Raw genomic sequence first — 47116 nt, forward strand, 5'->3', positions numbered from 1 at the left:
GGATCGTGCCCTCACCGGTCCACCGCCGGGACCGCAACTCGGCGGACTGTCCCTGCCTACGGCGGGCCTCGACAGCCTTCCCCGTGGCTCGATGATGGTCGACGACACCGTTGTAGGTGGCCCAGTAGAGGCCACGCTGCTGGACAAAGTCCGCATAGGTCGCCTTGACCGCGGCGTTGTGGTCCGCTCGTAGTCGTTCGACGTCCGCCTTCAGCAGTGGGTACGCATGGTGGATCGCATCCCGACGGGCGACCCGCGCCGCTCTCGCCTGAACGCGGGCAGCCGCCAAGGCGGCTGCGGTGTCGGGGCGAGTGGCGGCCGAACGGTCCGCTACGTGCTCCTCGGCCACCTGTCGCAGGAGCTGCTTGACGCATGCGGTCGTCTCGTCGATACGGCCCTCCAATGCGGCGACGGTGAGGTTCTCCGACCACAGTGTCCGCATGGCCTGCTCGTGCTGGCGGCTGAGTTCCACGAGCGTGTGGCGCAGTTGGTAGGCGAGGTGGAGCTGTTCGACCGCCTCCCCGGGCAGCTCGAACCGCGCGGGTGTCCCGTATCGGTAGACGGTGGCGATGATCGTGGCCACTCCTTCCCGATCTCGAAACGTGCGGTTGTTCCCGGCCGTAGGGCCCATGCCTGGCATCGACGTGGGAGGTCTCACGCCGATGCCACCCGCTCACCCGGAAGGGTCGCCCGGCCCCGATCGGCGAGCTTCTGGAACCGGTGAGCGATCGAAGCACCAGGCTAGGGGACCCGTGACTCCGAAGCAAGATAGGAGATAGCTCCCTCGGATGGATCTCGCCCTGCCTCTTGTGGGCCTCGGGGGGCGTCGCGGACCGAGACTGGGCGTACTGCCCCACGCGGAGGTCGTGGGTGAGCCCGCGCTCGGTGCCGAGACGACGCGGGAGCGGGTACGGCGCTCATTGGTTCTGGGTCAGCCCGAGCACGTTGCCCTCGGCATCATCGCCTCGACCCTGCCACTACTGAAGCGAATCACCGGCCCTGGAACCGCCCGTAACGAGTAGGGGAGGGAGAGGTCCCTCGCGACCACCGATCCCGGCCACGTTTTCCCGCGGCTGGGACCATCTCACCCCCGGCCGTACGGCCGTTCCGGTCCGCTGCCGCGGCGCGGCGTCGACGATCACCTCGACCGCCTGCCGTGCCTGCCCGGCGGTGTCATTCGTGCCGGCGATGGCGGCTGTCGTCTGGGCAACCTCGGTCAGGATCGCCAACCGCGCTGCCAGCGATGCGGGACCACCAGCCTCGTGCGAGAAGTCAGCTGGCCGCGTCCGGATGTCCCGGCATGCTGGAACCGCCACTGCTGCTGCCGGAGGAGCCGCCGGCCACGCCCGCGCCGTCGTCCTCGGTGACGATGTCCGGCTGCTCGTCGGTGTCGTCCGGCGCCGGCACGTCGGTGTCCGCCATCACCTGGGGCAGGGCGACCTGGTCGGCATCGCTCTCGGCGGGTGCGGGCTGCTCACCGTTGCGTGCCTGGTATGCCACGATCGCCTCCCGCGTTCACCGATGTCCGTCCGGGCCGCCTACCCCGGACCGCAAGGGCGAAACATCCGGGCGTACGGGGATGGCTTGCGGCTCGCGCACCTGACCTCGGGACGGACCTCGGAGCCATTTCTGCCCTGTCCTTTGCCCGGGTGCGTCGGTGAGGGCGTCTTCGCGGAGGTAGACGTTGCGGGGTGCTGCATCTGGTAGGCGAGCGCGTACTCCTGGGCGAAACAGCAGCGGTAGTAGGCGGCGCCGTGGTCGTACTGACCTCGCATCCGTCGGTCGTACGCGGCGCAGTAGATCTTGCCGCGCCGGGTCAGCGCCGGACCACTCCCACGGGCGCGGGGAGCACCGCCGGCCACCGGCGCCCGTCCGTGACCATGCGGACAGCCGGAAATGCGTTTCTCCGATTGCGGGCGCTTCGTAGGATCTCCGGTGATCAAGGAGGATGACGCAGTGGGCGATTTCCAGCAGTTCGTGACAGATGTGACCACACGTCTGTCCGCGATGTCCAAGGGCGAGTTGTACGTCGTCGGCGACGGTCTCGACCGGGACTCACTCTGGCTCACCTTCCTCGATTCCTTCCCCGCCGGCACCAATCTCCGGTTCCGCGAGCGGTCCGAGTACGACTGCTCGACCTGTCGTGGGTTCATCAAGAACTTCGGTAACGTCGTCGAGATCCACGACGGACAGGTTCGCTCCGTCTGGTCCGGGGTGTCTGCATCCGACCCGGTCTTCTCCGTCGTCGCCGCCGCAATGGACGAATTCGTCGGCACGCTGCCGTTGTCCACCATCTTCCGGTCCACCGAGGAGCAGTACGGGACAAGGACGACTCGGACGCTTCGCGACGGCCAGGTCGAGGTGTGGCACCACCTGCACGGCCGGGTGGAGAAGCGGCATCGCATCAAGGACGTCGGCGCGGCACGGGGCGCCTTCGGCGCCGCGGTGCAGGTGTTCCAGCGTGGCCTGGCCGAACTGACCCAGCACGCCCTGGACACCGTCGTCGACCTCATCGACGACAACGCCCTCTACCGCGGCACGGAGCATCGTCGGGCGGTGACCGAGTTCCGGTCACTGCAGAACCGGTGGACAAAGGCGACCGACGGACAGGCCTTCATTTTCGCCCACGCCATGAACCCGGCGGCCCGCTTCCGCAACACGGTGATCGGCACCCTCGTCCAGGATCTCTCCGCGGGCGTCGACCTGGAGCAGGCGGTCCGGTCGTTCGAAATGAAGGTGGCACCGCAGAATTACCAGCGTCCCACGGCGTTGATCACCCCGGCCATGGTCAAGGCGGCCATGAAGACCATCGACGAGTTGGGCATCGAGGAGTCGTTGCAGCGACGGTTCGCCCGGCTGTCCGATGTGTCGGTCACCAACGTGCTGTGGGTCGACAACGACACACAGTCGCGGATGAAGGACGGCATCGAAGGGCTGCTCATGCAGGCGGCCACCATAAGGCCGGGAGGTGCGCGCCTTCGTGACGCGAAGCCGGAGGAGATTCCCGTGGTCACCTTCATGAAAGACATCCTGCCCGGCGCCGCGACCATCGACCTGTGGGTGGCCAACGGCCACGAACCGCACTTCGTCAGTCTCACCGCCGGCCGGCACCCGGCCGCCCCGCGGCTGTTCACCTGGGACAACGATTTCGGCTGGTCCTACAACGGCAACGTCACCGACTCGATCAAGGAAAAGGTCAAGCGGGCCGGCGGCAACGTCAACGGCAAGCTGCGGGTGAGCCTGTCCTGGTTCAACCACGACGACCTCGACCTGCACGTGTTCGAACCCAACGGCGACCACATCTGGTACAAGGACAAGCGCAACAAACTGGACGTCGACATGAACGCGGGCGGGACGTTCTCGCGCGAGCCGGTGGAGAACGTCACCTGGACCGACAACGTCCCCGACGGCGAGTACCGGATCGAGGTGAACCAGTTCCACAAGCGGGAAAGCGCCGAGGTCGGCTTCGTGATCGAGACCGAGAGCAACGGGAAAATCGAGCATTACAGCCACGAGCGGGCGGTCGGCCACAAGGAGACCGTCGACGTGGGCCGGATGACGGTCGCCGACGAGGTGATCACCGCTTTCCGGCCGGGTAAGGACATGCAGCCGGGCAGCGCAGGCAAGGACCTCTGGGGAATCACCACCGAAGCGTTCGTGCCGGTGTCCACCATCATGTACTCGCCGAACTACTTCGACGACAGCGAGGTCGGCAACCGCCACTACTTCTTCATCCTGAAAGGGTGCGTGAACGACCAGCCGACCCGGGGGATCTACAACGAGTTCCTCCGCGGCGACCTGCAACCGCACCGCAAGGTGTTCGAGGTTCTCGGCGATCGCACCAAGTGCGAGCCGTCCCCGGATCAGCTGTCTGGCCTCGGCTTCAGCTCCACGGTTCGCAGCTCTGTGGTCGCCAAGGTGACCATGACCGGCGGCCGGCGCCACCTCATCAGTATCCAGTTTTGATTTCCTACCCAGAAATCGGAGAGAGGCCATCGTGACCATTTTTGAAAAGGCCACGCGGGAGAAATACCGCTACCCGTCGGCCAAGGGACTGCTGACCACGGAACAGCTGTGGGAGCTTCCGCTGACCGCCAAGTCCGGCTTCAGCCTCGATGACGTGGCCAAGGCGGTCAACGCCGAACTCAAGGCCATCGACACCGAGTCGTTCGTGGCCACCGAAACCAATCCGGCCAAGGCGACCTTGGAGACCAAGTTGGAGGTCGTCAAGCACGTCATTGCCATCCGCCTCTCGGAGGACCAGGCGGCGAAGGCAGCGGCTGCCAAGAAACTGGAGAAGGAAAAGCTGCTGGCAGTCCTGGGCCGCAAACAGGACGCGGTCCTGGAAAACCTGACCGAGGCGGAGCTGCTGGCCCGAATCAACAACCTGTAGCCCGCCTACGATCAGCGTCTGCGGGCAGGCCGCACATCGCCGCGGCTGACGACGGCGGCGGCGTTGCTACTTCACGTCGTGTCGCGGCGGGGTAGGCGGTACATCCGGGGGTTCATTTCGGCGCGGCCGCGGAGGGGCAGGAGGCGGGTCACGAACCCGTCGATGGGCTTGGCATCGGGGGTGAGGTCGTAGCGCAGTCCCGGCCGTCGTGTCTCGACGAGGCGCAGCAGCTTCGCGGCGACCTGTTCGGGCGTACCGAGCAGCGGCATCGAGGCTGACCGTTCGCCGAGGGTGGCGAGACGTTCGAAGTAGGGCCGGTAGCGGTCCTGGCCTTCGGGCGGCATGGTGGTCAGGCTGGCGGTGCCGTCGTCGGTGGTCTTGGCCAGCAGTGGCGTCTTCGTGGTACCGGGCACGGCAAGCACGGCGTGGATGTCGAGCAGCGCGAGGTCGTAGTACATCGACTCGGTCAGGCCGATGAGCGCGTACTTGGAGGCGTTGTAGAAGGAGATGAACGATGCGCCCATCATCTCGGCCCAGGAGGCGACGTTACTACCGTGAAAGGCCGGGATGCCGCGGTGGCAACCCGATCTGCGGCAGCGTGCGCGCAAGTGACATGGCCAGCGCGCACGGGCCCGGCACGGTGTCCCGGGCTTCCCGTCTGGCGGGTCACAGATGCTTGTCGAGGAATGACCGGATGAGCGGCACGACGTCGTCCAGCGCGCTCTCGAAGAGGAAGTGGCCGCCGTCGAGGATGTGGACCTCAGCGTCGGGCAGGTCGGTGGCGAAGGCGAGTGCGCCGGCCGGTCCGAAGATCGGATCGCCCCTTCCCCAGACCGCGAGCAGTGGCACCTGCTGCTGGCGGAAGTACGCGTGCACATGGGGGTGCAACGGCGGGTTGGTGGCGTAGTCCAGCAACAGCGCGAGCTGTACCAGGTCGTTGCCGGACCGCGACAGCAGGTCGTGGTCATGCATCCACGTGTTGGGGTCTACCAGGGTTTCGTCGCCCACGCCCGTGAGGTACTGCCAGCGGGTCAGTTCCAGTGTGAGCGTCTCCCGTACGCCGGCCTCGGTCTGGGGGTTCTGTTCTAGCCAGTAGTCGCGCAGGATTGTGAAGAACTCCGGCTGAAGGCCATCGTCGTACGCGTTGCCGTTCTGGCTGATGATCGCACTCACCGCGCCCGGGGTCCGCAGGGCGAGCCGCCACCCCACCGGCGCGCCGTGTCCCTGGACGAGCAGCCCGTACCGCTCGATTCGGAGCTGCGCGAGCAGGTTTTCCGTCAGGTCGGTGAGTGCGTCGAAGGTGTACCTGAACTGGGCGGCTGGCGGCGCGTCGGAGAGTCCGAATCCGAGGTGATCGGGCGCGACGAGGTGCCAGCGGTCCGCCAACCGCGGAATGAGGTGGCGAAACATCAGGGAACTGGTCGGGAACCCATGCAGCAGCACCAGCGTTGGCCGGCCTTTCGGACCGGCTTCGCGGTAGAAGATCCGTTGGCCGTTGACGACGGCGTACCGGTGGTGGATCGTGAGGATGGTCTGCGCCGCCTTCGCTCGGAGTGTCGGAGGGTCCCGTGTGCTCTCCGAGCGTATTCAGCCACAGTTGAAGAATTGTGGAATGGCGCCGGGCTGATGCGTGCGTCCCGTCAGCTCTTGAGGATGGCGGCCTCGACCTGTGCGAGCAGCCATTGCGTCGCGCGGTCGACGCCCCATCCGAACGTCTCGACGGCGAGGACGAACTGCGGGTTGCGGAAGTAGAAGTAGATGATCTTTGCCGCATCGGCCGTCGAGAGTCCGTCGGCCAGCTCGCCGATGCTGTCGATACCCTCGACGATCATCTCAAGCGCCTCCACGTGGCGTTGATCGGCGATGGCCAGGAACTCCTGGGCGACCGGCGAACTGGCCGCCGCGCGTTCGACGATGCGCATGATGTCGCCGGCCTCCGCGGCATGCTCGGCGTAGCCGTCGGCGAGGACCTTGAGCTTGGTCGGACCGGTGGGAGCGGCCGCCGAGTCGGTGATGATCCGTCCTACCGTCGGGCTCGTGGTCCAAATGTCCATCAAAGTCCGGAGAAGACCCTCTTTGCCACCGCACTGGGCGTAGACGGTGGCCGGCGAGACCCGCGCCTCGCGCGCGATGCTCTCGACCTTGGTCTGCTCGTACCCGTGCGCGGCGAACAGCCTTCGCGCCGCCCCGACGACCTCCTGCCGGGTCATCTCGACGTACTGGTCGCGACGGCTCGGTGGTGGCGCTTGCTCGGACAACGTCCTACTTCCAATCCGTTTCGACCTGACGTCATGGTCCCGACAGCGACGGTACGCGTGGCTGTCCAGTTCAAATCGCGTGTGGCTAGAGTTGCACTCCATCGGCTAGAGTCCAACTTTGTCACATGCTAGCGCGCCGACCCCGGCGCACATGGCGTGACACGACCTGGGCCGGCGACTCGAGAGGTGGGACATGACAGCGGTGCTCGTCCCAGACAGCGTCGGGCTCGCGCCATCGACCATCGACGAAGCGTTGCGGCTGCAGGTCCTCGGCCCGTTGCGGGTGTGGCGCGGCGAGACCGAGCTCAACGTCCGGCCGCGCCAGCAGGCGTACCTGCTCGCGCTACTGCTTGCTCGCGAGGGCCGGCCGACCAGCGCCGGTGAGCTGATCGACTTGATGTGGGGTGAGGAGGCCCCCGCGAGCGCACTGAACGTGATCCACAAATACCTCGGCTCGCTGCGACGCCTGCTGGAACCTGCCCTACCGCTGCGGGGAACTGGCGCCTACCTGCTGAAGCGGAGCAGCGGTTACGTGTGCGCGGCCGGATCGGACGTCCTCGACCTGGCGAGGTTCCGGCAGGTCTCCAGCACCGCTCGAGCAGCGCTCGCGGCGGGACACGATGGCGCGGCGCTCGATTACTACGTCGATGCGCTCGATCTCTGGAGCGGTCCCGCTGGCGACGGGTGGACCCACAGCTCCGCCGCCGCACCAATCTTCGCCGGGCTCAACGACGAGTACTTCCGGGCCTGTGTCGAGGCAACCGGAGCCGCACTGTCGCTGGGCCAGTCCTACCGGGTGCTGCCCGCCCTGCGTCTCGCGGCCGCGATGGCCCCCCTGCACGAACCGGTACAGGCTAGCTTCGTGGCCTCGCTCGGCGACGCGGGTGAGCAGGCGGCGGCCCTGACGGTGTTCGACGCGGTGCGGCGACGGCTCGCCGAGGATCTCGGAATCGACCCAGGGGCAGCCCTGAAGGAGGCCCACCAGCGGGTCCTCACCCAGACCCGGGTGACCCGGGTGCCCGTTGCCACGTCGCCCATCCCCGCGTCGCCCATCCCCGCGTCGCCCGTTTCCGCGTCGCCCGTCCCCGTGCCCCTCCCCGTTCCGACACCGTCAGGTACGCCGACCTCGACGACGCCCCCGTCCGACGTGGTGAACCGACTGGTCGGCCGGTCGGACGAGCTCGCCATGCTGCGCCGCGCTGTCGAGCCCGCGTTCCTGAACGGAACCGCGGTCGTCCTGCTCGAAGGCGAACCGGGAGTTGGGAAAAGCCGGCTCATGGAGGAGATCGCCGGCCATGCTGAGGGCCGAGGCGCTCTCGTGGTGTGGGGTCACTGCCTCGAGGGCGAGGGAACACCGACGATGTGGCCGTGGGTGGAGACCGTCACGAGCCTGCTCCACAACATGCCGCCGGTCCGCCGCGAGGCGTGGCTCGCCCGCGACCTAGGCCACCTTGTCGGCTCGCATGGGGACCTCGGAGCGGCGCCCCCGATCCCTGACGGCAACGCCCGGTTCCGGCTGCTCGAGCAGCTGCTTGACGTGATTGCCGAGTCGGTGAGCCAGCGGCCGGTGGTCATGATGCTCGACGATCTCCACTGGGCCGACACGAGTTCGCTGCAACTGCTGGACCATGTCGTCGCCCGGCTTCCCACCGGTAGCGCCGTCGTCGGTGCGCTGCGCAACCGCGGCCCTTCGCCCAACTTGGAACTGGTCCGGACGCTCGCGGCGGCCAGCCGTGTCGCGGGTCACCGACGGATCCTCGTCGGTCCCCTCAGCCCAGATGAGGTAGCCGAACTCGTGCACCTCGAGACGGGCGTCCTCCCCGCGGCCGAGGTGGCCAGGCTGGTGCACACCCGCACGGCGGGCAACCCGTTCTTCGTCCGCGAATTGGGGCGGTTGCTGGCCTCGGACGGCGACGGGACGAGGGAGACGGTGCTGGGCAACGGTGTCCCACTGACCGTCCGCGACGTCGTCCGCGACCGTCTGGCCGTGCTCGACCGCGACGCACAGGAACTGCTGGAGGTCGCGGCGCTGATCGGCCGGAGTGTCGAACTCGCCCTGCTGGCTCGGACGATGTCCATGGACGTGACCGCCTGTCTCGAACGCCTCGAGCCTTTCAACGGCCTCGGTCTGGTCAGCCCGACGCCTGGAGACCCCTTCGCATACCGCTTCACCCACGACCTGGTGCGCCAAGCTGTGTCGGAGGCGATCCCGCCCAGCCGCGCTGCGGCCCTGCACGGGCGCATAGCCGACGCCATTGAAGCGGTGGGCGTGAGCGATGAGTCCGGCGCCGAGAGGGTCGCTCACCATCTTTGGGCCGCGGGCCCAGTGGCCGACCCGGCCCGGACGGTCGCCGCACTCGTGCGCGCCGGCGCCCGGGCGAAGTCGAAAACGGCGTTGGCTGCGGCCGAGCGCCAGCTCGGGTCGGCGGTCCAACTGGCGCGCCGGTCGCGTCTGCTGGATATGGAACTCGCGGCCCTCTCTCAACTGATCGCCGTCGTCGGCATGCGCTCGATGTACGGCACGGCGTCGGTTAGCCTGCTGGAGCGGGCCGAGCGGGTCGCGCTGAGCCTCGGTCGCGAGCGCGAAGCGGCCGGGTTCCTCTTCTCTCGCTGGACCGCGCACGGTCAAGCCCTCGAACTGGACCGCAGCACTCCACTCGCGCGTCGCCTCCAGGAACTGGGTAAGACCTCCGAGGACCCGGTCGTCCGCTCGTACGGCAAGGCCGCGGCAGGCATCCACGCGTGGTGCCTCGGGAACATCGGTGAGTCGGTCCAGCGGCTGAACGCGATGACCTCGGACGTCCCCCTTGACCACGGCGATCAGGAGCACGATCCCGTGCGTGATGGCGTGCAGCTCATGGCCGCTGGGATGTTCGCCGAGATCACGGGCTACCACGGAGACACGGCCAAGGCCCGAGCGCTGCTCGGCACCCTTACGATGTCGGCCGGCGAGGATCCCTACGCGGTCACCGTCGCGACCTCCTTCGAGGCCCGGACCGCCTCGGTCATCGGCGACGCGGACTGGGCGATGCGGGCGGCGGAACGGGGGATCGCCGTCGACCCGCACTTCTCGTTCGTCTCCCTCGGCACCTACCTTCGCCTTGCCCGGTGCTGGGCACTGGCGATGACCGGCCACGATCCCACGGCCGCCGCGGACGAGGCCGAGCAGCTCATTCGTGCCAATCTCTCGACCCCGGCCCGCACGTGCGTCTCGACCTGGTACGCGCTGTTGGGCGAAATGCGTATCGCCGCGGGGTCGCTGGACTTGGCCGAGGCGGCGCTCGCTCGCGCGGAGGACAGCCTGGTGCGCTACGGCCAACGTTCCTCGGAGGCGCTGCTCATACTGCTCCGCGGGCACCTGGCGCATGCCGCCGGTGACGACCGGGCCGCCGTACGCCAGGCCGAGCGGGCGCGCACCGTAGCGCTCGGACAGGAGGCACATCTGTTCGTGCAACGTGCCGACCGGTTCCTCGCCGAACTGGGATAGCGACATCCCGGTGACCTCGGCGCCGGCCCAGCGTCATCAGCAGCGCGAACTCAGCCGTGCGCTCCTGCACCGTGTCGTTGACACGGTGCAGGAGTTCGTCCCGGTCGCGGGGCGCGCTAACCTCGATGTTCGTTTGCTCCGACAGGTACGGGCGCGTTCACGGCATGCGCCTGCGCCCAGTTCAAGGCGTAGTCGGCGATCTCCTCCCAGCCGGTCTGGCTCACGAGTCGGTGTGTGCGGCGGGGATACTCCTTGTACTCGACGATCGTGGGGCTGTTCGTGGAGTGGTACTTGGCCACGACCGCGCGACCGATCGCAGGGGGTGTGACGTTGTCCTTCTCCCCGGTGATGACAAGAAGCGGGGCGCGATCGACTCGCGCGTAGTCGACGCGGGTGACGCCGTGCTTCTCGTCGCGGGCTGAAGACACTCCCTCGAACATCACGCGGTTGTACGAGTTCACGGCGTACTGGTCCCAGAGTCGGTCGGACTCGGCACGGGGGAGATCGTTGCCGAAGGTGAAGTGGAAGTGGCGTTTCGACAACGACGTCGCGCCATTCTTGCGGAACGGGTTGGCGAGGATCGGCAGGGCGGTCCTGAGGGTGCTCAACGGCGTCTTCGTGATGCCCGCGGTGGCGGCCGGACCGACTGCGACGTAGGCAACGCCAAGACCCCGGTCCGCGAGCAGTTCCGCGATCAGGCCACCGAAGGAATGGCCCATGATGATGGGCCTGCGGGGCAAGGCCTGGATGATCCGCTGGTAGTTGTCGGTGATCTGTTTGATGCCGATTCCTTTGATCGGCCCGGGGTTGCTACGAACGTCCTCGACCGTACGGTTGTCGATGCCTGGCCAGCCGGGGACGATGACGTCGTGGCCGGAGGATCTGAAGCGCTCCGCCCATGTGTCCCAGCTCCTGGGGGTCATCCAGAGACCGTGGATGAGGACGATCGGTGCCTTCTCGTCGTGCTGCATGATTCCTTCTCCTTCATGAAATGGCTGGTGTATTTGTTCGGTCCGCCGAGGCGAAGCGTGGATCTCCCGAAGGAGGTCGACGACATAGGCGTCTGGACGCCGGCATTCCGCGACCCTCGGTGCTCAGCCGGATACGGCGGCGAGGGCCTCGCGGATCACATCGACAACCTCCTCCGGACGGGAGTGCATCACGAGGTGGGAGGAGTCGAGTTCGGTGACCTTCATCTGGGCGCGGTCGTAGCCGAACCGCTCGACGTCGGGGTTGATGGCCCGGTCGGCGGCGGCGACGATTCCCCATGCGGGCTTGGTCTTCCAGGCGGCGACAGTGGCCGGCTCGGCGAAGGCGGCTCCGGCGAGCGGTCGCTGGGAGACGGCGAGGACGCGGGTAAGGGCGGGTTCCACGTCGGCGGCGAAGATCTCCGGGAACTGGGCGATGTCCACCGAGACGTCGGTGCCGGGCTCGGTGGATCCGCTGACCGGGAACTGCGTGTAGACAAGCGCCCCAGCGAGTGGTGGGGCAGCGAAGCGTCCCTGGAGCTCGCCGAGGCTTTCACCCTCGTCCAGGGCGTAGCCGGCGAGGTAGACCAGGCCGACGACGTTCTCCTCGGCGCCGGCGACGGTGATCACCGCGCCTCCGTAGGAGTGCCCGACGAGGAGGACGGGGCCGTCGATCTGGCGCACGACGGAGGCGACATAGGCCGCATCCCCGGCCAGGCTGCGATTGGGTACGGCCGGGGCCACCACCCTGGTGTCGTCGGCGAGCAGCGCGGGGATGACCCGGGCGTAGCTGGAAGCGTCGGCGAAAGCTCCGTGGACCAGGACCACGGTCGGCTTCTCTGACATGGTTTCTCCTTCGATACGGCCCCAAGGTCGCGGCGACCCCGGGGACGGGCATTCAGTCCGCTGGGTGAGCAGTTGACCTCAACGTAGGCAGACGCAGTGAAAACCTTGTTGAGGAATGGTTGAACGCGGCGGCGTCGCGACGCAGACTTCGCCGACGCCCCATCCACAAGCACGTCACTGTTCCTCACCTGCCCCCGGATAACTTCGCCCAGAAGCATTCGCGGAGCGTGAGGAGCTCGAGATGACAACCATGAAGACCGCGGTGATCGGACAGTTGCGGTTCGAGGCTGTCGTGACCTACCGAATGTCCGGGCTGACGCCATGAGCCGCAGCTACGCTCCGATCGCATTCACGGGGCCTGTGCTGGACGCCCAGGTCCAGTACGGGAGCCGTGCCGCCATCGACCGCATAGACGCCGGAGGGTTCTACTCGGTCCCGGATCCGCTGGGCATCGTCGAACGCGAATTCGTTGCCCAGCAAGACGGTTTCTACCTGGCCACCGTCTCTGAGAGCGGTTGGCCCTACGTCCAGTTTCGTGGCGGCCCACCCGGTTTCGTGACCTGCCCCGACGAGCACACCCTGGCTTGGGCCGACTTTCGAGGCAACCGTCAATACATCAGCACCGGCAACCTAGCCCACGATTCGCGCGTGGCGATGATCTTCATGGACTACGCCCACCAACGCCGCCTGAAGGTCTTCGGAGTCGCGAGAATCAGCGACGTCCATGACCAAGGACCGTACTCGAGTCCGCTGGCGCCGCCCGGGTACCGGGCGATCGTCGAACGCGAGGTCCGCGTCCAGGTGAGGGCCTTCGACTGGAACTGCCCTCAGCACATCACCCCCCGATATACGGCTGACGAAATAGCGTCCACATTAGAACCCCTGGAACGCCGGGTACGCGAACTCGAAACCGAGAACCATCTACTTCGAGCGCAGGTCGCACCGAGTCCCTAGACACGTTCATCCCATCGACTCCCCGTAGAGGACGCAACATGAGCGACGAAACCATCCTGGACAGAATTACCGCACTGGTCGAACGTGAGCGGCAGCTGCGTGGTCACCGAGCACACCGGTCCGTGGACGATCAGACCGACCCCGACGACGTACACGCTGTCGAAGTCGAACTCGACCAGTGCTGGGACCTTCTCCGACAGCGGCGCGCCAAGCGGGAGTACGGAGCAAACCCCGAGGACGCCACTTCACGGTCCGCGTCAGTCGTCGAAAGCTACTGGCAGTAAGCCATCCGCCTGGTGGTTGGCAGCGACCGCTGCTGGTTTTCCGGAGACCGTGCGAGAGCCCGAGGAGGTGGCACCCGTGAACGTCTCGACATGGGTGCTCCCTCTGGGTCATGGTCGGGCGATAGTCGTCCGGGAGCGCCGTTCGCACGCACTCCCGAAGGCACGGCCATGCGATTCACCTCTGAACAGTGCGCCGGACCAGTGCGGTGTGCAGCAGCGGGCCGATCATCCGGGCGACGTGGAGTGCGCCGAGGAGCTAGGCCTTCCCGGCGAGGAACGCACCGATGTCGGCGGTGATCCGGTCCGGGTACTCGCCGTTGATCGCGTGCGACGCGTCCGGATAGACGATCACCGCAGCGCCAATGGGAGCGCGCCTGGCCACCTCGGCTGCTTTGTCGGTGTCGTGCATTCGCGACTCACCGGCCAAGATCGCTAGCGTGGGGATCCGCACACCGGCGAGTTGCTTCTCGGTCAGGCGCGTCGGCCCGCTCTTCTTGTTGACGTAGGTCTGCATGCCAGCCTCGATCATCGCGGCGACCGGAACCTCCTCAACTGGCGCGTCGTTGGCCGTCCAGCTCGCAAAGTCGTCGCGGAACGACTTCGGTAACAACCGCACGCTCGCCGGAATCGACCGGACGATCGCGCCGAGCGACAGGTTGGCGTACACGAGAACCGGTTCGATGAGGACCACGCTGGCCAGCTTGTCGGGACGGTGGACGACCAGGTTCATCGCGGTCCACCCGCCGATCGACAGCCCGACCAGGTGCACCTGCGGTTCCGGTAGTGCGAGCAGCATGTCGTGCAGCCACTGTGCGTGGTCGCGTGGGGTGCTGATCGGGCGCTGTTGCACACTCATGCCCGGCTCGCCGAGCAGGTCGACGGCGTACACGCTGCGTAAGCGCAGCAGTGACGGCAGGTTGTCGGCCCACACCGGCGACGCTGACATGGCACCGGGGAGCAGTAGCAGCGGTGCGGCGTCGGGGTTCGCGCCCGCGAAGTGGTACAGCCGTACCACGCCGTACCCGGTGCGGACGTCCAGCGTCCGGTCGGGCACCGGCAGGTCGTCCACCGCGCGCTCGTAGGCGCGGAGAAACCGGTCCTGCGCGTCGGCCGAGGTGAAGTAGCCGACCGGTGCCGGCGTGCGTACCGCCCACCATCCCGCAAGCACGGCCACGAGGATCACCACAGTCCCGGCTCGGAGCAGGTGCCGGCGACGGATCCGGCCCAGGAACTGACGCATTGTCATCGCCCCCATCGATTTTCAACCGATCGGTCAGTTTACTGACCGATCGGTTTGAAATCCAGTCGAACGGTCGGCGGGCAGGCTGGACCAGCCAAGTGGCCCGGTAAGGTGGGTGCGTCATGCCGTCACGACCCACATCGGGCCAGCGCCCGCCCACGTTCATCGAGCAGGCGCGCCGGACGCAGCTCATCGACGCGACCATCGGCCTGGTGGCGCGGCACGGCTACGCGGGAACCTCCCTCGCCCGCATCGCCGAGGCGGCCCAGATCTCGAAGGCCACCGTGCTCTACCACTTCCCGTCCAAGGACGCGGTGGTACGGGCCGCCTACGAATCGGTGATCGAGGGCCTCACCGCGCAGGTTGGCACAGCGGTCGGGACACATACGGGTGCCGCCGCTCTCTATGCGTACATCCGCTCCCTCGTGGGCCACCTGCACGAGCGGCCGGAACGGGCCCGCGTGATCGCCGAGGCGATCCTGGGCGACGACGAGGTCACCGACCGGCCGGGCTCAGCAGCCCGGTGGCGAGCCGTCGCCGACCTCGTCGAGGCAGCCCGGATCGTCGGTGACTACCGGGCCGACGTCGACCCGCGCATTACCGCCATCATGATCAATGGCGCGATCGACGCGATCGTCGCCGAACGAATGGCCGATCCCGCCTTCGACACACCGGGCGCGGCGGAGCAGTTGGTGACGATGCTGAGCCGGTCGCTGGGAACCACCTAACAGCACACTTGGGCATACGGCCGCGACTGACGCTGGTCAGGGAGGCGCCACACTGCCGGCGCCTGCGCCGGACGCTCCGGTCCGGGTCATGCCGATGGGTCCGCCCCGGCGCTCGGCGGTCCTCGCCGGGCGGACTTGCGGCGGATCGCGGCGAGCAGTGGCGGGGAGTCCCACGCTGGTTCGCCGGTGAACCAGCGTTGCACAGCCGGCGACGGTGGACGACGTACGCCGCCCAGCGTGTAGACCGCGAGCGCGAGCAGCGTTCCGCCGACGGCCAGTCCGAGGCATACCCAGAGGGCGGTTTGGGCGCCGTCCGCGGGGCTGTCCCCGACGGTCATGGCGATGTACAGCAGGATGGGCGTGATCATGAAGGCGGCCACCGCCCGCAGTAGCTCGATGATCGCGAACACCCGCTGGAGAGCGGCGTTGCGCAGTGAGAAGCCGGCGATGAACAGTGCCGGGGTGACCGTGGCGCCGACGCCGATCCCGATCAGTCCCGTTCCGATCAGCGTGGCGATGGTGCCGGGTGGGATGCTGACGGCGATGAGCGCGATGCCCGCGATGAGCGAGAGCATCCCGGCCAGCGCGAAATAGTGCAGTGCTCGGGTCGTGAACAGGTTCGCGAACACGATCGCGGCGAGCACCGCGCCGCCGAACTCGGGCAGGAAGAGGAGTCCCAGGTCCAGGGGCGAGTGTCGGTCCCGGAGCACGACGCTGGTCAACGCGATCGCGGGCAGGGAGGACGCCGCCGCGGTCATGGCTACCGCTATCCCGGCCACCGGTAGCGTGCTCGTGAGCGGGCGCACGATCAGCAGCGGGCGCCTGGCGCGGTACTGCTGGACCAGGAGGACGAGGATCAGCGCCACGCCCACGATCAGTGGCGCCAGCGCGGTGGCGTCGAGGGATTGGTGGGGGAGGAACTGGGAGGCGCCGTAGAACGCGGCCACACAGCCTGCGGTGGCCAGCACGACGGCGATCGGGGAACGCGTGGCGGTGGGGTCGGCCGGTGGCACATCCTGGAAGGTGAGCAGCGACAGCAGCAGCGCCACGACGGCGATCCCCGTGACCACCCAGAACAGGGGCCGCCAGCCGTGGTAGTCGGCTTGGATGCCGGCTATCAGCGGGCCCAGCGCGACCGCCCCGAAGATCGACAGGTTGAGGATCGCGGCCGTCGGGAGGAGCTTCGTCGGCGGGAATCCGGTGACCAGCGGCGGTACGGCCGCGATCAACAAGAGACCGGTGCACAGTCCCTGGAGTATGTGCCCGACGATGAACTGCACCGGCTCGGTCGCCGACGCGGCCAGCACCGAGCCGATCACCAGGATCGAGGCGTAGATGATCAGCATCCGGCGCTGGGGCAGATGCTGGGCGAGCTGGACCGACAGTACGGTGCCCAGCGCGTACCCGGCGTTGGCAAGGCCCTCCGCCAGACCCGCCTCCCCGGGGCTCATGCCGAGCTCCTTGCTGATGATCGGCAAGAGTGGATCCAGGGTCGCCGAGAGCACCAGGTACGGGGCGAGCGCGGCGACGACCATCGCCGCCACCGCAGGGTAATGGCCGGCCAGTGGACCTTTTCTCATCATCTCGGCAGCCTCACCATTTTGCCAGTAGACCCGGAGCCCATTGGTTCGGCCGTAGGTCGTGGGCGCCGAACATGGTGGCTCACCGCCGGTCCACCGGGCAGGGCGCAGGATCACCCGGCATGGGGGAGGATGGCGGGCGCTGAACGGTCATTGATCCGTGCCGGCGGCGCCGGGCGCATTTCCACCCAAGCTACTTGGTCAAAGGGCCGTACGGGCCGGATTGCGACGGCACGAGCACGACCAGCGACATCCCGCCTTCATCGATTCCGACTTGTCGGTGCACCTCCCGGCCGAACAGATGGTTCCGGACCGCGGTCGTAGCCCGGACGCTCCGGAGGCCTTGCCGCCGGGCATAGTGAGATTCTCGCTGACGAGGCGGTGCGCCAGATCAAAACCCCGTTTTCGGCTGTGTTCCAGCCAAGGAATCATTTGATCGGTGGGAGAGATCGCCGCCGGGCTCGGCCCGGTGCAGACCGGAGGACTCGTCGACGAGTTCGGGGGCCCGCCGGCAGGGCACTGCCGCACGCACGTTCGATTAGCTTCAGCCACCTACTCGCCGCTGGACGGATGGTGTCGGCCGGTGCGGGTGTCGATGGCGATGGTGCGGTGCCTCGCGAGGCTGACGCCCCCATCGACCAGATCGTCGAGATACTCCTCGGCGGTCGCCACGGCGACGCCGCCGGTCACCGCCGCCACGCGCCAGCGGTAGGCCGCCCAGTAAATCCACCAGACCCTGCAGGTCGCTGTCGGGTGACAAGTCCGTACGCTCGGCCAAAATCCGTCGCAGTAGGTCCGACGCGTCGGCGCCCGGCATCGGGTCCAAGTGCAGCCGCCGTACGCCTTCCAAGCCGGCCAGTAGCCAGCGGCTGGTGACCAACGGCTGACTACGCTCGGGCCCCGGGATTCAGCGGCCGTACCGTCTGGCAGCCAAGCCGCCCAACCTGAGGGAACACAATTGGGCGGCTTGACGGACGTGTGCCCAGTGCGGCCCGGCGGCCTCGCCCGCGGAGGCTGACTAGTCGCGACAGGGCGTGCTCGGCGGGTCGAAGCGATGCCGAAGAGCTTGCGCTCTACGGGCCCCTAAGTGTCAGTCGATTTCGGGCAGGATCAGCGCGGTGAAGGCGATGAGGGTCAGGCCGAGCCAGCCGAGCGAGACCCGGGGGGCCCGGACGCCGATGGCTTCGAGCGCGAGGGCGATGGTGCCGAGGATGTAGAGGAATAGCGAGAGGGTCACGGCGGGCCTCCGGGCTCGGTGATGGACAGTGGTGAACCAGCGGACCACTACCCAATGCGGAGGTTCGGCAACCTTCAAGATCTCGGCCAGCCAGTCCTCGACCGCTGCGCTTCCGCTGGCGGATGCCGGACGAAGCCAGCGCCGTACGAGCATAACGGCGATCCTCAGTCGAGCCGAGAACTCCCAGCCCACGGCCTCTACGACGAGTTGTGGCAGGTACAGAGCTTTCGGGGGCCGGCAGCAGGTCGGTGACCCGTCCGGCTGCGCCAGGGGGCGGCTAGCGTGTGGGAGACGCGAAGGCGCGGCGGAAGGTGTCGACCGCGGCCACGGCGATACCCCAACCCGGTCACCTGACCCCAGCCCTCACCAACCACCTCGACCAGGACCTGGAGGATCCCGACCAACCGCGCGGGTCACCACCGCGCTCACACACCGACAGGAGCACCATGAAGATGATCAACTAGCTTGGCCGGCTCAATCAGCAGTTGGTGAAAGACGCTGCATCCACAACGAGCTGATGTACTGACTGTTCTTGACCGCGTACTCGCGGAACATGCCAACCTCGGTAAAGCCGAACTTTCGATGCAGCGCCACCGACGCATCGTTGGGCATGGCAATGCCCGCCAGGACGACATGAACCGGCTCGTCGGCCAAGCACTCGAACAGTGTCCGATACAGCAAGGAACCCACACCCTGGCCCCGGCAACTGACGTCCAGCGCGACGCTCACCTCGACCGTCTCCCGGAAGGCTTCGTGGTCTCGGTAGCGCTGGCTACAGGCGTAGCCCAGCACGAGGCTGCCGCGTCGCGCAACGACCAGCCGATACGGCCCGGTCGAGGCGAACTGCTCAAACCATCCGCGCCGTTCCTCCACGTCAGTCGGCCGAGTAGCGAACGTAGCGTGTGAGTTCGCCACCGTGTAGTTGAGGATCTCCACGATTCCAGACAGGTCATCCTCGGTGGCAGGGCCGATCACCACCGGGGCCAAGTTGCCAGGTACACCTACATCAGTCCGCTGGCTCACCTCGACACCGTAAACCAGCCACCCGGCACACTCAGTCCCTGCGCCCCACCGAACGCTGAAACAGCGAGGCTAGTCGGCAGGTCTTTCTCCGCCTGGCGGTGACCCGATGATCGCCCTCGTACGCAGCGACCTCTACCGGACGGCCACGGTCCGCTCCGGCTGGCTCTCCATCGCGTTCCTCTGCGTTGTGACGATGATGCTCGGCTGGGTGAGCGTCGACATGTGGGAACTCCTGGCCGGGCTCGGCGCCGTCGGCCTCGCCAGCGTGCGGACCGCCCAGCACTAGCAGCACCAGACGATCGTGCTGCTCCACCTGGCGCGACCCGACCGGACACCGGTGCTCGTCGGTCAACTCGTCGCCAGCGTGATCGTCGCGGTGGGTTCCGCCGCCATCAGTGGCGCGACGGTGCTCGCCGAGGGTCACTTCGTGCAGTACCGGAAGACAATGGTCGTCGTACCGTTGACGGCCGTGTTCGCGACCGCGACCGCGACGATCGTCCGCCGCCCGACGTGGTTCTTCCTCGGCTTCGGCGCCTGGTCCATGTCCGTAGAGGTGTGGCACCCCGCTCTCTCGTCGCTATGCCTTGCGGCCGACCACAACGCGGAGGATCCCCGCCCCAGGGTGAAGGGTGCGGTGACGACCGTGTAGCACTACCGGCCCAGGTGGGAGTCGTCGACGGTCTGGGGGTTACTGCGGCACCCTTCACCTACTCGGTTGAGGATTTCGGCAAGGGCGCTGTCGGCGTGGTGACACCAGCGCTCCTTCCGTCAGAAAACCGGTCAGTCCCAGTTGTCGTGCCGGATGCCGAAGGCGTCCCGCTCGGACTCGGTAATCTCCAGCGAACCCTCACGCAGCTTGAGGAGGGTTTCGAAGTACTCCTCTCGGGGCGCGCCCGGCGCGAACAGCAACAGCATCGACGCTGGCTCACCCGACTCGTTGCGGAACCCGTGCATCCCGCCGGGTGGTACGTGCAGGAAGTCTCCGGCGCCGCCGTCGACCCATCGGTCACCGGAGTACAGCCGGATGTTTCCGTCCAGGACGAAGAACGACTCGGAAAGGCCGCGGTGAAAGTGCGGTCCGGGTCCGCTTGGCTCCGGGCTGAAGTCCCACCGGTAGAGGCCGAAGTCGCCGTACGTCTCGGTGCCGCGCGCGAGGTAGGTGACCTTCACCCCGTTCGGGTAGGTGATGTCCGCCGGCTGGTCCGCTCTTCTCAGGTGCGTGCGGCTGTGACCGTGTTCCCCGTCGTAGCGCGAAGGTGGGTAGGCGGGTAGCGACAACGCGGTTCCTTCCCGTTCATGAGGCGTGGACGATCGCGGGTGGGTGCCTGGGGGCGAGTGTGAACGAGCGGGCGAGGGGAGGGAGTGGACTTTATCGGGCGGCGGTGGTCAGGTGGTGCAGGAGCTTGCGGGCCAGGGCGTCCAGGGTGGTCAGTTCTCGGGGTGTGAGGCCGGCGGCCAGCAGGGCGGTGACGTTGGCGGTGTGCTGCGCCGTGGCGGCCCCGAGCGCGCCAGCACCGTCGAACTCGTCGACAGCACGACCTTCACGCCGGGCGCAGTGGTCTACCGCCCCGTGCCCCTGGAAGAGCCGCTATTGCCAGACTCCGCCCAGCCGGCGTAACCTCACACCCGTAACCTGAAGGGCGTGAGCGGAAAGCGGTGAGTGGAAGTCCGTGAAGTGGGCGTACAGGTTCCAAGGCATCCGGGTCCCACCGGTTCGATCAAGGGAGACTGACATGAACGTCGTCGAAGTACGTCCTGACCTGCGCATGGTGCTCGACAGCGGCCCCGGGCAGGCATACCTGTTGCGCCGCGGGCCCGAGGTGGTGTTGGTCGACACCGGCATCGCCGGACAGGGCGACGCCATCGCCGCAGCGTTGCGCGGCTGGGGGCTGGACCGTGAGTCGCTGACCCACGTCGTGCTCACACACTGGCATCCCGACCACGTCGGATCGGCCGCCGAACTGGCCAAATGGCCCGACGTCCAGATCTGGGCGCACCGCGGCGACGCCCCGATCATCCGCGGCGACAGCTACGGCTCGCTCCCCACCCTCACCCACGCCGAGGAAGGGTTCTACGCCCACATCGCCGGCTCCATCCCCGACGCCCCACCCTCGCGCATCGACCGCGAACTGGACGACGACGAGGTCCTCGACGTGATCGGCGCCCGCGTGCTGTCGCTTCCGGGCCACACCCACGGAAGCATCGCCCTGCACTTCCCGGACGAGGCCGTGCTCTTCACCGGCGACGTGGCCACCTGGCAGCAGGGCCAGGTCATACTGGGCCCGTTCAACCACGACCGGCCGAAGGCCCGCGAATCGTTTCGCCGCTTCGCCGACATCGACGTCGACGTCGTCTGCTTCGGCCACGGAGAACCGCTGCGCGGCGACGACACCGCCCAGTTGCGCGCCGCGGCTACCGCCGACGAGGTTCCCGACCCGCTCGGCTGACGCCGGACCCGACAATCCGGTCGCCAATGTAAGCTCACGGCTGTGAGCACAGGGCAGACCGGGAGCAGGCGGCGCAATGCCCGAGGTGCGGGGCAGGCATTGCGTGGCGAGATCGTCTCGGCCGCCCGGGAGATCCTCGTCGAGGATGGGTACGAGAGCGCGGTCACGCTGCGGGGGGTGGCGCGGCGCATCGGCATCGCACCTCAGTCGATCTATCTACATTTCGCCGGCCCGGACGAGATCGTGCAGGCCGTCACCGTCGAGACCTTCGCTCAGCTGGGACGCTTCATCGCGGCGGCCAAAGAGGGCATCGAGGTTCCCCGGGACCGGCTGATTGCCGGCTGCCGCGCCTACATGGCATTCGGGATCGGTAATCCCCATCTCTACGGGCTGCTTTTCAATCGCAACCGGCTGCTTCGTGGGGAGGAGCCCCGCCCGGCCGGCGATGCACCGGACACCCGCACCGCCGACGCCGGCCCGTTTGCCGCCCTCATGGACGGCGTCCGGCAGTGCATCGCCGACGGATCCTCTGGCGCCAAGGACGTCCTGTCCACCGCGACGCAACTGTGGGCGGCCATGCATGGCTTCGTCATGTTGCGCGGCAACGGCTACCAGTTCCCCTGGCCCGACCTCACCCAAACCGAGATAGAACTCATCACCTCGATCGCCCGACTGCGCGAGCCCGACTGACCTCGTCGCACGAAGAAACTCACGACGAACCCTCACTGCTTGTCGTCGCCATTGAAAGCCGGCCAGGGTAATTAGCGTCTCCCCTTTGTTTGCCGAACCTTCCTGGTCAATACGAATCGGCTCGTGGCCCGCGCCTTGCTGACGCACACATGCGCGCTGCCCCCGCTGCGAATTCTGTGGAAGTTCCGGCTCCATCTATCTTTCACGAGAAACGAGAATCGTGGACATCTATCCCGTACGCGATATGATCTCTGCGTCCTACCTGGCGGTGTCCGGTGACACAGCCATGCTGATCGACGCTGGGTCGGAAACGATTATTCCTAAAGTTCTGGCGAAGCTTGAGGATCTGAAAGTCAAGCTGCAACTGATTGTCTTGACCCATTATCACTACGATCATGTTGGGGCCGCTGACGCGTTGCGGCGAGCCACTGGTGCCCCGGTGGCGATCCACAAGCTGGACGCAGACGGTTTGCGTCGAGGCGGCCGGCTCACCGTCAAACCCACACGGCTCCGGGGAAAGATCTTGTCGCCGCTCGTCATGCACGGAGACAGGGCTCCCGTGACGCCCGACATCGAGCTCGACGACTCGGAAGACCTCCAGCGGTACGGAGGTTTCGGGCGCTCCTTCCTGACCCCGGGACACACGGCCGGCTCCCAGAGCGTCATCCTCCCCAATGGGACGATCATCGTCGGCGACGCCCTGACAGAAACCGTCCTACCACCTCATAATGCTTTGCCACCCATGTTCGCCGACGACAGCGAAACAAGCATCCGCACCATCATCGCTATCGCCGACGCCTCACGCGGCGATGTCCGAGTAGCCCACACTGGACGCGTCAAGGAATCCTCCTTGCAGAACCTGGCATCCCGCGCACGGCAGGGCAAGCTCCACTATTGACGACAGACCGAAAACGTCGGCGGCGAGCGTGGCAGCGTTTGCATTCCCACTACTGTCCGGGCCGAATTCTACGGCCATCGCCGATGGAACTGTATCCCGCAGTGGTGACCAATCGGCGTAAACCTGCTGGGCGTCGGGTGGTCACCTGCCACGTGGGGATCTCCTACCACTGGCTGCCGTCGGCCGGACCAGGATCTCGCTCATGTCCATTCCGGTGGGCATCGGTCCTGCCCCTTCGACGTGGATACGAATGGAGTGGGCCACCAGCCGGGCAGCCACGTCGGCCCAGGCGGCGGCCTTGTGACCACTGCCGTGCACGAGCAGCACGGGCGCGTCCTGGCCGCCGAAGTCCACGCCCGCCAGGACGACATCGCCAACGGCCAGCTCGATCTCAGTCCCGATCATCAAGGACACCTTTCCAGCGATCGACGGAGACGCAACCGACTCAGCCCTCCGGCGGCACCGCGCATTGGCATTCCCGCAGATCGACGGCGCCGGTCACTGGCGCAGCCTTCGCGTTTCGAACGCGATCTTGTCGCCGTCTGCGGTCTGGCCGGTTAGATCCGGACCCGGTTAGATCCGGACCCGGCGGGTAGCCGGTGGGGTGAGCAGGAGCGAGATCAAGGATCATGGCCTGCTGGCCGACGGACGCACCGCCGCACTCGTGGACCGGGAAGGGGCGGTGAATTGGTGGTGTCCGTCGCGTTTCGACGGGCCGTCGGTGTTCTGTCGACTGCTGGACGAGCACGGCGGGCATTGGTCGATCCGCCCACGGGGCGCGTTCGAGGTGGAGCGCGCGTACGTCCCCGGCACCCTGGCATTGCGTACCGTCTTCACCACCGACAGCGGTTCGGTGGCGGTGACCGACGTGCTCGCCCTGGAGCCCGGGGTGCGGGGACATCAGATCGGCCGCAAGTCACCGGGTGTGCTGGTTCGCCTGGTGGAGGGCCTGTCCGGCGTCGTCCTGCTCGATATGTCCTATTCTCCGCGATTCCAGTACGGTCGGGTGCACGGATACCTGGTGCGGCGGGACGAGGCACTGGTCGCCACGGCGGGCGCGACGACATTGACCCTGACCGCCAGCGTGCCGTTGCAAAGCAACAGCGAGGACGCCAGTGCGCAGTTTCGGGTAGGGACGGGGCAGCGGGAGACGTTCAAGCTCGCCTACACCCCGACGTACGGAGACGCGCGAACGCTCGCGATCGACGTACGTCAGACTGTCGACGAGACGGTGGAGTCGTGGCGCTCCTGGGCGCGGGAGCACGAGTACCAGGGCCGTTATCCGGAGCTGGTCCGGCGACACGCCCTGGTGCTACAGGGGCTCACCTACCAGCCCAGCGGGGCGATCGTAGCCGCTGCGACGACGTCGTTGCCCGAACTCGTCGGTGGGGACCGCAACTACGACTACCGGTACGCGTGGATGCGTGACTTCAGCATGACGCTGCATGCGCTCTGGGTGGCTGCCTGTCCGACCGAGGCGAACCGGTTGTTCAGTTGGGTCGCCTCGGCGGTCGGTCAGGTGGGTGATCGACCGGTGCCGATCATGTCCGACGTCGAGGGTGAGCGGGACATCTCGGAACGGCAGGTCGACACGTTGCACGGGTATTCCCACAGTACGCCGGTCTGGATCGGTAACGAGGCCTGGCGGCAGCGGCAACTCGACGTACTCGGTGAGGTGTTGGACGCGGCGTGGCTGCTACGCGACTATCTCGACCCGATGCGCGACGAGGTTCGGGACCTGCTTCGTAGTCTCGCCGATCGTGCCGCTGCCGCCTGGCGGGAGCCGGACGCCGGCATGTGGGAGGCCCGGGACGCGCAGCGGCACTACCTGTCGTCGAAGGTGTTCTGTTGGGTGGCGTTGGACCGGGCGGTACGTTTCGGCGAGCGGATCGGGGACGCCGACGACGTGGCCCGCTGGTGCCACGCGCGGGACGAGGCCAGGGACACGATCCTGCGCGAGGGCTGGAACGACGAGGTGGGCGCCTTCACCGGCGCCTTCGGTTCCAGCCAGCTCGACGCGAGCGTACTGGTCATGCCGATCGTCGGGTTTCTACCAGCGACCGACCCCCGGATGCGGGCCACGATGGCGTTGATCGAAGACCGGCTCTCCCACGGTGGCCTGATCCGGCGGTGGGACGGGGACCCGGCGGCCTTCTTCCTCTGCTCGTTCTGGATGGTGAGCTGCCTCGCGCTCGCCGGCGAGCGGGACCGCGCCGCCGCGCTGTTCGAGAATCTGGCCGACAGCGCGAACGACCTGGGGTTGTTCGCGGAACAGATCGACCCGTTCACCGGAGCGCAACTGGGCAACTTCCCGCAGGCGTTCTCGCACATCGGGCTGGTACTGGCTGCCTGGCAGCTGAACACCGCGTCATCCGGCGCGGCGTCCACCGAAGGAGGCAACTGATGACTGGACGGCTCAACGGGATGACCGCGTTGATCACTGGTTCCGACTCGGGAATCGGGCAGGCGACCGCGATCGAGTTCGGCAAGGAGGGCGCCGACGTGGTGGTGCACTACCTCAACGACCACGACGGCGCGCAGCACACCCGCGAGCAGGTGGAACAGGCCGGTCGCCGGGCCATCGTCGTGCAGGGCGACATCAGCGACGAGCAACAGGTGGGGGCAATGTTCGACGACGCGCTGGCGGAGTTCGGCGCCCTGGACGTGCTCATGAACGACGCCGGGGTCGACGCCTCCGGCATCCCAGTCATCGATCTGGACACCGAGACCTGGGACAAGGCGATCCGGACAAATGTCTACGGTGCGTTCTTCTGCTCCCGGCGTTTCGCGCAGCACCGACGCGACCAGGGCGGAAAGGGGAAGATCATCAACGTGACCTCGGTGCACCAGGAGGTGGCGAGGGCGGGCGGCTCCGATTATGACGCCAGCAAGGGCGCGCTGCTCAACCTCTCGAAAAGCATGGCACTGGAACTTGCTCCAATGAAGATCAATGTCAACAACATCGGGCCCGGGATGGTCCTCACGCCGTTCAACCAGAAGGCGATCGACGACCCGAAGTACCTGGAGGAACAGGTACAGAGCATCCCTTGGCGGCGGGCCGCCCAGCCCAGCGAGATCGCTCGACTCGCCGTCTTCCTGGCCAGCGACGATGCCGAGTACGTAACCGGCTCGACCTACTTCATGGATGGTGGCCTGATGCAGAACCAGGGACAGGGCGCCTGATCGAGCTGCCACGGGCGTTCTGCCCGTCTCCGTCCGTCGACCGTAACGCCGCTGCCGTCGCCGAGTCAGCTGTGGGAACCGCTGGACCCCCAGTCGCCGTCGGCTGATTCCCGGCCACAGGGTCGGGGACCGCGTCGGGTGATGTGCTCCCCGTGCGTGCGGGAGTTGCGACGCCGCGGTTGCCGGACGGCGACCGGGCATGGCCCTGCTTTGTCGGCGGTGGCGCCTGGATCCTGGACCGGCCGGAACCGCGCTGTGCGGCGCTGTCGATGCCCTGGGTGGTGAGTTGCTGTGCCCGGCCGACAGACCGGGCGAGTGCCTGGGCTCGCATCGCGTTGATGACCCGGAACCGGGAACGCTGCACCCCGCGTTTCGACTGGGCGCCCAGCAACATGATCAACGCCTGGTGGGTCGGATCGCGATGAACGACGGGGCCCCTTGTCACCCACCGCCGTCCGCAGCCGGGCAAGGTCGTGAGCCCGCACGAGGTGTGCCCAGGCTCCGGCCTGGCTCGTCTCTCCCACGCCCAGGCCCGTGCCCTGCTCGACGAGCGCTCCGCCCTGCGCGGATCGGGCACGGGCTGGGACCTGTGCGGGGACCGGGCACGGGCTGGGACTCGTGCGGGGACCGGGCACGGGCTGGGACCTGTGCGCGGATCGGGCACGGGGCTGGGACTGCACGAGTACCGCCACTCCGCCCTGGCCCATCTCGGCGGACACGACGCCTTGCTGTTTGATGCTGGCGAAAGTCTCGGCGCAAGGAGCCGGAGGACGTCTGCCGCTACTTCAAACCGTCGCCAGAGGCGGTTGCCGTGCTCACGAGCCTGCTTGCGCCCGGCGGCAGCAACCGCTGAGCCGCGCCTTGATCCTTCTCGGTGGCGACGGCGGAGGCGGAGAGGAGTGTCGCGGCGGTGAGGCTGCCCCAGAGGGCGGCCGAGCCGTGGGGTGCGAGAGCGGTGATGACTGCCGGGGAGACGGCTAGACCGAAGCCTGTGGAAAGCTGGAAGCGGGCGAGGGCGCGTCCCAGGAGATGGGCCGGGGCGAGGGCGGTGACGAGCGCGGTGGCGCTGCCGGCATAGATGATCTCGCCGATCGTGCAGACCACGGACACGGTGGCGACGGCCGGGACGCTCCAGCCGCGTCCCAGCGAGGTGGCCGCGAGGAAGCCGAGGTAGGACGCGGCGAGTACCACGCCGGCGAGAGTGAGCACGGTCCGCCGGGAGAACCGGGACGTCAGGACGGTGACCGGCACCTGCAGGGTGACCACCAGCACCGTGTTCGCCACGAAGATGGCCGCCGACCACACCGGGGATGCGTGCAACTGGGTCACCAAAACGAGGGGGAGCGCGATTTCGGGGACGTTGAGGCAGAAAACGTAGACGACGTTGGCGGCCAGCAGCGCGCGCATCCGAGGTGCGGGCCCGTCGGCCCTGTCCCCGGCCGCAGTAGCGGCCGGATGCGTGTGCAGGTGGACCGACCATGCCAAGGCTGCCGCGGCGAGATAGGCGAGCCCGGTGACGGCTGCCAGCGCCTGAAATGCGGTGGTACCGCCCGCCAGGCATGCGGTGGCGAGGAGGGCGCCCGCGCCCAGGCCGGCGTTGCGCAGTGCGCGGCCCGCCGCGAGAGCGGCGTCGCGTTCGCGGCCGTGGGCGACCGTGGCCACGAGGGCTGCGTGGGCAGCCGGCCATGCCTGGTTGCCGATGCCGAGGAAGAGTGCCGCCGTCGCGAACAGCCAGACGTGCCCCGCCGGGGTAGCCAGCAGCAGCGCCACGCCCAGCACCCGTACCAGCATCGACGCTGCCACGACCGTGCTGCGTGCGCCCCGGTCAAGCCATCGGCCGACCGCGGGCATGCACACCAGGCCCATGACGATGCCGACCGTCATGGCGATGCCGGTGGCCGACGCGGACAGCCTCAGCACCGTCACCCCGTAGAGCAGCAGGAAGGGCCGAAGCAGGCCGGTGCCGAGCGCGTCCACGGCCAGGGCGACGGCGTAGCGGGGGCCTCCGGAGGCCCGGACGAGGGCACGGGGCTGGATCTTGGTGGTGGTTGACATGTCAGCGGTGCCGTGCGCCGCCGTCGACATGGACAGTCTCGCCCGACACCCATCCCGCACCCAGGAGCCACAGGGCGCTGTCGGTGACGTCCTCGAGCGTCCCGACCCTGCCCGTTAGGGAGGCTGCGGCGGCACCGTCGTACAAGGCACGGCGACGCTCGTTCGGAAGCCGGTCCCAGGTGCCAGAGTCGGTGATACCGGGCGCGATGGCGTTGACACGCAACGGCGCGAGCTCGACGGCCAGGTGGGTGACCAGCGCGGCTAGGGCAGCATTCGCAGTACCTTTGACGACGGTGCCGGGCTTGGGCTTCCAGCCCACGATGCCGGAGAAGAACAGGAACGATCCGCCGTCAGGCATCCGTGGGGCGAAATGCTTGGCCAGCAGCAGCGGGCCGACGACCTTGGCGGAGAATGCGGCCTGGATCTTGTCGTGTTCCAGGTCGGGCACCGGCACGTCATGGTGAGCCGACGCGGTGGAGATCACGTGGTCGAAGGCGCCGAGCGACTCCGCAGCCCGCGCGATGGTGGCCTCGTCGGTGACGTCGATCTGGACTTCGGGGCCAGACCGTGTGGCGACGACGACGTCGGCGCCGGCCTGCCTGGTGCGCCGGACGATCTCAGCGCCGATACCGCGAGCCCCGCCGACGACCAGGAGCCGCTTGCCTGTCAGGTTCTCTGTCATGACCGCGACGGTATACATTTGCTACCGGTATCTTCAACGCTACCGGGAGGACCCCATGGGCAAGGCGTACAACGTCATGGCGGCGACATGCCCGAGTCGCACCGTGCTGCACCGCATCGGGGCGCGTTGGACGGTGTTCGCCGTCAACGCACTGGAGCACGGACCGATGCGGTTTACCGAGCTCAAAGCGCACATCCGCGGGATCACCCCCAAGGCCCTCACCGAGACGCTGCGCGCCATGGAGGCTGACGGCCTGCTCGCCCGTACTGACCTGGGCGGCAACCCGCCCCACGTCGAATACGCCCTGACCGAACTTGGCCGTTCGCTGCTGGTTCCGCTGCGCGCCGTACGACAGTGGGCCGAGACGCACGTCCCCGACATCCTCGCCGCGCGCGAACAAGCCGGCGTACGGGAGACCTCAGCCTGACGACGCCTTCCCGAACGCCGGCAGCAGCGCAAGGTGCCGACGAGAGCGTCCTGTCGAGCCTCTCGACGGTCCCAGTCGCACAGCGAAAGGGTTCACCAGCGCTCCTGGCCTGAGGCCAAGAGCGTGAATGCTTTCGTTGGACCTCTCGAAACCGTCGCTGGCGACCGCCAGGCCGCGGCATTCACCCGTGAACAGCCGCATGGCGTTCAGAGTCGTGCCACGTCCACTGCTTGTGCGGCACGCTTTCCTGCTGCTTCCCGCAGTATGGACGCGGCATTCGAGAGCACCTGGAGCGGCGGTGGGGAAGCGGTCGTTGAAGCCCGAGGAAGCGCGCGGACATGGCAGTCGAGGATGGCAGGCCCCACGGCACGCCGAGAAGCGAGCACGACGCCTCGTCGTCTGCCTACGCGTACGGTCGGCGACCGAGCCGGATGTCCGTGCCCTCAGGGTGGAGCGAGCTTGTCCTATCCCTGTGCTCTAATCCCGTCATGCATGTCGTCGTCTGCGGCGCACTTGTGGAGAACGGCGCGGTCCTGCTGGTACACCGCAGCCCGACCCGCCGGGCCTACCCGGATCTCTGGGATCTGCCCGGGGGGCACGTGGATGCGGGTGAGTCGGAACTACAGGCCCTCGCGCGTGAGATGCACGAGGAGCTAGGGGTTCACATCGTGGCGGAGTCCTCGTCACGGTTGGGCGACCTGCATGCCGGCAGTGGCGAGGACGCCGTCCACGTGGGCGTCTGGCACGTCAGCGACTGGGTCGGCTCTCCTACCAACAGTGCACCTGAGGAGCATGACGACATCGCATGGGTCGGGATGAGCGAGCTGGGCGGCCTTCCCCTCGTGTTCGGCGCCCTGCCAGCATTGCTTCGTTCCCTGCCTGAGCACGGTGGACTATCACCTGCGGAAGATTTTTCGCAAACTCGGCATCACCTCCCGCCGAGACCTGGCGAGACGAGACGCGATTGCCGCGCCTCGATCGGATAGCGCACCGTTGGACGCGAAGCCAGGGACTGGTCGGTCGGAACCGCACTCTGGTTCGCCCTCACCGCAGCCGGGCTGAGCCTGCTCTGGAATCGCGACGGCGCCGTTGTGTTGTCCGGTGGCACGAGCCGAGGCAGGCCTGACCGGTGCGGTTGTCGAGTGGTTGGTCGTCGCCCTTTCGATGCCGCCGAAGTCGACCTTCAGTGGGTTCCGGTTCCCGGCCGAGGTGGTCATGGACGCTGTTCTGGGCCGCGTGACCCTGCCGGCAGGCGCTGTGCCCGCACCGCGGTGTCCGCGCAACAGTCATCATGGCCGGCTCGGTTCGTCGCACCGGGACTCTTGGCCCCCGCAGCGGCGGTGAGCATCTGGGCGGCGTCGCGGCTGGGCGGCCAGCCGAACTGGCGGCGGTAGTCACGGCTGAACTGCGAGGGGCTGTCGTATCCAACCCGGCGGCTGATGCCGGCGATGTCGGTGCGGTCGGCGGCCAGCTGAAGGCGGGCTTGCTGCAGCCGGATCTGTTTCTGGAATTGGATCGGGGTCATCGCGGTGACCGCCTGGAAATTGCGGTGGAACGCGGCAACGCTCATCCCGGTCAGCTGGGCGACGTCCTCGACTCTAAAGCGGTGGCTGTAGTTGTCGCGGATCCAGCGGACCGCCCGGGCAATGTGGCTGAGGCTGTTGTCGGGCAGGCCCAGCTGGCGGACGATCGCCCCCTGTTCGCCTTTGAGGAGCCGCCACAAGATCTCGCGTTTGATCAGCGGCGCCAGCACTGGGATGTCTGTGGGCTCGTCGAGCAGTCGGAGCAGCCGGACGACGGCGTCGAGCAGGGTCGGCGGCGCCACAGCCACGCCGATAGCCGCCGCCTCGTCGCTGGGCCGCCCGAGGACATCGGGAGTTGCTTGCAGCAGCATCTCTGCGACGGTGGACGGGTTCAAGGCCAGGCCGACGCCGAGCCCGGGGCAGTCCGGGCTGGCTCGGCTGAAGTGACTGGTGACCGGAAGCTCGACGGATGCCACCAGGTACTGGCCGGCACGGTATTCGTAGATCTTGTCGCCGAACCCGCACCGCTTGACGCCCTGGCCGATCACGACCAGGACCTTGCCGTACGTGGTGGCGGCCGGCGGGTAGGGCTGATCCGCCTTCATGATCTGAACGCCCTCGATCGCGGTTCGCTGATCTGGACGGGCATGGCGGGCCAGGAGGTCCCGGAGTTCGTCGAGCGGCACTCGGCGATTGAATCACGCTGGCGCGTATCGACCTGGGCGCCCAGGTCGATACGCGAGGTCGCCTACGCCTGCGAGGGCAAGGCGCCGATCTGCTGCATGATGGTCATCCGGTCCGGCGAAACCCAGAACTCCGCGATTTTGCCGTCCGCGATACGCATGACGCCGATGCCGATCGCGGAGACGCGTCGCCCGGTCGGCGCTACCCCCATGAGTTCCCCGTTGTGCGTCCCCTCGTACCGGCAGCGCAGCGCCACGAGGTCGCCCTCCGCGATCAGCTCCTCGAGCGGGTGCCGCAGATCGGGCATGCCGACGAAGAACCCGTCTCCGAACGCCTTCACCCCGTCCAGGTCCATACTCGGCAGCCCGGCCGGGTGGAACCGGTAGTCGGCGGTGCACAGGTGCACCGGGGTAGTCCTGCCTCGGTCCAACTCCTCGAAGTAACCGCGAACGATTCGCTTGTTTTCCTCGGACATGACAGTGCTCCTCTCAGATGGGATTTCCTAAGACCGGATCGATCGAAGGAGAGCCGACACCGCGGCGACCACCCGACGCCGGCAGTGGTAGACCAGGGCGGGGTGCACCGGCGGGAACAACTGGTTCAGCGCGGCATGGCTGACGTTGGTCTCGAACTCCGTCCCGTACGCGCGCAGCACGCGCATGCCGCCAGACCGGGTGGCGAGCCCGGCCGTCGCCGCCAGCAGAGACGACTTACCGACCACAGGAGCGCCGCAGATCGGCCGGGCACCACCGGCCCCGTGGACAACACCTATGAAGTCCGACAGACCTGCCAACTCGGCCTGTCGCCCGAAAAGTTCGATGGTTACCGCCTGAAATATGGACTCGTTCGGAAGAGGAGCACGCTACCGGCGGTCATTGCGCTGCGGCGGCGGCTGCGACTTTCCGGCAAGAGAACGCGAGTATCCGGCAAGTCCTCGACGATCGGGAAGCTTGGTGACGTGGTCGTCGGGGCGATTCCCGCGGTTGCCGGGGAGCCGGAGCCGCATCTCTTCGGGATTGCCATCAGAGGTCATTCAGATGTCCGCACGATCTGGCCGCCATTGCCGGGCTCGACCCCGAAGACGGCTGGTGAGGACGAGCCACAGCGCCGAGCCGGCAGGGATGCCTTCTCAGTTTGCTGTGTGGCCCGGTGTCGTCGTTACTTGTCGTTCACGCGGGCGAGGATCGCGACGCCCGCGCGGACCCGGCTGACCACGCCATGCTCGATGGACTTGCGCCCGCTGCCCACAGCGGGCGAGGACAGTCCCGCGACGAGGCGTCCCGATGCGCTGGTGGCCCCGCCGCGCACCCTCAATCTGTGGCCGGAGGTGTGAGAGCACGCACTCGTCGACTGCGTGACGAGTTGATCTCGGAGGGTGCGCCACTATGCACCTATGTGCTTCAATGCCGCTACCGAACAGTTGATCGAGGCCTCGACACCCGAGGCTCGCAGAACAACGAGGAGCGTGCATGAGACGACGGATTCCCGCACTGCTGGCGGCAACCGTCCTCGGCCTGGGACTAACCCCAGGGCCCGTCCACGCGGCGCCCCCCGCGAGCGTCAGCGCAGGCGGAGGCATTGTCGCCCCGCCGCAGTTCGACTTCGCGACCGCCCGCGCCGCCGCGGACCCGGAGACCCAGGCACGCATCGCCGCCATCGCCGCGCTGCTACCGGAGAACTGGCAGGCCATGCTCGCCGACAAGCGGGAGCGGATAGGCCTGAAACCGTCCCTCGCGCAGGAGTTGGTCGCGGAGGCGATCGACCCGTCGCTCTACCAGTGCCAGGACACCCAGTTCACCACGTACACCCAGGGCCTGCTCGAAGGCGTCGACCTCGACACCCTGCTGGTCCTGGTCATCTTTGGCGTCCTGGATTACTCGGCCTACGACGCGCTCATCTACGGCCAGCCCAACAACGAGGCGGACTACGGCCTGCCCGCCAGCTACAAGAGCACGCTGAAGCGGACCTTCAAAGACGCACAGCAGTTCTGGGACGTCAACCTGTTCGACGTCAAGTTCATGGCGATGCAGAACGACATGCTGCAGGACGCGGCGCGAGTCGCTCGCATGGTCTCCTTCATCTGGGGCATGGACGAGGATCAGGCGGCAGCCGTCGCAGCCGAGATCATGGCCATCCTCGACTCCGTGCCCGCGCTCGACGCAGGACGCAACCCGATCTTCACCCTGAACGCCTTCGCCTTCACCGCCGAGGGTGAGACCGACCCGCTGCTGCGTGACGTCCCGGACAAGGTCGTCTTTGGCGAGGGCATGCTCACCGCGCTCGACGCACTCGGCCTGGGAGCAGCCGGCTCACGTGCGGTCCTCGCCCACGAGATGGCTCACCACGTCCAATTCGAACAGGGCCTGTTCGACAGCCCCCTGACCGGCGCCGAGGCGACCCGCCGCACCGAGCTGATGGCAGACGGGTTCGGCACCTACTTCGTCACCCACCCGCGCGGGCTCAACTTCAACGGCGTCCAGATCCACCAGGCGCAACAAGCCTTCTACGAGGTCGGCGACTGCTCCTTCGACAACCCCGGCCACCACGGCACCCCGAACCAGCGCCTGCGGGCCTCGGTCTGGGGCGCCCAGATCGCCCAGCAGGCCACGGGCACCCAGCCCATCCTGCCGTCGATGAATCTCTTCAACCGATTCGAGCGGAAGCTCCCGGCGCTCGTCAAGCCAGACGCGCGCCCGGAACCGGCCGGCCGGCTCTGACCCGTCGTACCCCGGTGGGCCGTCGGAATCCGGACGGTCCACCGGTCGGTCAAGGTTTCCCAAACGACGCCCTGACCAGCGTACGGAGGATGCGTGCCGAGTACGGTGCGCCGGTGATTCCGAACTGCCCTGACTGCGGTGGAGCAGGTGTACCCCTGCTGTTCGGCCTGGCTGTCCCGGAAGCGGTCGACGCGGCGTTGAATGGGAGTCTGGCACTCGGCGGTTGCCTTCTTCCCGATCCGACACCGCACTGGCAGTGTCCCCAGCAGCATCGATGGAGCGACGCCAACGAGACCGTCTGGGATGAACAGCTCCGGGCTGTGGTATCTGACGCTGGGTCACACCCGGCGGCATGTTCGCTCAGCGGCGCCTGGAGTCGCTTATGGTCGTCGCACCTTGTCTGCGGATCGAGGTCGCGGTACCCCATCGACGGCAGTGCAGATTCCGTAGACGCGGGCGTAGCTTGTCCAGCCGTTGACGCGGCCCTGGTTGTTGCTGATCTGCACCCGGCCGGTATCGGTGTTGATGGAGGAAACCAGGTGTAGGTAGGTCGTTCCCGCGACCCGTACCAGGACGATGTCTCCGACTTCGACCTTGGTCGGGTCGACCGGAGCAACGGTTACCAACTGACGGCTCCGGATCAGCGGGACCATGGAGGAACCGCTCGGGCGGAACTCGACCACGCGTCCTTCAGCAACTCGTGCGGCATGCGCGTCCAGGGCTCCCATCGAACAGAGCATCGCGCAAACGCCGACCATGGCGCTACCGGATTGTTCCGGGCTTCCCGACCTGACAGGTAGATCGGGGCGCACCGTACTCGGGCGTACATGGCTGGCTGCGCGGAGGGCTTGCCTATGCGGAAGGCGACCTCCGCCGTTGCCTTGTCTCAGCCCGGGGGATCCCGTCCAGGATCTGCCGCATCTGATCGACGGGAGCGTCGGAGGCGCGGCAGCGTGGTGCTGGGCAAGCAGCACCCGTACACCTAGATCGGGGTCGTCGGCGAGGATGGCGACGGTAAGCTCCGGTGGTCTGTCGTCGCGATACGGGATCGAGCGGCAGCGGGCGTCCGTGGAGCCGAAGTGTCCGTCGCCCGGCACGGTGGTCATATCGATGCCGATGTTGGCCCGCTGGTGCTCGGTGAGCCCGGGGTGGGTGGACACCGCAGTGCGGACCTCGACCACGGGATCGGCTGCGAGCAGGGCTAGCTGGTCGCCGGTCAGATCAGCGCCACCGGTGACTCCCTGCCGAACCGAGGAGTCCGGGTGTTGCAGCAGTATCTCGACCACATCGGGTGGTACGGCGTGGTCCTGGCCGATCATGCTCATCGCATCCGCATCCCCGCTGGCGAGCACCTGATCGACCAGCGCTCGGGACAGTGGACGCTGAAGTACGTACCAAAGCGCGTGACAGTGCTGGTTCGGCAGATCCGCGGGCTCCATCACCTGCGCCGCTCGTCGGTCCAGTACCAGGAACTGGCCACGAACTGACACATCCCCGGGCGGGGGTGAGGAGGTCGCTCCTCTTTGCCTGCTCACCGCTGGTCTGGGGCTGGCTCTCAATTGGCCCGCGCGTCCCGGGGCTCCGCGGGCGAGGTTCTGGCGTGGACGTTCGTCGGCCGGTCGCCGGTTGATGTCCGCTCTGGGCTTGGCCCTGTGACAGACGTTTGCTCAGGCATCGGCGTCGACGTAGCGGCCGATGGCGGCTGATGCGCGCGTGCGTTGCCGGCGACAGATGAGGGTGACGCTGCGGAAGCCTACGCGTCCCTGGTCGAGCTGCACGCCGGCTGCGGTCGCATCGGCCGATCGGATGGCACCAGGCGATGATCGGCTATTTCCATGTGCGAAGGACCCTTCTCGACGCCTAGGAAAGAGCCATGACCAACGAGGTGACCGTTCCCCTGCTGCCCTGCGCGTCGATTGACGACATCGTTACCTTCTACGGGATTCTCGGCTTCAGAACGACGTACAAGCAGCGCAAACCCAACCCCTGCGTGGGGCTGCAACGTGAGGACCTGCACCTGCAATTCTTCGAGATTGCCGGGTTCGACCCAGAGCAGTCCTACGGCTCCTGTCTCGTGCTCACCTCGGACATCGCGGACCTGCACCGGGCTTTCGCCACCGGCATGCGAGCCGCCTACGGCAAAGTCCTGGTGTCCGGAATGCCGCGGATGACCCGGCCCAGGGCTCGAAAGAACTCCGACGGGCTGGGCGGATTCAGCGTCATCGACCCGGGCGGCAACTGGATCCGCGTCTTCCAGAACCCCGCCACGATGCCGACGCCAGAACCCGCACCCGCCGGACGACTCGCCAAAGCCTTGGCGAACGCCGTCGTGCTAGCCGACTCCAAGGGTGACGCCGGCCAGGCAGTCCGCGTTCTCGACAGCGCGTTGGCTCGCCCGCGGGCCGACGACGACCCCGTCACGCACGTAGAGGTGCTGGTGTACCGCGCAGAACTGGCGATGGTGCTCCATGACCCGGAAACCGCAACGGAGATGCTGGCCCGCGTCGAGCACGTCGCGCTGAACGCAGACGAGACCGGGAGGGCGGCATCGACCTTCGAGATCGCTGCCGACATCGCCGCGGCGCTGCGATGAGTTCGGGTGCAGCGGACGTGTAGGCGATGCTCTCCCATCGGCTAGAAGCGGGCGTCGACGTTCGGTCCAGCATCACGATCGGCGTCTACACAGGGTGCCGTAGCGGCGCTCTGCGTCAATCGGGCCGCTGACTCCCGATGGTCGACAAACGGCACTCGAGCTGACGAACATCCGCGGGGACCGGGAGCGCGAGGTGACGCCGAAGTGGCGAACATCTCGCGCTCCCCGGTTCTCGCGGACAAAATCATGTTGCCCTCTTCCCCCGCGATACGGTGCTGCCATGTCCCGATCAGTCGAAACCGGATCAGTCTTGTCTCCCGTCACCGCGGACGACGTCGACCTTGCCGTGCGGCTCGCCGTGGGCATCCTCCGGGACGCACCCCTGCAGGGGTGGGGCGGTAAGGCCGGTTCGCTGGAGTGGGACTGCTGGGAGACCGTCGAGCACCTCGCCAACGACCTGTTCTACTACGCCGTGCAGTTGGGGCCGCAGAGCCCGCCGCTGGACACCCATGTGCCCATCGCGTTGAACCAGAAGAGGCCGGACGGACCCACGGTCTTTCTCTACGCGGACCGTGATGCGGGTCCGGCCGGCCTGGTGCAGGTGCTGGAGGCCTGCGGCGCGCTGCTGGTAGCCATGGTGCGTACCACGCCGCCACGGGTCCGCGCCCACCACGCCGCCGAGGTGTCGGACCCCGAAGGCTTCGCGGCGCTGGGGCTGCAAGAGACGCTGGTACACATGCACGATCTGGCGGAAGGCTTCGGGCTTGCCTGGACCCCGCCCTCCGCTCTCTGCTCGCGGGTGCTCGCCCGTCTGTTCCCAGAGGCTCCGGGCGGCGCGGATCCCTGGCTCACCCTGCTGTGGGCCACCGGCCGCGCCGAACTGCCGGGTCACCCTCGTCTCACCGCGTGGCGCTCGGACAGCACACCACGGTCATAGGAGGAGATCGGCTTCAGCCACGGCCAGCCCGACGATCGTGCCCTTACCGCAGCGAGAGCGCACCGGGCCACCCCGTTCCAACCGGCAACCCGGCGAACCTATGCGTCTTGACAACACCGTGGCACCGTCAAATAATTCAGCCGCTAAACAAATCCTGACCGTTGCTCGGCGGCGGAACAGAGGTCGAACATGTCGATCAAGCTGACTCGCGATGACCCCCACCCTTGGTCACTGGGCCGTCGGCTGACGGGCCAAGTATTCCTTCGGGTCCATCCGACGCTCGACCCCACGGAGACCGTGCCCAAGCTGGTCGGGCTCGGCGCGTACGCCGCGAATTTCCACTCCGACGACGAGATCCCGTTCGGTCGGAAGCCGGTCGCCGCCGCGACGAGCACGACGCCCGCTTCCGTAGCGTGCTGGAGGAAACCGGCGTGAAGACGTACGAGGGCCTGCGGGTCCGGGACTCGGTCGAGGGCTTCGCCACAGACGCGGTCGGCGTCGAGCGTTTCGGGATCGTTCGGCTCAACCAGCTCGCGGTCACCACTGGCTTTGCGCCCCGCTGACCAACCGCGCCATCTGATCCGTGCCCGACAATTTCCCGGAGGACCGGTGTCACTCGTCGCCGGGGTCGACTCGTCGACCCAGTCGTGCAAGGTCGTCATCCGCGACGCCGAGACCGGGAAGCTGGTGCGCGAGGGCCGCGCACCGCACCCACTCGGCACTGCCGTGCCGCCTGCCGCATGGGAGGCCGCGCTGTCCGACGCGGTCGCGCAGGCTGGCGGGCTGGACGACGTGGCGGCTGCCTCGATCGCGGGGCAGCAGCAAGGCATGGTGTGCCTGGACGCCGAAGGCGCGGTGGTTCGGGACGCCCTGCTGTGGAACGACACCCGCTCGGCCGGCGCCGCCGTCGACCTGATCTCGGATCTCGGCGGTGGCGAGGCCGGGCAGCGCGCCTGGGCGGAGGCGGTCGGCCTGGTGCCGGTGGCCAGCTTCACCGTCACCAAGCTGCGCTGGCTTGCCTCGGCCGAGCCGGACAACGCCGCCCGTACGGCCGCGGTGTGTCTGCCGCACGACTGGCTGACCTGGCGGCTGGCCGGTGCGGCTGGGCTGGATGCGCTGCGCACCGACCGCAGCGACGCCAGCGGGACCGGGTACTGGTCGGCCGTGACCGGTGAATACCGTCCGGACCTGATCCGGTTGGCGATCGGTCGGGATGACCTGCTGCTGCCGCAGGTGCTCGGGCCGACCGATCGGGCCGGGTACCTGCGCACCGGCGCGCCGCTCGGCCCCGGCGCGGGCGACTGCGCCGCGGCGGCGTTGGGTGTCGGCGCCGAGTCGGGCGACGTGATCGTGTCGATCGGCACCTCCGGCATAGTGTCCACCGTTTCCGATGTGCCGGCCGCCGACCCGAGCGGGATCGTCGCCGGGTTCGCCGACATGACCGGCCGTTTCCTGCCGCTGGTGTGCACGCTCAACGCCGCCCGGGTGCTGGACGCGGCCGCGACCATGTTGGGGGTGGACCACGAGGAGTTGTCCGCGCTGGCGCTGTCGGCCCCGCCGGGCGCCGACGGACTGGTCCTGGTGCCCTACCTGGAGGGCGAGCGCACGCCGAACCGCCCGCATGCGACCGGAGCCGTGCACGGCCTGACCCTGCGGACCTCGACCCCCGCGCACCTGGCCCGCGCGGCGGTGGAGGGCATGCTGTGCGCACTCGCCGACGGGCTGGACGCGATGATCGGGCAGGGCATCACGGTCAACCGGGTCATCCTGGTCGGCGGCGGCGCCCGTTCGGAGGCGGTGCGCCGGATCGCGCCTGCGGTCTTCGGCCGCCCCGTGCTCGTTCCACCGCTGGGGGAGTACGTGGCGGACGGCGCTGCCCGTCAGGCGGCCTGGGTGGTGTCGGGCGGACATCGGCCACCATCGTGGACGGTTGGTCAGGTCGAGGTGTACGAGGCAGACGCCGTGCCGGCGGTTCGCGAACGGTACGGCGTGGCGTGCGCAAACGTCCGCGACCGCGCTCACTGAGGGCACGTTCGCCGCCGTCGCTACGTCGAGCCTTGTCCATCTTCGAAGGCGCCGGGGAAATCGCCGGACAAGCCGACGTCCTGCGAAACCTCGCCGTGCTCTCGTTGTCGCTGGGAACCACGACCCCGCGAATGCTGCTCAGCTGGTACGGCACGGGAAGGTCCCGCTGGCCGGCGTCCAAACGCTCAGTGGTCGTCCGGGGGTGAATGGCGCGAGGCGGCCGTCGGGCGAGCGTCGAGGCCGAGCGCACGCGCCGTCCGTTCGTAGACGGTGGTTGCCAGGTCGGCATCGTGGGTGCCCGTCGGTGGTATCGCGGCCGCGCCCTTCGCGAAGTAGCCGCCGTTCGGCGTTGGTGGTGTCCCAGCGGTGGCGAGGGAGACCGGGGTACGTGCAGCCTTGTCGGGTGTCTGGGCCATGACGCCGACGACCGAGGAGACAAACTTCAACAGACCGCCGGCCTTGGTGTTGAAGGCGGTTCTGATGACGCCCGGATTGGCGCTGTAGGCGCTCATACCGTTGGGAAGCCGGTCGGCGAGCGCAGTGGTGGCCAGCAGGTTGGCGAGTTTGGCGGTGCCGTACACGGTGAGCTGCGAGAAACGATTTCGCCAGGAGATGCCGGTGACGTCCGGTTCGCTGGGGTCGAGCCGTCCTCGGGTCACCAGGTCACTCGATATGTTGATGATGCGCGCGTCCGCAGCGAACAGGCCGTCGTCGAGCAACAGATGGGTGAGGTGAAACGGCGCCACGTGGTTCAGGGCATGGGTTCGCTCGATTCCGTCGGCGGTCTCGGCATAGCCCGAGAAGGCGGCTCCGGCGTTGTTGACGAGCACATCGACATGTCCGACGGTGGCGCGCAGTTGCGCCACGAGGGCCTGGACGGCGTCGCGGTCGACGAGGTCGGCATGCAGAGCGTGCACCGTACGGCCCTGCGCCTCGGCGGCGAGCGTTTGCCGGGTGGCCTCGGCGCTGCGCGCGTCACGTGTCACCGCGACGATGTCGAGCCCGCCGGCCAGTAGCCGCCGAGCGGTGGCCTGGCCGAGGCCGCCGGCCGCGCCAGTGATGACCGCGGTTCGGGTGATCACGGTGATACTCCCGTCAGTGCCGGATCTGGAGGGTGACGTCGGCTCGGTGGCCGTCCGCGGTCGGTCGGATGGTTGGCCAGCTGCCCGGGGACCCCTTGGCCATGCGGATCTCGATGTCGTGGGCGTTGACGAACGGGCTCCGGCCGCGTTTCGCATACGGCGGCAGCGACTGGACGTGGGTGGCGAAGTCGTCGGGGAAGTACAGTTCCGTACCGAGCAGGGCCGTTTCGCCGATGCTGATCCGGACGTGGATGTGGACGGTGCGCGGGGTGTACCAGCCCGGCACGATGGTCTGGAACTCGACGTACCCGTCAGGGTCGGTGACCTGCTGTCCGCGTAGGAACGTCGCGGTGTCCGTGGGCCGGAACCGCCGCAGGCTCAATGACACCAGGGCCGGGAACCTGTCCGCGCCGTAGCGCTGGTAGCCGGAGTAGATCCCTTCGGCGTCGCAGTGCCAGACCTCGACTGCGGCACCTGCCACCGCAGCCAGCGTGCCGACCTCGACGGCGCGGATGCGGAGCAGAAGAGGAGCTCCGACACGGCCTTCGCGGATGTCGCGTCGTAGCGGAGACCCAGGCACGTGATACGGCCCGTTTCCTTGGTTCGCCGTGGCCTGGTGCGCGTCGAGGGTGGTCGCACGGCGGATGTTCTCCCGATTGTCGAACCGCCCCAGCACGGTCGTCAGTACCCGCCTGCGCACCCGGTCGCGCATCGTCTGGGGGCGTTCCACGGTCTCCATGCCACCTTCTCCGTCCCAGTTGCTTGGAGTGTCAAAGCATCGACAGTCTGGAACAAAAGCTTGGAGTCGTCAAGCTTTGGAGTCTCCAAGTAAGATGGCGGGATGGACGGTGAGTCGTTGACCTATCAGCTCCTGCGGCTGGTGCACGCCATGGACGGCGCGACCAACGTCGGCATCCAGGACGTGCTCACCGAGCTCAAACTGACCCACCCGCTGGCCGACGCGCTGTGGCAGCTGGATCCCGCCGCCCCGGCCCCATCGATGCGTCAGATGGCCCTCCGGTTGCGCTGCGACCCGTCGACCGTGACGTTCCTGGCCGACCGGCTGCAACAGCTTTCGTACGTGACGCGTACCGCGGCTCCCGGCGATCGACGCACCAAGGTGCTCGAGCTCACCGACCAGGGCCGCGAGGCACGCAGGCGACTGGTGGACGCGGCCACCACCCGTACGCCCCTTGCGCGGCTCACCCTCGCCGAACAGCGCCGCCTGCACACCCTCATGACCAGAGCAATGGCCCCTTCCGCAACGGACGAATCTCAGGGCGACGGCCAAGGCGACGGTGGCGGGCTTTCCGCTGGCCGTGACCAGCGCCGGTCGCCGGTACCCTGACGAACACGCTGCGTGGAACCGGGACCTGGACTCACGTTCGCCGGGCATGTCCGAGGTTTCGCGGGTCGCGGCCCACCTGAGTCGGAAGCCGTTCGACGTCCTGGCGCCACACGTGCCCGCGGCGCTCGTGGATCCTCGCGGCTTCGGGGCTCCTGGTGACGGTGAGTCAGGGGAGCAGCGGGTGGCCGGCGTGCAGGTGGTGCCCGTACCCGGGAAAGAGGGCGGGTGGCGGCGGCCTGATGGTCCGGGATGAGCGGAACCGGGGCGTAGCCGGGGTCATGCCTTCGGGGCGGGTCAGCCGAGTTTCGGTTGGGCGCCGACGCAGTTGGCGCCGGTCATCCAGATCGGGCTGCTCTGGATCTCCGCGCCGGGGCCGACCCGGGCGGCGACGCCGCGCCACTGGGCGGTCTGTCCGCCGATGTCGCAGAGCCTCGACCAGATCGGCGCCTCCGACTCGATCGGTTGCCGGAACAGGAAGGCGACGGTGATCGCGGTCTTTTCGCCCGGCACCCCGACCGTGGTGGCCTGGACCTGGACCTGCGCCACCTCACGCTGACCGAGGGCGGCGGCGACCGTGGCGTCCTGCGACGCGGTGGAAACCGCGGTTTCGATCTGCGCCTCGGTCAGCGAGGGCCGGCCGGCGGTGGGTGGCAGTTGGGTCGGGCGCGGCAGGGGGTACGCGTTCGGATCGGCCGGCGGGTTCGTCGGCTGCGGGCTGACGCTGGGCGGCGGCATGGTCTGCTCCGGCGGCTGGAGGGTCGGGCTGGTGCCGGTGCTCGGGTCGACAGGGCCGCCGCCCGGGGCCGCTCCCTCGGTGGAGGCGCAGGCGGCGGCCAGCAGGCTGACGGTGAGCAGGCCGGTGACGAGACGGATGCTGGTGATCCCCATGTGCCTCTGACCTCCCTGTGGTGTGGTGGTTTCGCTGCGGCGACGGATTCGTCGGTCTCCTGAGCCGGCGCTGCCACCGACCGGGCGTGGTGACGGGGTCAGCCGGCCAGGCCGACGGACCCCGTCATTGTCGTACGTCGATCAGGTGGTGTCAGATGGTCAGGAGGCGCGGGTTTCGATGGCCAGACCCCACAGCGGGGTGATCTGCGGGATCGGGCTGAACCAGGACTGGCTGCCGCCCTGGTCACCGTTGCAGCCGGAGTGGCTCTGGCTGTGGATGCCGTACGCCACCCGGTAGGTGGCCGAGCCCAGCCAGTACCAGCCGCCGCCGCTGTCGCCACCGCAGGCGTCGAGCCCGTCGACCCGGACCATGCCGCCGTCGTTGGTGCTGCCGATGATGCCGCAGCGGTTCGGGCCGTTCGGCGAGGTGTAGTTCGCGGCGAGGCAGACGGTCTCGCCGACCAGGAGGTAACCCATCGTCGGAGCCACGTAGTTCAGCGGCATGGTGCGGCTGCCCGACTCGATGTAGATCTCGCCGCCCGCGTCGTACTGGAACCAGGGGTTGTCGTTGCGGATGATGCCCGCGTCGAGCCCGCCGGACACGATCGCGCCGGTCATCGGGCCGATAGCCTGGGCGCCGGTGCTCCAGGTGCCGCCGCCGCTGTTGCAGTGGCCGGCGGTGTAGGAGTAGCGCTGCCCGGCCGAGGTACGCGCGGTGAAGCCGACCGAGCAGATCGGGCTGCCGTTGTACTTCAGGATGGCACCGGCCCGGATGGTCCAGTCGCAGTCCAGCCGGGAAGTGCAGCCGGCGTCCAGCTCGCGCTTGAGGTTCGAGCCGGTGACGACGGCAACGCCGGCCGGTACGCCCTGCGCCTTGACCGCGCTGACACTCTCGCCCGATACGGCCAGCGTCACGGTGTTGCTCTTGACGTCGATGCCGACCAAGCCGTTGCTGGCCTTGGCCACGCTGTTGCCCTGAAGGGACGTGGCCAGCCGCTCCAGATCCGCCCAGGAACGCTTCACCACGTGCGCCTCGGCGCGGATGCCGAGCTTCTGCGCCGTCTTCAGCGCCTCGGCCGCGGCGGCCGGGCTGGTCAGCGACAGGTGCATCACGCCGGACGGCGCGTCGAACCAGGAACCACCGTACGCGGCGTTGGCGGAGACCTGCACCTGCAGGTTCTTGCGGGTCAGCTGCTGGTCGAACGCTGCCCGGGCAGCGGCCTCGGACATCTGGGGGTAGGCCGTGCGGTACGCGGCGATCGCCGAGGCAACAGCCTTGTCGTCCGTTGCCGACGCGGTCGCCGGCTTCGCCGTCACCGTGTTCGCCTGAACGGGCGCGGTGAAGACCGCGCTGGCGATCAGGACCGCCGCCGTGACGAGCGCCGGCAGCCGGATTGCCCTGGTGGTCATGAACCCTCCTCATCGGATCCCGCCAGGCTGCATGCCTGGCCGGAAACAGAATTGCACGACGGTTATTGATGCCAATCAAAGCGACGTATTGCTGACAGCGAATTCGTGGTATGTATTGCCAAGCGAATTCTGAACTGTCCTGTCATGGCTTGATGGCTGTCGGACGAAACCCCCGACTCGCGTACGATTTGGCGCGATGGTCCGAACGTGCTACTGCCTACTGGCTGGTTGACTCGACCCGTCCTCGGGTTCCGGGCGGTCTGGTCGCCGGGCCCGTCCCGAACGATCACTCAGGGCTTGTTGCCTGGTCAGCGGAGTATTGCGATCGTTTCAGCGACCCGGGTCGGCTCCTGTTCGTCGCTGGTCAGCGACCCCGTGCCTTGGTGCGAATGGAGTGGATTCCGCCGAGTGTCGCTGCTGCCGGTGCTTTCGCTGTGTTTCATGCGGATTAACCGGCGCTGCTCCGGCTCCGCCAGCTGACGCCGGATCTTCGGTCCCCCGAGTTCGAGTACGAGTGCGGATGCGCCGGGCAGCGAAGCCGTGGCAGGTTCCTGGAAATGCTCTTTCGGTACGGACGCCGAATACTGCCGACTTTCCGACCGACGGGTACGGGGTGCCGGTTCGATCGAGCCGGCACCCCGTTTCCCGTTCCTGCTACTTCAGCTTGTCGCGCTACTTCAGCTTGTACGCGCGGATCACCTGCTGGGTGACGGTGTCACCGGCCGAGTCGGTCGCCTTGGCGCGCAGCGACACGTACTTCGCCCCGCCGGGGTGCCGTACGCTCGCCACCCAGCCGGACTTCGTCGACCGGACCTCCGCGTCCCGCCAGGTACGCCCGTCGTCGTACGAGACCTCCACGGTCAGCCGCCGCACCTGCGCACCCGGCGCACCGGGCTGCCGCTGCACGTTCACCGGGATGTCGAACGCCCTGCCCGCCGGAGCCGCGTTGCCCGCGTCGAGCTTCGGCGCGTACCGGATCGCCATTGCCGGCAGCTTGACGAACTCGTCGCCCGGCACCTGCCCGGAGCGGAACGTCCACGCCGCCTCGGTCGAGGTGGCCAGGTCCGAGACGTCCCGGGTCGCCGACGTGGTCAACCGGTAGTCGGCCGGGCCGCTCGGCACGTCGAAGAAGCCGACGCCCGCGACCGGGCTTTCGCCGACCAGGGTGCCGTTGCGGTAGAGCGCGGTCCGCTCGGTGGTGGCGACCGAGATGCCCGGGTGTCCGGTGGCATCGTCGAAGAGCTGTAACCCCACCAGAATCTGGTTTCCCTGCCGTGTGATGCCCAGATCGGACGAATTGGTCTCCTGGAAGGACGGACCGAACGGTGCGTCATTCCACACCTCCTGGTAGCTGCGACCCGCCTGGTACGTCACCGTCGACGTCAGCTGCGTCTGCACATCCAGCAACCCGTCAGCGTCCGGCACGCCGAGGCGCAGCAACGTGGTCCAGCCCACCCCGCCGTCGGTGTTGACGTACTCGACCCGCTTGGCCGGCAAGGTGATCACCGAAGGCATGCCCAAGCTGCCGATGTGGTGTTGATGGACCGCAATCAGGTACCGCTCGGCCCTCTGTCCAGGCAGTGTCGTGCCCCGGAGATCCGGCTTGACGGTGGCCAGGTCCCGATCGTGGTAGTGGCGCACGTAGCCACTCGGAAGCCGACCGTCGATGAGTTCGCTGAGTGCGTAGAAGTAGGGGCTGTTGCTGAACAGACCGTCGGCTCCGGGCTTCGCCCACTGGCTGGAGATCACCGTCTTGTACTCCTCGTAGGGGCTCCCGTCGCCGACCTGGGCGATGGTGAGGTCGTCGAAGCTGGAGGAGGAGGTGCCGAGGACGAAGGTGGCGTCGGGCAGCACCCAGGCACCCATGACCGCGGCCAGGATCGGTGCGGCGGACCGTTCGGGCACGGTCACCCGGATCGGCCGTGCCTCGCGCGCGTCGAGGACGAGGGTCGTCTCCCGGTCGAGGCGCAGCTCCGGCTGCACCAGCGTGGCCACCGCCTCGGGTTTGTCGGGCGAGACGTCGATCCAGCTCATCAACCCGTAGCGTCCCTTGGGCAGGCGAGCCGTGACGGTGCCGTCCGCGTCGTAGAGGATGTCGGTGGAGTAGCTCTCGAACCCGACCAGGATGGTGTCGTACGACGTGGCCGGGGTGCCGGCCTGGTTGACATGGGTGAGTGTCAGGTCGTAGCTTTCGCCCTCCTTGCTGACCCCGACGGGGGTGTTGACCACGGTCGAGCCGGCGGTGGCGACGAGCTGGCCGGACCAGTAGCCGTCCGCGCTGGCGACCCTGGTGTCGGTGGTCACGGTGACCGCCGCCTGACCGCCGGCCGGCACGGTCACCCGGTCCGCCCCGACGGCGAAGAGACCGGCCGGTGCGACCGCGCCCTCCGGTCCGATGACCCGCAGGTTCAGCTCCAGGTTCAGATCGGTCGGACCGGGGTTGCGGTAGGTGACGGTCCGGGTGACCGGGACGTCGTCCGCGTGCGGCCAGATGGTGCGACCGAACGAGAGACTGGCCGGGTCGGTGGT

The 47116-nt window shown here is 67.8% G+C and carries 48 protein-coding genes and 2 pseudogenes (1 of these 50 running past the window's edge); 24 read left to right on the forward strand and 26 right to left on the reverse strand.

What is annotated here, in order from left to right:
• The 3 genes and pseudogenes from AB0J90_RS26410 to AB0J90_RS26420 form a co-directional block, all read right to left on the reverse strand.
• Positions 1–583: the start of a zinc ribbon domain-containing protein gene (locus tag AB0J90_RS26410; protein ID WP_363600204.1), read on the reverse strand. It extends 1268 nt beyond the left edge of the window; 583 of the gene's 1851 nt are visible here — the first part of the coding sequence; the start codon lies at positions 581–583; the stop codon falls past the left edge of the window.
• 541 nt (positions 584–1124) lie between these two features.
• Positions 1125–1262: pseudogene (locus tag AB0J90_RS26415) on the reverse strand (TetR/AcrR family transcriptional regulator); the annotation flags it as partial.
• Between the two features lie 10 nt (positions 1263–1272).
• Positions 1273–1500, reverse strand: coding sequence for a preprotein translocase YidC (locus AB0J90_RS26420; protein WP_363600206.1), 228 nt, complete (start codon positions 1498–1500; stop codon positions 1273–1275).
• Between the two features lie 456 nt (positions 1501–1956).
• Here AB0J90_RS26420 and AB0J90_RS26425 point away from each other — a divergent pair, with 456 nt between their 5' ends.
• On the forward strand, positions 1957–3966 hold the full coding sequence (locus AB0J90_RS26425; protein WP_363600304.1) for a hypothetical protein: 2010 nt from the start codon (positions 1957–1959) through the stop codon (positions 3964–3966).
• A 31-nt stretch (positions 3967–3997) separates the two neighbouring features.
• On the forward strand, positions 3998–4393 hold the full coding sequence (locus tag AB0J90_RS26430) for a hypothetical protein (RefSeq protein WP_363600208.1): 396 nt from the start codon (positions 3998–4000) through the stop codon (positions 4391–4393).
• A 71-nt stretch (positions 4394–4464) separates the two neighbouring features.
• On the opposite strand, the gene AB0J90_RS26435 is transcribed toward AB0J90_RS26430, so the two are convergent.
• Genes AB0J90_RS26435 through AB0J90_RS26445 form a run of 3 tightly spaced genes read right to left on the reverse strand, consistent with a single transcriptional unit; the run spans position 4465 to position 6603 of the window.
• On the reverse strand, positions 4465–5001 hold the full coding sequence (locus AB0J90_RS26435) for an SDR family NAD(P)-dependent oxidoreductase (protein ID WP_363600210.1): 537 nt from the start codon (positions 4999–5001) through the stop codon (positions 4465–4467).
• Between the two features lie 58 nt (positions 5002–5059).
• The gene (locus AB0J90_RS26440; RefSeq protein ID WP_363600306.1) at positions 5060–5980 is read right to left on the reverse strand and encodes an alpha/beta hydrolase; all 921 of its coding nucleotides are present in this window, start codon (positions 5978–5980) and stop codon (positions 5060–5062) included.
• 53 nt (positions 5981–6033) lie between these two features.
• The gene (locus AB0J90_RS26445) at positions 6034–6603 is read right to left on the reverse strand and encodes a TetR/AcrR family transcriptional regulator (RefSeq protein WP_363600212.1); all 570 of its coding nucleotides are present in this window, start codon (positions 6601–6603) and stop codon (positions 6034–6036) included.
• A gap of 241 nt (positions 6604–6844) precedes the next feature.
• Between AB0J90_RS26445 and AB0J90_RS26450 the strand changes: the two genes are divergently transcribed.
• Positions 6845–10138, forward strand: a complete 3294-nt coding sequence (locus AB0J90_RS26450) for a BTAD domain-containing putative transcriptional regulator (RefSeq protein WP_363600214.1) — start codon at positions 6845–6847, stop codon at positions 10136–10138.
• Between the two features lie 116 nt (positions 10139–10254).
• On the opposite strand, the gene AB0J90_RS26455 is transcribed toward AB0J90_RS26450, so the two are convergent.
• Positions 10255–11109 carry an alpha/beta hydrolase gene (locus AB0J90_RS26455; protein WP_363600216.1) on the reverse strand — a complete coding sequence of 285 codons (855 nt, stop codon included), beginning with the start codon at positions 11107–11109 and terminating at the stop codon, positions 10255–10257.
• A gap of 123 nt (positions 11110–11232) precedes the next feature.
• Positions 11233–11952 (reverse strand): alpha/beta hydrolase, encoded by a 720-nt coding sequence (locus tag AB0J90_RS26460; protein ID WP_363600218.1) that lies wholly within the window; start codon positions 11950–11952, stop codon positions 11233–11235.
• Between the two features lie 321 nt (positions 11953–12273).
• Between AB0J90_RS26460 and AB0J90_RS26465 the strand changes: the two genes are divergently transcribed.
• A complete protein-coding gene (locus AB0J90_RS26465) occupies positions 12274–12906 on the forward strand; it encodes a pyridoxamine 5'-phosphate oxidase family protein (protein WP_363600220.1) in 633 nt (210 codons plus the stop codon).
• Between the two features lie 38 nt (positions 12907–12944).
• Positions 12945–13190 carry a DUF2630 family protein gene (locus AB0J90_RS26470; protein WP_363600222.1) on the forward strand — a complete coding sequence of 82 codons (246 nt, stop codon included), beginning with the start codon at positions 12945–12947 and terminating at the stop codon, positions 13188–13190.
• Positions 13191–13446: 256 nt separating this feature from the next.
• On the opposite strand, the gene AB0J90_RS26475 is transcribed toward AB0J90_RS26470, so the two are convergent.
• On the reverse strand, positions 13447–14436 hold the full coding sequence (locus AB0J90_RS26475) for an alpha/beta hydrolase (protein WP_363600224.1): 990 nt from the start codon (positions 14434–14436) through the stop codon (positions 13447–13449).
• Between the two features lie 116 nt (positions 14437–14552).
• On the opposite strand from AB0J90_RS26475, the gene AB0J90_RS26480 reads away from it, so the two are divergent.
• The gene (locus AB0J90_RS26480) at positions 14553–15158 is read left to right on the forward strand and encodes a TetR/AcrR family transcriptional regulator (protein ID WP_363600226.1); all 606 of its coding nucleotides are present in this window, start codon (positions 14553–14555) and stop codon (positions 15156–15158) included.
• Positions 15159–15244: 86 nt separating this feature from the next.
• On the opposite strand, the gene AB0J90_RS26485 is transcribed toward AB0J90_RS26480, so the two are convergent.
• The 4 genes from AB0J90_RS26485 to AB0J90_RS26500 all read right to left on the reverse strand — a co-directional run bounded on the left by AB0J90_RS26485 (position 15245) and on the right by AB0J90_RS26500 (position 18998).
• Entirely contained in the window at positions 15245–16693 is a 1449-nt protein-coding gene (locus AB0J90_RS26485) for an MFS transporter (protein ID WP_363600308.1), read from the reverse strand.
• A gap of 597 nt (positions 16694–17290) precedes the next feature.
• Entirely contained in the window at positions 17291–17437 is a 147-nt protein-coding gene (locus AB0J90_RS26490) for a hypothetical protein (RefSeq protein WP_363600228.1), read from the reverse strand.
• A 391-nt stretch (positions 17438–17828) separates the two neighbouring features.
• Complete coding sequence (locus AB0J90_RS26495) at positions 17829–17975, reverse strand: hypothetical protein (RefSeq protein ID WP_326557325.1); 147 nt, start codon at positions 17973–17975, stop codon at positions 17829–17831.
• Positions 17976–18449: 474 nt separating this feature from the next.
• Entirely contained in the window at positions 18450–18998 is a 549-nt protein-coding gene (locus tag AB0J90_RS26500) for an N-acetyltransferase family protein (protein WP_363600230.1), read from the reverse strand.
• A 106-nt stretch (positions 18999–19104) separates the two neighbouring features.
• Between AB0J90_RS26500 and AB0J90_RS26505 the strand changes: the two genes are divergently transcribed.
• Both AB0J90_RS26505 and AB0J90_RS26510 read left to right on the forward strand, forming a co-directional pair.
• Entirely contained in the window at positions 19105–19284 is a 180-nt protein-coding gene (locus AB0J90_RS26505; RefSeq protein WP_363600232.1) for a hypothetical protein, read from the forward strand.
• A gap of 15 nt (positions 19285–19299) precedes the next feature.
• On the forward strand, positions 19300–19647 hold the full coding sequence (locus tag AB0J90_RS26510; RefSeq protein WP_363600234.1) for a hypothetical protein: 348 nt from the start codon (positions 19300–19302) through the stop codon (positions 19645–19647).
• 131 nt (positions 19648–19778) lie between these two features.
• Here the strand turns inward: AB0J90_RS26510 and AB0J90_RS26515 are convergent, their stop codons facing one another.
• On the reverse strand, positions 19779–20276 hold the full coding sequence (locus AB0J90_RS26515; protein WP_363600236.1) for a cupin domain-containing protein: 498 nt from the start codon (positions 20274–20276) through the stop codon (positions 19779–19781).
• Positions 20277–20388: 112 nt separating this feature from the next.
• Between AB0J90_RS26515 and AB0J90_RS26520 the strand changes: the two genes are divergently transcribed.
• From AB0J90_RS26520 to AB0J90_RS26535, 4 genes are all read left to right on the forward strand, one after another.
• On the forward strand, positions 20389–20616 hold the full coding sequence (locus AB0J90_RS26520; RefSeq protein WP_363600238.1) for a hypothetical protein: 228 nt from the start codon (positions 20389–20391) through the stop codon (positions 20614–20616).
• A gap of 115 nt (positions 20617–20731) precedes the next feature.
• Positions 20732–21445 carry an MBL fold metallo-hydrolase gene (locus AB0J90_RS26525; RefSeq protein ID WP_363600240.1) on the forward strand — a complete coding sequence of 238 codons (714 nt, stop codon included), beginning with the start codon at positions 20732–20734 and terminating at the stop codon, positions 21443–21445.
• 42 nt (positions 21446–21487) lie between these two features.
• Positions 21488–22135, forward strand: coding sequence for a TetR/AcrR family transcriptional regulator (locus AB0J90_RS26530; RefSeq protein WP_363600242.1), 648 nt, complete (start codon positions 21488–21490; stop codon positions 22133–22135).
• Positions 22136–22355: 220 nt separating this feature from the next.
• Positions 22356–23033, forward strand: a complete 678-nt coding sequence (locus AB0J90_RS26535; RefSeq protein ID WP_363600244.1) for an MBL fold metallo-hydrolase — start codon at positions 22356–22358, stop codon at positions 23031–23033.
• 141 nt (positions 23034–23174) lie between these two features.
• Here the strand turns inward: AB0J90_RS26535 and AB0J90_RS26540 are convergent, their stop codons facing one another.
• A complete protein-coding gene (locus AB0J90_RS26540; RefSeq protein ID WP_363600246.1) occupies positions 23175–23438 on the reverse strand; it encodes a hypothetical protein in 264 nt (87 codons plus the stop codon).
• A gap of 199 nt (positions 23439–23637) precedes the next feature.
• Here AB0J90_RS26540 and AB0J90_RS26545 point away from each other — a divergent pair, with 199 nt between their 5' ends.
• The gene (locus AB0J90_RS26545; RefSeq protein WP_363600248.1) at positions 23638–25437 is read left to right on the forward strand and encodes a glycoside hydrolase family 15 protein; all 1800 of its coding nucleotides are present in this window, start codon (positions 23638–23640) and stop codon (positions 25435–25437) included.
• The gene (locus tag AB0J90_RS26550) at positions 25437–26216 is read left to right on the forward strand and encodes a glucose 1-dehydrogenase (protein ID WP_363600250.1); all 780 of its coding nucleotides are present in this window, start codon (positions 25437–25439) and stop codon (positions 26214–26216) included. The genes AB0J90_RS26545 and AB0J90_RS26550 overlap by 1 nt, the downstream gene beginning before the upstream one ends.
• Before the next feature lie 780 nt (positions 26217–26996).
• Here AB0J90_RS26550 and AB0J90_RS26555 read toward each other — a convergent pair.
• Both AB0J90_RS26555 and AB0J90_RS26560 read right to left on the reverse strand, forming a co-directional pair.
• Entirely contained in the window at positions 26997–28301 is a 1305-nt protein-coding gene (locus AB0J90_RS26555; RefSeq protein WP_363600252.1) for an MFS transporter, read from the reverse strand.
• Positions 28273–28953 carry an SDR family oxidoreductase gene (locus AB0J90_RS26560; protein WP_363600254.1) on the reverse strand — a complete coding sequence of 227 codons (681 nt, stop codon included), beginning with the start codon at positions 28951–28953 and terminating at the stop codon, positions 28273–28275. The genes AB0J90_RS26555 and AB0J90_RS26560 overlap by 29 nt, the downstream gene beginning before the upstream one ends.
• Here AB0J90_RS26560 and AB0J90_RS26565 point away from each other — a divergent pair.
• On the forward strand, positions 28952–29380 hold the full coding sequence (locus AB0J90_RS26565; RefSeq protein WP_363600256.1) for a helix-turn-helix domain-containing protein: 429 nt from the start codon (positions 28952–28954) through the stop codon (positions 29378–29380). The genes AB0J90_RS26560 and AB0J90_RS26565 overlap by 2 nt on opposite strands.
• A gap of 488 nt (positions 29381–29868) precedes the next feature.
• Positions 29869–30366, forward strand: coding sequence for an NUDIX domain-containing protein (locus AB0J90_RS26570; RefSeq protein ID WP_363600258.1), 498 nt, complete (start codon positions 29869–29871; stop codon positions 30364–30366).
• Positions 30367–30593: 227 nt separating this feature from the next.
• Here the strand turns inward: AB0J90_RS26570 and AB0J90_RS26575 are convergent, their stop codons facing one another.
• The 3 genes from AB0J90_RS26575 to AB0J90_RS26585 form a co-directional block, all read right to left on the reverse strand.
• The gene (locus AB0J90_RS26575; protein ID WP_363600260.1) at positions 30594–31589 is read right to left on the reverse strand and encodes an AraC family transcriptional regulator; all 996 of its coding nucleotides are present in this window, start codon (positions 31587–31589) and stop codon (positions 30594–30596) included.
• A 62-nt stretch (positions 31590–31651) separates the two neighbouring features.
• Entirely contained in the window at positions 31652–32062 is a 411-nt protein-coding gene (locus AB0J90_RS26580) for an ester cyclase (RefSeq protein WP_363600262.1), read from the reverse strand.
• A 27-nt stretch (positions 32063–32089) separates the two neighbouring features.
• Positions 32090–32248 carry a hypothetical protein gene (locus tag AB0J90_RS26585; RefSeq protein ID WP_363600264.1) on the reverse strand — a complete coding sequence of 53 codons (159 nt, stop codon included), beginning with the start codon at positions 32246–32248 and terminating at the stop codon, positions 32090–32092.
• Positions 32249–32344: 96 nt separating this feature from the next.
• Between AB0J90_RS26585 and AB0J90_RS26590 the strand changes: the two genes are divergently transcribed.
• Entirely contained in the window at positions 32345–32920 is a 576-nt protein-coding gene (locus AB0J90_RS26590; RefSeq protein WP_363600266.1) for a hypothetical protein, read from the forward strand.
• A gap of 136 nt (positions 32921–33056) precedes the next feature.
• Positions 33057–34304 (forward strand): hypothetical protein, encoded by a 1248-nt coding sequence (locus tag AB0J90_RS26595; protein WP_363600268.1) that lies wholly within the window; start codon positions 33057–33059, stop codon positions 34302–34304.
• A 380-nt stretch (positions 34305–34684) separates the two neighbouring features.
• Here the strand turns inward: AB0J90_RS26595 and AB0J90_RS26600 are convergent, their stop codons facing one another.
• The gene (locus tag AB0J90_RS26600) at positions 34685–35746 is read right to left on the reverse strand and encodes a hypothetical protein (RefSeq protein ID WP_363600270.1); all 1062 of its coding nucleotides are present in this window, start codon (positions 35744–35746) and stop codon (positions 34685–34687) included.
• Positions 35747–36177: 431 nt separating this feature from the next.
• On the opposite strand from AB0J90_RS26600, the gene AB0J90_RS26605 reads away from it, so the two are divergent.
• The 5 genes from AB0J90_RS26605 (at position 36178) to AB0J90_RS26625 (ending at position 39859) form a co-directional block, all read left to right on the forward strand.
• Positions 36178–36897, forward strand: a complete 720-nt coding sequence (locus AB0J90_RS26605; RefSeq protein ID WP_363600272.1) for a VOC family protein — start codon at positions 36178–36180, stop codon at positions 36895–36897.
• Between the two features lie 310 nt (positions 36898–37207).
• The gene (locus AB0J90_RS26610) at positions 37208–37834 is read left to right on the forward strand and encodes a hypothetical protein (RefSeq protein WP_363600274.1); all 627 of its coding nucleotides are present in this window, start codon (positions 37208–37210) and stop codon (positions 37832–37834) included.
• A 189-nt stretch (positions 37835–38023) separates the two neighbouring features.
• Positions 38024–38269 carry a hypothetical protein gene (locus AB0J90_RS26615; protein WP_363600276.1) on the forward strand — a complete coding sequence of 82 codons (246 nt, stop codon included), beginning with the start codon at positions 38024–38026 and terminating at the stop codon, positions 38267–38269.
• Entirely contained in the window at positions 38266–38397 is a 132-nt protein-coding gene (locus AB0J90_RS26620) for a hypothetical protein (protein WP_363600278.1), read from the forward strand. Before AB0J90_RS26615 ends, AB0J90_RS26620 begins: the two co-directional genes overlap by 4 nt.
• Positions 38398–38443: 46 nt before the next feature.
• Positions 38444–39859 (forward strand): FGGY family carbohydrate kinase, encoded by a 1416-nt coding sequence (locus tag AB0J90_RS26625; RefSeq protein WP_363600280.1) that lies wholly within the window; start codon positions 38444–38446, stop codon positions 39857–39859.
• Between the two features lie 185 nt (positions 39860–40044).
• On the opposite strand, the gene AB0J90_RS26630 is transcribed toward AB0J90_RS26625, so the two are convergent.
• Both AB0J90_RS26630 and AB0J90_RS26635 read right to left on the reverse strand, forming a co-directional pair.
• On the reverse strand, positions 40045–40941 hold the full coding sequence (locus tag AB0J90_RS26630) for an SDR family NAD(P)-dependent oxidoreductase (RefSeq protein WP_363600282.1): 897 nt from the start codon (positions 40939–40941) through the stop codon (positions 40045–40047).
• A gap of 13 nt (positions 40942–40954) precedes the next feature.
• The gene (locus AB0J90_RS26635; protein ID WP_363600284.1) at positions 40955–41680 is read right to left on the reverse strand and encodes a hypothetical protein; all 726 of its coding nucleotides are present in this window, start codon (positions 41678–41680) and stop codon (positions 40955–40957) included.
• A 102-nt stretch (positions 41681–41782) separates the two neighbouring features.
• On the opposite strand from AB0J90_RS26635, the gene AB0J90_RS26640 reads away from it, so the two are divergent.
• Positions 41783–42289 (forward strand): MarR family transcriptional regulator, encoded by a 507-nt coding sequence (locus tag AB0J90_RS26640; RefSeq protein ID WP_363600286.1) that lies wholly within the window; start codon positions 41783–41785, stop codon positions 42287–42289.
• A gap of 294 nt (positions 42290–42583) precedes the next feature.
• Here the strand turns inward: AB0J90_RS26640 and AB0J90_RS26645 are convergent, their stop codons facing one another.
• The 3 genes and pseudogenes from AB0J90_RS26645 to AB0J90_RS26655 form a co-directional block, all read right to left on the reverse strand.
• Positions 42584–43177, reverse strand: coding sequence for a hypothetical protein (locus AB0J90_RS26645; protein ID WP_363600288.1), 594 nt, complete (start codon positions 43175–43177; stop codon positions 42584–42586).
• A gap of 159 nt (positions 43178–43336) precedes the next feature.
• The gene (locus AB0J90_RS26650; protein WP_363600290.1) at positions 43337–44587 is read right to left on the reverse strand and encodes a S1 family peptidase; all 1251 of its coding nucleotides are present in this window, start codon (positions 44585–44587) and stop codon (positions 43337–43339) included.
• Between the two features lie 672 nt (positions 44588–45259).
• A pseudogene (locus AB0J90_RS26655) lies at positions 45260–47116 on the reverse strand (peptidase S8); the annotation flags it as partial.

It is taken from the genome of Micromonospora sp. NPDC049523 (assembly GCF_040676775.1).
In the GTDB taxonomy this organism is placed as follows: domain Bacteria; phylum Actinomycetota; class Actinomycetes; order Mycobacteriales; family Micromonosporaceae; genus Micromonospora_G.

What these genes read in the sequence shown, in the direction of transcription:
- AB0J90_RS26540 (WP_363600246.1), bottom strand. Translation starts at nt 23,438, where the DNA reads ATGATCGGGACTGAGATCGAGCTGGCCGTTGGCGATGTCGTCCTGGCG.
- AB0J90_RS26645 (WP_363600288.1), bottom strand. Translation starts at nt 43,177, where the DNA reads ATGGGGATCACCAGCATCCGTCTCGTCACCGGCCTGCTCACCGTCAGC.
- AB0J90_RS26640 (WP_363600286.1), top strand. Translation starts at nt 41,783, where the DNA reads ATGGACGGTGAGTCGTTGACCTATCAGCTCCTGCGGCTGGTGCACGCC.
- AB0J90_RS26505 (WP_363600232.1), top strand. Translation starts at nt 19,105, where the DNA reads ATGATCGCCCTCGTACGCAGCGACCTCTACCGGACGGCCACGGTCCGC.
- AB0J90_RS26595 (WP_363600268.1), top strand. Translation starts at nt 33,057, where the DNA reads ATGAGACGACGGATTCCCGCACTGCTGGCGGCAACCGTCCTCGGCCTG.
- AB0J90_RS26470 (WP_363600222.1), top strand. Translation starts at nt 12,945, where the DNA reads ATGAGCGACGAAACCATCCTGGACAGAATTACCGCACTGGTCGAACGT.
- AB0J90_RS26555 (WP_363600252.1), bottom strand. Translation starts at nt 28,301, where the DNA reads ATGTCGACGGCGGCGCACGGCACCGCTGACATGTCAACCACCACCAAG.
- AB0J90_RS26580 (WP_363600262.1), bottom strand. Translation starts at nt 32,062, where the DNA reads ATGTCCGAGGAAAACAAGCGAATCGTTCGCGGTTACTTCGAGGAGTTG.
- AB0J90_RS26460 (WP_363600218.1), bottom strand. Translation starts at nt 11,952, where the DNA reads ATGTCAGAGAAGCCGACCGTGGTCCTGGTCCACGGAGCTTTCGCCGAC.
- AB0J90_RS26560 (WP_363600254.1), bottom strand. Translation starts at nt 28,953, where the DNA reads ATGACAGAGAACCTGACAGGCAAGCGGCTCCTGGTCGTCGGCGGGGCT.
- AB0J90_RS26605 (WP_363600272.1), top strand. Translation starts at nt 36,178, where the DNA reads ATGACCAACGAGGTGACCGTTCCCCTGCTGCCCTGCGCGTCGATTGAC.
- AB0J90_RS26525 (WP_363600240.1), top strand. Translation starts at nt 20,732, where the DNA reads ATGAACGTCGTCGAAGTACGTCCTGACCTGCGCATGGTGCTCGACAGC.
- AB0J90_RS26570 (WP_363600258.1), top strand. Translation starts at nt 29,869, where the DNA reads ATGCATGTCGTCGTCTGCGGCGCACTTGTGGAGAACGGCGCGGTCCTG.
- AB0J90_RS26455 (WP_363600216.1), bottom strand. Translation starts at nt 11,109, where the DNA reads ATGCAGCACGACGAGAAGGCACCGATCGTCCTCATCCACGGTCTCTGG.
- AB0J90_RS26465 (WP_363600220.1), top strand. Translation starts at nt 12,274, where the DNA reads ATGAGCCGCAGCTACGCTCCGATCGCATTCACGGGGCCTGTGCTGGAC.
- AB0J90_RS26650 (WP_363600290.1), bottom strand. Translation starts at nt 44,587, where the DNA reads ATGACCACCAGGGCAATCCGGCTGCCGGCGCTCGTCACGGCGGCGGTC.
- AB0J90_RS26475 (WP_363600224.1), bottom strand. Translation starts at nt 14,436, where the DNA reads ATGACAATGCGTCAGTTCCTGGGCCGGATCCGTCGCCGGCACCTGCTC.
- AB0J90_RS26565 (WP_363600256.1), top strand. Translation starts at nt 28,952, where the DNA reads ATGACCGCGACGGTATACATTTGCTACCGGTATCTTCAACGCTACCGG.
- AB0J90_RS26585 (WP_363600264.1), bottom strand. Translation starts at nt 32,248, where the DNA reads ATGCGCGTGCTGCGCGCGTACGGGACGGAGTTCGAGACCAACGTCAGC.
- AB0J90_RS26480 (WP_363600226.1), top strand. Translation starts at nt 14,553, where the DNA reads ATGCCGTCACGACCCACATCGGGCCAGCGCCCGCCCACGTTCATCGAG.
- AB0J90_RS26450 (WP_363600214.1), top strand. Translation starts at nt 6,845, where the DNA reads ATGACAGCGGTGCTCGTCCCAGACAGCGTCGGGCTCGCGCCATCGACC.
- AB0J90_RS26635 (WP_363600284.1), bottom strand. Translation starts at nt 41,680, where the DNA reads ATGGAGACCGTGGAACGCCCCCAGACGATGCGCGACCGGGTGCGCAGG.
- AB0J90_RS26485 (WP_363600308.1), bottom strand. Translation starts at nt 16,693, where the DNA reads ATGGTCGTCGCCGCGCTCGCCCCGTACCTGGTGCTCTCGGCGACCCTG.
- AB0J90_RS26445 (WP_363600212.1), bottom strand. Translation starts at nt 6,603, where the DNA reads ATGACCCGGCAGGAGGTCGTCGGGGCGGCGCGAAGGCTGTTCGCCGCG.
- AB0J90_RS26550 (WP_363600250.1), top strand. Translation starts at nt 25,437, where the DNA reads ATGACTGGACGGCTCAACGGGATGACCGCGTTGATCACTGGTTCCGAC.
- AB0J90_RS26615 (WP_363600276.1), top strand. Translation starts at nt 38,024, where the DNA reads ATGTCGATCAAGCTGACTCGCGATGACCCCCACCCTTGGTCACTGGGC.